General features: G+C 41.3%; 56 protein-coding genes and 1 riboswitch (2 of these 57 running past the window's edge). Of the genes, 31 read left to right on the forward strand and 25 right to left on the reverse strand.

The window, feature by feature from the left end; genetic code table 11:
* Window positions 1–227, reverse strand: the start of a protein-coding gene (locus NDN11_RS03990) for a pantothenate kinase (protein ID WP_167247955.1). Its footprint begins 517 nt before the window's first position; the window shows 227 of its 744 coding nt (coding positions 1–227); its start codon is at window positions 225–227; its stop codon lies beyond the left edge, outside the window.
* 15 nt (window positions 228–242) lie between these two features.
* Window positions 243–1,019, reverse strand: coding sequence for a biotin--[acetyl-CoA-carboxylase] ligase (locus NDN11_RS03995; RefSeq protein WP_251110838.1), 777 nt, complete (start codon window positions 1,017–1,019; stop codon window positions 243–245).
* Window positions 1,020–1,025: 6 nt separating this feature from the next.
* Here NDN11_RS03995 and NDN11_RS04000 point away from each other — a divergent pair, with 6 nt between their 5' ends.
* Window positions 1,026–1,826 carry a sulfite exporter TauE/SafE family protein gene (locus NDN11_RS04000; RefSeq protein WP_167247957.1) on the forward strand — a complete coding sequence of 267 codons (801 nt, stop codon included), beginning with the start codon at window positions 1,026–1,028 and terminating at the stop codon, window positions 1,824–1,826.
* Between the two features lie 4 nt (window positions 1,827–1,830).
* Here NDN11_RS04000 and NDN11_RS04005 read toward each other — a convergent pair whose 3' ends face one another.
* Window positions 1,831–2,373: a GTP-binding protein gene (locus tag NDN11_RS04005; RefSeq protein WP_251110839.1), complete on the reverse strand. Its 543-nt coding sequence runs from the start codon at window positions 2,371–2,373 to the stop codon at window positions 1,831–1,833.
* A 14-nt stretch (window positions 2,374–2,387) separates the two neighbouring features.
* Window positions 2,388–3,353: a hypothetical protein gene (locus NDN11_RS04010; protein WP_251111487.1), complete on the reverse strand. Its 966-nt coding sequence runs from the start codon at window positions 3,351–3,353 to the stop codon at window positions 2,388–2,390.
* A 351-nt stretch (window positions 3,354–3,704) separates the two neighbouring features.
* Here NDN11_RS04010 and NDN11_RS04015 point away from each other — a divergent pair, with 351 nt between their 5' ends.
* The 4 genes from NDN11_RS04015 to ligA all read left to right on the forward strand — a co-directional run bounded on the left by NDN11_RS04015 (window position 3,705) and on the right by ligA (window position 11,001).
* A complete protein-coding gene (locus tag NDN11_RS04015) occupies window positions 3,705–4,400 on the forward strand; it encodes a GntR family transcriptional regulator (RefSeq protein WP_005151133.1) in 696 nt (231 codons plus the stop codon).
* A 10-nt stretch (window positions 4,401–4,410) separates the two neighbouring features.
* Window positions 4,411–7,896: a chromosome segregation protein SMC gene (gene smc, locus NDN11_RS04020; protein WP_251110840.1), complete on the forward strand. Its 3,486-nt coding sequence runs from the start codon at window positions 4,411–4,413 to the stop codon at window positions 7,894–7,896.
* 1 nt (window position 7,897) lies between these two features.
* Window positions 7,898–8,902 (forward strand): cell division protein ZipA C-terminal FtsZ-binding domain-containing protein, encoded by a 1,005-nt coding sequence (locus tag NDN11_RS04025; protein ID WP_251110841.1) that lies wholly within the window; start codon window positions 7,898–7,900, stop codon window positions 8,900–8,902.
* Between the two features lie 71 nt (window positions 8,903–8,973).
* Window positions 8,974–11,001, forward strand: a complete 2,028-nt coding sequence (ligA, locus tag NDN11_RS04030) for an NAD-dependent DNA ligase LigA (RefSeq protein WP_251110842.1) — start codon at window positions 8,974–8,976, stop codon at window positions 10,999–11,001.
* Between the two features lie 340 nt (window positions 11,002–11,341).
* Here the strand turns inward: ligA and NDN11_RS04035 are convergent, their stop codons facing one another.
* Window positions 11,342–12,397, reverse strand: a complete 1,056-nt coding sequence (locus NDN11_RS04035; protein ID WP_251110843.1) for an SDR family oxidoreductase — start codon at window positions 12,395–12,397, stop codon at window positions 11,342–11,344.
* Between the two features lie 353 nt (window positions 12,398–12,750).
* On the opposite strand from NDN11_RS04035, the gene ftn reads away from it, so the two are divergent.
* A complete protein-coding gene (gene ftn / locus NDN11_RS04040; protein ID WP_005191131.1) occupies window positions 12,751–13,215 on the forward strand; it encodes a heteropolymeric bacterioferritin subunit Ftn in 465 nt (154 codons plus the stop codon).
* Between the two features lie 102 nt (window positions 13,216–13,317).
* Here the strand turns inward: ftn and NDN11_RS04045 are convergent, their stop codons facing one another.
* The 7 genes from NDN11_RS04045 to benA all read right to left on the reverse strand — a co-directional run bounded on the left by NDN11_RS04045 (window position 13,318) and on the right by benA (window position 21,483).
* A complete protein-coding gene (locus tag NDN11_RS04045) occupies window positions 13,318–14,586 on the reverse strand; it encodes an OprD family outer membrane porin (RefSeq protein ID WP_251110844.1) in 1,269 nt (422 codons plus the stop codon).
* A 45-nt stretch (window positions 14,587–14,631) separates the two neighbouring features.
* Window positions 14,632–15,990: an aromatic acid/H+ symport family MFS transporter gene (locus NDN11_RS04050; RefSeq protein ID WP_251110845.1), complete on the reverse strand. Its 1,359-nt coding sequence runs from the start codon at window positions 15,988–15,990 to the stop codon at window positions 14,632–14,634.
* A gap of 469 nt (window positions 15,991–16,459) precedes the next feature.
* Window positions 16,460–17,653, reverse strand: coding sequence for a benzoate/H(+) symporter BenE (gene benE / locus NDN11_RS04055; RefSeq protein ID WP_251110846.1), 1,194 nt, complete (start codon window positions 17,651–17,653; stop codon window positions 16,460–16,462).
* 54 nt (window positions 17,654–17,707) lie between these two features.
* Entirely contained in the window at window positions 17,708–18,493 is a 786-nt protein-coding gene (gene benD / locus NDN11_RS04060; RefSeq protein ID WP_251110847.1) for a benzoate diol dehydrogenase BenD, read from the reverse strand.
* A gap of 21 nt (window positions 18,494–18,514) precedes the next feature.
* The gene (gene benC, locus NDN11_RS04065; RefSeq protein ID WP_251110848.1) at window positions 18,515–19,531 is read right to left on the reverse strand and encodes a benzoate 1,2-dioxygenase electron transfer component BenC; all 1,017 of its coding nucleotides are present in this window, start codon (window positions 19,529–19,531) and stop codon (window positions 18,515–18,517) included.
* A 72-nt stretch (window positions 19,532–19,603) separates the two neighbouring features.
* Window positions 19,604–20,104, reverse strand: a complete 501-nt coding sequence (gene benB / locus NDN11_RS04070) for a benzoate 1,2-dioxygenase small subunit (protein WP_251110849.1) — start codon at window positions 20,102–20,104, stop codon at window positions 19,604–19,606.
* Window positions 20,101–21,483, reverse strand: a complete 1,383-nt coding sequence (gene benA / locus NDN11_RS04075; RefSeq protein ID WP_005191113.1) for a benzoate 1,2-dioxygenase large subunit — start codon at window positions 21,481–21,483, stop codon at window positions 20,101–20,103. The genes benB and benA overlap by 4 nt, the downstream gene beginning before the upstream one ends.
* Window positions 21,484–21,721: 238 nt before the next feature.
* On the opposite strand from benA, the gene NDN11_RS04080 reads away from it, so the two are divergent.
* Entirely contained in the window at window positions 21,722–22,681 is a 960-nt protein-coding gene (locus NDN11_RS04080) for a LysR family transcriptional regulator (protein ID WP_004655319.1), read from the forward strand.
* Window positions 22,682–22,760: 79 nt separating this feature from the next.
* Here the strand turns inward: NDN11_RS04080 and NDN11_RS04085 are convergent, their stop codons facing one another.
* A complete protein-coding gene (locus NDN11_RS04085; protein ID WP_251110850.1) occupies window positions 22,761–23,336 on the reverse strand; it encodes a peroxiredoxin in 576 nt (191 codons plus the stop codon).
* A 134-nt stretch (window positions 23,337–23,470) separates the two neighbouring features.
* Here NDN11_RS04085 and NDN11_RS04090 point away from each other — a divergent pair, with 134 nt between their 5' ends.
* From NDN11_RS04090 to NDN11_RS04120, 7 genes are all read left to right on the forward strand, one after another.
* Window positions 23,471–23,800, forward strand: a complete 330-nt coding sequence (locus NDN11_RS04090) for a DUF6176 family protein (RefSeq protein WP_251110851.1) — start codon at window positions 23,471–23,473, stop codon at window positions 23,798–23,800.
* A 42-nt stretch (window positions 23,801–23,842) separates the two neighbouring features.
* On the forward strand, window positions 23,843–24,556 hold the full coding sequence (locus tag NDN11_RS04095; protein ID WP_251110852.1) for an alpha/beta hydrolase family protein: 714 nt from the start codon (window positions 23,843–23,845) through the stop codon (window positions 24,554–24,556).
* Window positions 24,557–24,854: 298 nt separating this feature from the next.
* Entirely contained in the window at window positions 24,855–26,150 is a 1,296-nt protein-coding gene (gene bioA, locus NDN11_RS04100) for an adenosylmethionine--8-amino-7-oxononanoate transaminase (protein ID WP_251110853.1), read from the forward strand.
* On the forward strand, window positions 26,137–27,291 hold the full coding sequence (locus NDN11_RS04105; protein ID WP_251110854.1) for an 8-amino-7-oxononanoate synthase: 1,155 nt from the start codon (window positions 26,137–26,139) through the stop codon (window positions 27,289–27,291). The genes bioA and NDN11_RS04105 overlap by 14 nt, the downstream gene beginning before the upstream one ends.
* Window positions 27,288–28,040, forward strand: coding sequence for a malonyl-ACP O-methyltransferase BioC (bioC, locus tag NDN11_RS04110; protein WP_251110855.1), 753 nt, complete (start codon window positions 27,288–27,290; stop codon window positions 28,038–28,040). Before NDN11_RS04105 ends, bioC begins: the two co-directional genes overlap by 4 nt.
* The gene (gene bioD / locus NDN11_RS04115) at window positions 28,037–28,681 is read left to right on the forward strand and encodes a dethiobiotin synthase (protein WP_251110856.1); all 645 of its coding nucleotides are present in this window, start codon (window positions 28,037–28,039) and stop codon (window positions 28,679–28,681) included. Before bioC ends, bioD begins: the two co-directional genes overlap by 4 nt.
* 219 nt (window positions 28,682–28,900) lie before the next feature.
* Window positions 28,901–29,566, forward strand: coding sequence for a hypothetical protein (locus NDN11_RS04120; protein ID WP_251110857.1), 666 nt, complete (start codon window positions 28,901–28,903; stop codon window positions 29,564–29,566).
* A 75-nt stretch (window positions 29,567–29,641) separates the two neighbouring features.
* Here NDN11_RS04120 and NDN11_RS04125 read toward each other — a convergent pair whose 3' ends face one another.
* From NDN11_RS04125 to NDN11_RS04145, 5 genes are all read right to left on the reverse strand, one after another.
* Complete coding sequence (locus NDN11_RS04125) at window positions 29,642–30,058, reverse strand: ExbD/TolR family protein (RefSeq protein ID WP_251110858.1); 417 nt, start codon at window positions 30,056–30,058, stop codon at window positions 29,642–29,644.
* A gap of 15 nt (window positions 30,059–30,073) precedes the next feature.
* Window positions 30,074–30,502 (reverse strand): ExbD/TolR family protein, encoded by a 429-nt coding sequence (locus tag NDN11_RS04130; protein ID WP_167247980.1) that lies wholly within the window; start codon window positions 30,500–30,502, stop codon window positions 30,074–30,076.
* A gap of 11 nt (window positions 30,503–30,513) precedes the next feature.
* A complete protein-coding gene (locus NDN11_RS04135; protein WP_167247981.1) occupies window positions 30,514–31,389 on the reverse strand; it encodes a MotA/TolQ/ExbB proton channel family protein in 876 nt (291 codons plus the stop codon).
* A 39-nt stretch (window positions 31,390–31,428) separates the two neighbouring features.
* A complete protein-coding gene (locus NDN11_RS04140) occupies window positions 31,429–32,139 on the reverse strand; it encodes a TonB family protein (protein WP_167248372.1) in 711 nt (236 codons plus the stop codon).
* 154 nt (window positions 32,140–32,293) lie between these two features.
* Window positions 32,294–34,972: a TonB-dependent receptor gene (locus NDN11_RS04145; protein ID WP_251110859.1), complete on the reverse strand. Its 2,679-nt coding sequence runs from the start codon at window positions 34,970–34,972 to the stop codon at window positions 32,294–32,296.
* A gap of 659 nt (window positions 34,973–35,631) precedes the next feature.
* Between NDN11_RS04145 and NDN11_RS04150 the strand changes: the two genes are divergently transcribed.
* From NDN11_RS04150 to NDN11_RS04175, 6 genes are read left to right on the forward strand one after another with little or no spacing between them, the layout of a single operon-like run.
* A complete protein-coding gene (locus tag NDN11_RS04150) occupies window positions 35,632–37,416 on the forward strand; it encodes an ABC transporter substrate-binding protein (RefSeq protein WP_251110860.1) in 1,785 nt (594 codons plus the stop codon).
* A gap of 11 nt (window positions 37,417–37,427) precedes the next feature.
* Window positions 37,428–39,245 carry an ABC transporter substrate-binding protein gene (locus NDN11_RS04155; protein WP_502801329.1) on the forward strand — a complete coding sequence of 606 codons (1,818 nt, stop codon included), beginning with the start codon at window positions 37,428–37,430 and terminating at the stop codon, window positions 39,243–39,245.
* Between the two features lie 25 nt (window positions 39,246–39,270).
* Window positions 39,271–41,289 carry a M3 family metallopeptidase gene (locus NDN11_RS04160; RefSeq protein WP_251110861.1) on the forward strand — a complete coding sequence of 673 codons (2,019 nt, stop codon included), beginning with the start codon at window positions 39,271–39,273 and terminating at the stop codon, window positions 41,287–41,289.
* A 12-nt stretch (window positions 41,290–41,301) separates the two neighbouring features.
* Complete coding sequence (locus NDN11_RS04165) at window positions 41,302–42,240, forward strand: ABC transporter permease (RefSeq protein ID WP_004655290.1); 939 nt, start codon at window positions 41,302–41,304, stop codon at window positions 42,238–42,240.
* Window positions 42,241–42,250: 10 nt separating this feature from the next.
* Complete coding sequence (locus tag NDN11_RS04170) at window positions 42,251–43,393, forward strand: ABC transporter permease (protein WP_251110862.1); 1,143 nt, start codon at window positions 42,251–42,253, stop codon at window positions 43,391–43,393.
* Window positions 43,394–43,405: 12 nt separating this feature from the next.
* Window positions 43,406–45,136, forward strand: coding sequence for an ABC transporter ATP-binding protein (locus NDN11_RS04175; protein WP_251110863.1), 1,731 nt, complete (start codon window positions 43,406–43,408; stop codon window positions 45,134–45,136).
* Between the two features lie 54 nt (window positions 45,137–45,190).
* Here NDN11_RS04175 and rluB read toward each other — a convergent pair whose 3' ends face one another.
* Genes rluB through NDN11_RS04190 form a run of 3 tightly spaced genes read right to left on the reverse strand, consistent with a single transcriptional unit; the run spans window position 45,191 to window position 47,571 of the window.
* A complete protein-coding gene (rluB, locus tag NDN11_RS04180) occupies window positions 45,191–46,138 on the reverse strand; it encodes a 23S rRNA pseudouridine(2605) synthase RluB (RefSeq protein ID WP_167247987.1) in 948 nt (315 codons plus the stop codon).
* A gap of 42 nt (window positions 46,139–46,180) precedes the next feature.
* Complete coding sequence (scpB, locus tag NDN11_RS04185; protein ID WP_167247988.1) at window positions 46,181–46,780, reverse strand: SMC-Scp complex subunit ScpB; 600 nt, start codon at window positions 46,778–46,780, stop codon at window positions 46,181–46,183.
* Window positions 46,777–47,571: a segregation and condensation protein A gene (locus tag NDN11_RS04190; protein ID WP_251110864.1), complete on the reverse strand. Its 795-nt coding sequence runs from the start codon at window positions 47,569–47,571 to the stop codon at window positions 46,777–46,779. The genes scpB and NDN11_RS04190 overlap by 4 nt, the downstream gene beginning before the upstream one ends.
* 247 nt (window positions 47,572–47,818) lie before the next feature.
* Here NDN11_RS04190 and NDN11_RS04195 point away from each other — a divergent pair, with 247 nt between their 5' ends.
* Window positions 47,819–48,547: a GNAT family N-acetyltransferase gene (locus tag NDN11_RS04195; protein WP_251110865.1), complete on the forward strand. Its 729-nt coding sequence runs from the start codon at window positions 47,819–47,821 to the stop codon at window positions 48,545–48,547.
* Window positions 48,548–48,700: 153 nt separating this feature from the next.
* Window positions 48,701–49,183 (forward strand): hypothetical protein, encoded by a 483-nt coding sequence (locus NDN11_RS04200; RefSeq protein ID WP_251110866.1) that lies wholly within the window; start codon window positions 48,701–48,703, stop codon window positions 49,181–49,183.
* 92 nt (window positions 49,184–49,275) lie between these two features.
* Here the strand turns inward: NDN11_RS04200 and NDN11_RS04205 are convergent, their stop codons facing one another.
* Both NDN11_RS04205 and NDN11_RS04210 read right to left on the reverse strand, forming a co-directional pair.
* Window positions 49,276–49,893 (reverse strand): L-threonylcarbamoyladenylate synthase, encoded by a 618-nt coding sequence (locus tag NDN11_RS04205; RefSeq protein WP_167247992.1) that lies wholly within the window; start codon window positions 49,891–49,893, stop codon window positions 49,276–49,278.
* A gap of 88 nt (window positions 49,894–49,981) precedes the next feature.
* On the reverse strand, window positions 49,982–50,644 hold the full coding sequence (locus NDN11_RS04210) for an elongation factor P hydroxylase (protein ID WP_251110867.1): 663 nt from the start codon (window positions 50,642–50,644) through the stop codon (window positions 49,982–49,984).
* A gap of 96 nt (window positions 50,645–50,740) precedes the next feature.
* Here NDN11_RS04210 and NDN11_RS04215 point away from each other — a divergent pair, with 96 nt between their 5' ends.
* From NDN11_RS04215 to lysM, 6 genes are all read left to right on the forward strand, one after another.
* Complete coding sequence (locus NDN11_RS04215) at window positions 50,741–51,304, forward strand: YceD family protein (RefSeq protein ID WP_167247994.1); 564 nt, start codon at window positions 50,741–50,743, stop codon at window positions 51,302–51,304.
* A 74-nt stretch (window positions 51,305–51,378) separates the two neighbouring features.
* On the forward strand, window positions 51,379–51,564 hold the full coding sequence (rpmF, locus tag NDN11_RS04220) for a 50S ribosomal protein L32 (RefSeq protein WP_004638135.1): 186 nt from the start codon (window positions 51,379–51,381) through the stop codon (window positions 51,562–51,564).
* Window positions 51,565–51,761: 197 nt separating this feature from the next.
* Window positions 51,762–52,754, forward strand: coding sequence for an ACP S-malonyltransferase (gene fabD, locus NDN11_RS04225; RefSeq protein WP_251110868.1), 993 nt, complete (start codon window positions 51,762–51,764; stop codon window positions 52,752–52,754).
* Window positions 52,751–53,485: a 3-oxoacyl-ACP reductase FabG gene (gene fabG / locus NDN11_RS04230; RefSeq protein WP_167247996.1), complete on the forward strand. Its 735-nt coding sequence runs from the start codon at window positions 52,751–52,753 to the stop codon at window positions 53,483–53,485. The genes fabD and fabG overlap by 4 nt, the downstream gene beginning before the upstream one ends.
* Window positions 53,486–53,571: 86 nt before the next feature.
* On the forward strand, window positions 53,572–53,808 hold the full coding sequence (gene acpP, locus NDN11_RS04235) for an acyl carrier protein (protein ID WP_004655272.1): 237 nt from the start codon (window positions 53,572–53,574) through the stop codon (window positions 53,806–53,808).
* 207 nt (window positions 53,809–54,015) lie between these two features.
* Window positions 54,016–54,489, forward strand: coding sequence for a peptidoglycan-binding protein LysM (gene lysM, locus NDN11_RS04240; protein ID WP_004804950.1), 474 nt, complete (start codon window positions 54,016–54,018; stop codon window positions 54,487–54,489).
* 68 nt (window positions 54,490–54,557) lie between these two features.
* Here lysM and NDN11_RS04245 read toward each other — a convergent pair whose 3' ends face one another.
* Window positions 54,558–55,325 carry a hydroxymethylpyrimidine/phosphomethylpyrimidine kinase gene (locus NDN11_RS04245; protein ID WP_167247997.1) on the reverse strand — a complete coding sequence of 256 codons (768 nt, stop codon included), beginning with the start codon at window positions 55,323–55,325 and terminating at the stop codon, window positions 54,558–54,560.
* A gap of 93 nt (window positions 55,326–55,418) precedes the next feature.
* Between NDN11_RS04245 and NDN11_RS04250 the strand changes: the two genes are divergently transcribed.
* Window positions 55,419–56,093 carry an HAD-IA family hydrolase gene (locus NDN11_RS04250; RefSeq protein WP_251110869.1) on the forward strand — a complete coding sequence of 225 codons (675 nt, stop codon included), beginning with the start codon at window positions 55,419–55,421 and terminating at the stop codon, window positions 56,091–56,093.
* A gap of 48 nt (window positions 56,094–56,141) precedes the next feature.
* On the opposite strand, the gene ribB is transcribed toward NDN11_RS04250, so the two are convergent.
* Window positions 56,142–56,801: a 3,4-dihydroxy-2-butanone-4-phosphate synthase gene (gene ribB, locus NDN11_RS04255; protein ID WP_167248374.1), complete on the reverse strand. Its 660-nt coding sequence runs from the start codon at window positions 56,799–56,801 to the stop codon at window positions 56,142–56,144.
* 98 nt (window positions 56,802–56,899) lie between these two features.
* A riboswitch (FMN riboswitch) is annotated at window positions 56,900–57,057 on the reverse strand.
* A 185-nt stretch (window positions 57,058–57,242) separates the two neighbouring features.
* On the opposite strand from ribB, the gene NDN11_RS04260 reads away from it, so the two are divergent.
* On the forward strand, window positions 57,243–57,455 hold the full coding sequence (locus NDN11_RS04260; protein ID WP_251110870.1) for a hypothetical protein: 213 nt from the start codon (window positions 57,243–57,245) through the stop codon (window positions 57,453–57,455).
* A gap of 14 nt (window positions 57,456–57,469) precedes the next feature.
* Window positions 57,470–57,671: the 5' end (the start) of a hypothetical protein gene (locus tag NDN11_RS04265; RefSeq protein WP_167248000.1), read on the forward strand. The gene runs 971 nt beyond the window's last position; only the first 202 of its 1,173 coding nucleotides appear in the window; it begins with the start codon at window positions 57,470–57,472; its stop codon lies beyond the right edge, outside the window.

Consider the following 57,671-nt stretch of genomic DNA (forward strand, 5'->3'; position numbering starts at 1 on the left):
TCCAAAATATCCAGAATCATGTGAATACGTTGATTATTTTCAGAATCCAAAACCGAAGAAATCCCGACACGACTTAAATTTTGATGACGAAAGTGTTGAATCAACCCCAGTAATAGATCTGCAGGAGATTGTAGGTGTAATTCAGCAGCATGTTCGATCACTTGATCATGTGCTGTGATCCAATATTTTAGGCGCGTATTACCAATGTCCAACCATAAACTTTTCATAGAACCATCATTTCCTCAAATCGAAGCGAGACGTAAACGACCTTGATAGAATTGTTGGGTTTGATCCGTTTTGATCAGTACCGCACCATCATTGGAAATTCCTTGAAAAAGTCCCTGAACTTTACCTTGAGTATGTTCAAATTCAACCTGTTGATTCAGCCAAATCGCATGGTGATTAAAGCGTTCCGCTAGATTATAACTGCCATGTTCAAACCATTGTGCTGCCTGCTGGATTGCGCTGTAGAGTTCAGCAATCAGCGTTAACCGATCAATATGGGTTAAGCCAAGCATCTCTAATGATGTAATCGGTTGATCTGCATTTTCAACGGGTGGGGTATTCAAATTGATCCCAACACCAACAATTGCTTGGTTTGATGAAAGTGGCTCAACCAAAATTCCACCCCATTTGCCTTGTGGACTATATAAATCATTTGGCCATTTGACTTGTAATGTTAAGCCGTGCAAGCTCGGCATCTGTAAAATATTCAGTGCAACTTCAAGGGCAAGACGACCATCGAGTGCTGTTTTGCTTTGAATCAGTGTGCTTAAATAAATGTTGCCTTCAGGAGACGCCCATTGTCGTTGGTGTTGACCTCGACCTTGCGTTTGTAGTGCGCTGCATACCAGTCCTGTTGTAATGCCTTTTTGCGCAATTTCACGCATATCATCATTGGTCGAGGTCGTGGTTGTTTTGAGTAGCACCACTTCTGGAAATTGATTTTTTGCGTTCAATAATTGCTGAAGCTGGCGGGTAGCGAAATCATCCATCATTTTTACAAGTAGAGTGGTCATGTGTTTATGGAGTTAATCATATATTTGCTGATTGGCGCAATTGCTGGATTTGCTGCGGGGCTATTTGGTGTTGGTGGTGGCTTAATTATTGTGCCAATTTTATATATTGTCTTTACGCAGATGAATTATGACCCCAATGTCATTATGCATATTGCAGTTGGAACATCGTTAGCAACCATTATTGTGACTTCGATTAGCTCGGTGATGGCGCATCATAAAAAAGGGGCGGTTCTTTGGTCGGTATTCCGTAATTTAGCACCTGGCTTAGTACTTGGTTCATTCCTTGGTGCTGGTGTTGCTGATTTGATGTCTGGACAGCACTTACAGTTAGTGATTGGTGTCTTTGCTGTTTGGATGGCTTACAAGATGTTTAGAGGTGCAAATGCGGTGGTTGATCCGAATCGTCATCTACCGTCGGCTGCATTACAACTTGCTGCGGGTGGGGGAATTGGGGTGGCTTCAGCGATTTTTGGTATTGGCGGTGGCAGTCTTACCGTGCCTTACTTAAATCGTCATGGCGTCGTGATGCAAAAAGCTGTTGCAACTTCAGCAGCCTGTGGTTTGCCAATTGCAGTTGCGGGAGCAATTGGTTTTATGTGGTTTGGTGCCAAAGAGCAGATTGAAGTGCCGAACACCATTGGCTATGTGCATATCTATGCTTTCTTGGGCATTAGTGTGATGAGCTTTATCACCGCAAAATTTGGCGCCAAAGTTGCACATCGTTTATCGCCAGCCATGCTGAAAAAATGTTTTGCTGGTCTATTAGTGGTTGTCGGTAGCTACTTTATTTATAAAGGATTGATCTAATTTCTTAGTGAATAAGACCATAATGTACTTCAATGGTGGCAATCAAGGTTTCGACCAGAAGAAGTACATCATCTTGCTGACGTGCATCGATAAAGAACATTGGGTAATTCATTTCTTTGGCTTGCAGCCAGTCACGATAAATCGATAAAGTTCGTTCTGGCATACGGTCGATATGCGTAATTGCAATCACAATATTATTGCCAAACGGTTGGAAAGATTGAATGTATTGCTCTAAATCTAGTAGCGGGTTTTCAGCAGCATGGTCAATCATGACAATGGTGCCAATTGTACCTTTACAAATCACTGCCCAGATAAAATCAAAGCGGTCTTGGCCTGGCGTGCCATATAAACCGACCTTAACTCCATCGTCCAAAGTCAGTTCACCATAATCAATTCCAACGGTGGTGAGTAATTTTTCATGCGATTCAGTATCGGTGTTCAATGCCTCGGTACTCAGCACTTCAATTTCAGACAACGCTTTGATCGCTGTGGATTTACCTGAACCCATGGTGCCGCCAAAGACAATTTTATATTGATGTAAAATCATATTCGTGACCTTAATTAAAAGCCTAAACGGTGGCGTAAGCGACCAAATAGTTTTTTCATAAAATGCTGTTCTGTATTGTTCTGCTGATTTTGTGGACGATATTTCGCCTCAGGGTCTTTAATCAGTTTTCCACAGTCTGCGCCTAAACAAGCTGCAACGAAGTGCCTAACTTTCTGTTCAGGTAGATTCAATTGACTGGCAACCGTTGTGATTTGTGCACCTTGGGCAAAGCAAGCTGACATACGCAAGATATCTTGACGATCAATTTTATTTTTGGGTTGTGGCCACATTTCTAGATAAAAACTAGAAGCAGATGGTGGGCATAGCTCCTCAAAGTCCATTGATGTCCAAAGTAAATGCCATAACCATTGTTTTAAATCTTGTTGAGCTGCATCTACGATCCAATACTGATCATTTTGCGTAGCATAGGTATAGTTCAGGCTTGGATCGGTTTGAAACGAGCTAAACTCTGGATTTTGCCATAGCCATTGATTACGCGGATCCGCAATGGCGAGTAGTCCTTGGTTATCAAACAACTGAATCTTGCCATTTTTAGGATTTTGGATTTCTTGCAACACGTCTTTAATTTGTTTGCGATGAAAGGTTGGCGTATCTTCAATTTCGGTATTTACTGGAACCTGATTTAAGCGTTCATCCAGATGAAGGCTCAGCCAATGATGTAAGGAGTGAAGATGGTTGAGTGGTAGAAATAAAGTATCGTTTTCGATAGCGCTATTTTTATCTTCATCATTGGCAATCTTGAGTACATTGATCTTATTATTTTGCAGTAGGCTTTTGATATTGGGTGAATCAAAAAACACATGGTTGATCATTAGGATGTCAAGTTGCGGCTCAGCAATATTGCTCCAATTGATCTGGACATGATGAGGCACAGCAGTTTGTACCTGCTGTTTTAACTCATTCAATGTTCTGAGACTCAGCCCAAAAATGGCAATATTAACAGCCTGATCGACACCCATGATATGACTCATCTATATGTGTACTGCGTAATTCGGAGGGAAATTTAAAATGCGATACTTTTAATGAAAATATTATTTTTTGTGAATTACATCAATAAAAATACGATGAAAGAAAATCTTTCAGATATGCGGTTAAATAAGAATAGAACGGTTAAATATTTGATATTAAATATAGAAAAACTGACTTTTTAGTACATATTGAGAATTATTATTTGGTTTTTTAGCATGATTGGCTTAAAAAGCAATAAAATTGTCAGACAATGATATAGAATTTATGCGGTGAGATCAGTTAAAACAAAAAAGCGCAAATAGCATTGGATCAATGCGTATAACAAAGATAGCGAGGGGCTCATGAATCTCGAAGAGGCTGATAGTCTTTCTGAACAGATTGCAAAATATATTAGTGAACAAATTATTAGTGGTGAGCTGGTTGAAGGCGAACGCATCCAAGAGTTGCGCATTGCGAAAGAATTAGACGTCAGTCGTGGATCAGTTCGCGAAGCATTGTTGTTGCTTGAGCGAACTTATTTAATTGAAATTTTTCCGCGCCGTGGTGCAATTGTTTCTGAAATGTCAGCTCAACAAGTTAAAGCATTATTTGACACCAATGTGATGGTGCTTGGACATATTGTGCAACGGATTAGTGAAACTTGGCGAGTCAATGAAGCGGAGCAACTGCAAGCTTTATTGGATCAATTGGTCGAGTTTGTTCGTGCGGGCGATATCGAAAAATTCTACGATGCGATCTTTAAATATCTGGCTGAACAGCATGATATGGTGGCGAATCCTTATCTGATGCAGTTTTATAAAGAATTGCTGCCATCGTTACGTCGTAGCTATTTTTTGACCTTGAATACTTCACGTCGAGAGCTACAAGAATCGTTTACCCTGTTTAAGTTAGTGATTGATGCTATTTTGATCCGAAAATCACAACAAGCTGCTTTATTTATGGAAGATTTTTGTCGACACTTGCGCAACCTTGTGTTGGAATCTCTGACACGTATGAAACAGATTGAATTGGCTTGGGCTAGACGCTCACGCCGCTAGTTAGGGCAGTATGCGTTTAAGCAGTTTAAAACTTTCAGGCTTTAAATCTTTCGCCGATAGTACAACATTACATTTTAAGGCAAACCGTACTGCGGTGGTTGGGCCGAACGGTTGTGGTAAATCGAATGTTATTGATGCGATTCGCTGGGTTATGGGCGAGTCCAACGCACGTCAATTGCGTGGTGGTAGCATGCAGGATGTCATCTTTACGGGGACAGCCAAGCGTAAACCTGTTGGTGTCGCCAGTGTAGAACTTCGTTTTGACAATACCTATGGCAAATTAGGTGGTGCTTATAACGCCTATAGTGAGCTTGCGGTGCGTCGCCAAGTCACGCGTGAAGGTAAATCTGAATATTTCTTAAATGGTACACGTTGCCGTCGACGTGATATCACTGATATTTTCTTGGGTACAGGTCTCGGTCCACGCTCTTATGCGGTGATTGAACAGGGCATGATTAACCGTCTGGTCGATGCTAAACCTGAAGAAATGCGTGTGTTTATTGAAGAAGCGGCAGGGGTGTCACGTTATCAGGCACGCCGTCGTGAAACCTTGCAGCACTTAGAGCATACTGAACAAAATCTGGCACGTTTAGACGATATTGCCGCTGAACTAAAATCCCAACTTAGAAGCTTAAAGCGTCAATCTGAAGCTGCGATTCAATATAAGACCTTAGAAGGGCAGATTCGAACTTTAAAAATCGAGATTCTTTCATTTCAAGCCAATCAAAGTCAAAAGCTACAACAAGAATATACGGTTGAAATGACCGCGCTGGGTGAAAACTTTAAGTTGGTTCGTTCAGAATCTCAAACCATTGAACACGATCTTGAAGCCACCAGTGCTTTATTCCAACGCTTAATTCAGCAGTCTTCACCCTTGCAGCATGAATGGCAACAGGCCGAGAAAAAGCTGTCTGAATTAAAAATGACCTTGGAACAAAAACAGAGTTTATTCCAGCAAAACAGTACCAGCTTGCTGCAACTTGAACAGCAGAAAGTACAAACCAAAGAGCGTCTGCAACTCTCTGAATTACAGGTTGAAACCTTAAGCACTCAATTTGATGAGCAAAATGAAAGCTTGCTTGCCTTAGAGCAGCAGACACAAACGGCTGAGCAAAATTTTACTGATGTTCAGGCACAGCACAAGCAAGCACAACAGCAATTTGATCAATTGAAAACCCAAGTCGATCAGCAACAACAGAAAAAGTTGCAGATGGCAGCGCAAATTGAGCAGCTTGGTAAGAATGTTCTGCGGATTGAACAGCAAAAGCAGACCTTGCAAACGCAAAGCACTCAGATTCGTGCTCAGGTTCAGGATGATGAACAGGCGCAGTTAGAACAATTACAGCAGCAACTGCAACAGGAAATAATTGCGTTAGAAACAGCAATTGAGCAATTACAGCAGGATGTTCAGACACAGCAAGATCAGCAACAGTTGCAGAAGGCTGATGTGCAGAGTTTGAAAACCGAAATTCAGGTTTTATTGGCTGAACAAAAGAACTTAAATCAGCTCGTCGCAAAGCAAAGTCCGAAGCATGATCAAAATGCAGTTCGATTGATGCAAAGCTTACGTTTAAGCGCTCAAGCTAAAGCGCATGCAAGCATTATTGAGAAGTTCTTGGCCAAGTGGCTGCAAGCGCATTTACTGGATGGTGAACAGTCATTTCAGGAAGGTGTGGCTCGACAGTTAAAAAATCCCTCCCAACCTTCCTTTGATAAAGGGAGGAGTTCCCCTCTTTTTCAAAGAGGGGTTAGGGGAGATTTAAAATATCTATCAGATTGGATCGAAGCTCCGCAATCTTCACTCTGGGCTAATGTAGCGGTTACAGAGAATTTAGCGATTGCATTGGAACATCAAGCAGATCTCCTGCATGCACAATCCATTCTGACGCTCGATGGTTATCATGTCGGCGCAGACTGGGTCATTGCTTTGCATTATGATGACGAAAGTCAAACTGCACAGGGCATGCTCAGTCATCAAGTGCGTTTAGAGGAAATTGAACAGCAACTGGCACAGCAACAACCGCAGTTGCTTGATTTGGAACATCAGTTTTCACAGCAGCAGCAGGCTTTGCAACAGCAACAACAGTGTTTGCAGCAACAACAGCAAAGTCTGAAGCAAAAGCAAAAAGAGCTGCAACAGCTAGATGTGCAAATTGCCAAACTACAAAGTACGGCACAAGCCTTTGTAATGCAGCAACAGCAGTTGGCCGATCAGCTGAAACAGCTTGATCTACAACTTGAAGAAGATGCCATGCAGCGTGATGATCTGGAGATCGATCTACATGCGCTTGCATTGAAATTAGAAGCAGTGTTGCCGAACTATAAGACTTTGCAATTTCAGGTGGAAAACTTGAATGAGCAGTTGGATGAGCAACAACAGCAGTTGACTCAACAACAACAGCAACGTGAAACTTTACGTCGCCAGACCTCGCAAGCCAATCAGCAAATTGAGTTACTGGAAAAAGATATCTCGTTCCTGAAAACGCAGTATCGTCAAATCATTGAACAAATTGAGCAAGCAAAGAAGTTTGTTGATCCGATTCAGCTTGAACTACCGAATTTAGAGTCGCAATTCCACGAGCAATTTCAGCAAACAGAAAAGCTGCAAAAAACCTGGAATGAATGGCAGCTTGAACTGAATCAAGTGCAAGAGAAACAGCAGCAACTGACGGAACAACGTCATCAAGCTCAACAGAAAGACGAGCAGGTGCGTGAGCAGTTGGAACAAAAGCGCTTGGCTTGGCAAGCGGCGAAATCAGATCGTGAACATTATCTGGAGCAACTGAAAGAACTCAATGCGGAAGTTTTATCTGATCTGTCGATTGAAATTAAAGATCACCAGCAGAAACTGGAAAAAGCCCAGCAGCAATTCGAGAAAATCGGTGCGGTGAATTTGGCAGCATCGCTAGAATATGAGGAAGTGTCGCAACGTTTTGATGAACTGAGTCACCAGATGCAGGATCTACAAAATACGGTTGATCAGCTCAAAGACGCGATGAAAAGTATTGATCAGGAAACCCGTAAGCTATTTATGACCACCTTCGATCAGGTCAATCAAGAGCTGCAGCTGTTGTTTCCAAAGGTATTTGGTGGTGGTGAGGCGACTTTAAGTCTTGAAGATGATTGGCAGTCTGGGGTGAAACTGATGGCACGCCCACCTGGCAAGCGTAACAGCTCCTTGGCCTTGCTTTCAGGCGGTGAAAAGACCTTAACGGCTTTGGCTTTGGTATTTGCAATCTTCAGATTGAACCCTGCACCGTTCTGCGTACTGGACGAAGTTGATGCGCCACTTGATGATGCCAATGTACAACGGTATTGTAATTTGGTAAAAGAGCTTTCTGAACAAGTGCAATTCATTTACATTACACATAATAAATTGGCGATGACAATGGCAACTGATTTACTTGGAGTCACCATGCCAGAGCCAGGTACATCAAAATTAGTGACTGTCGATTTAGAACAGGCAAAAGAATACGGGTTAGTTGCGGAGTCTTAGTATGGAAATGAATACAATAATAGGCATTGTTGCCGCCGTTGCGATTATGCTCGTTGGTTTAATCATGATTTTAAGAAAACCAAAACCAGTTGAGCCGTCATTAGAAGCAGATTTACATATTAATCCTGAAAGTCAGCAACCTGTGATCCCACGTCATGTACGTGACCAACTTTTACAAAATGAAGTGGTGACTACAACTGAGCGTGTTGAGCCAAGTTTAAATACTGAAGCAATTGTAGTTGAGCCTGTAGCAGAGCAGGCAGCTGAAGCGACTAGTGTTGAAACAAAAACGACGGAAGTAGAACAAACTGCTAAAGCAGATGAGACTGTTGAAGCTGTAGCAGAGCTTACAGTGGCTCAAAAAGATGAGACAGTAGTAACTGAAGCAGAAACAACTATCGTTTCTGAAAATGTAGAAGCTACAGAGAAAGCAGAGGAAAGCAAAGCGGAAACTGAGCTTAGCTTAAATCCAAATATTGAAACCGTCGAGATCGAAGAGTTTGATGGCGAAAGTAATATTCTGGATGTGCATTTACATGAACAGCAACGCTATGATGATGAAAGTGCTTTAGCAACCGCAGAGCAAATCATTGCCCTGAATGTTTATCCAAATCCACGTCGTGCCTTATCTGGTGATAAAGCACTGAAGGTATTATTGAAATATGGTTTACGTTTCGGTGAAATGTCATGTTTCCATCGTTATGAAAACACCGATGAGCCAAGTGCCTTGATGTTCTCGGTATTGCGTATGACGGATAATGGTCCTGCAGGTTTTGATTTGGAAACTTTATCGGGCGAGCAGGTGCAAGGTCTTGCATTCTTCTTGGCTTTACCAAATAGCAAAGCAGTTACGGGTTATGACATGATGACCAGTATTGCAGGCTTAATTGCACGTGAAGTGGATGGTAAGGTCTATGATGAAAACAATTTAGAGTTTACACCGCAGTTGAAAGAACATTGGCGTCATCATGTGATTGATTATCGTCCAAATCAAGCAACCGTCTAATGAATCTTTTATAATAAATTTAGTAAAAATTATAGGGCGGTTTTTCCGCCCTTTTATATGGTGAAATTTAAATGGAACACAACTCAGTCATTGAGCAAATGCGTCAGTTGATTCAACTGATTGCAAAACACAATCATGCTTACTATGTGATGGATCAACCCTCCATTTCTGATAGTGAATATGACCATTTATTTCATCAACTGAAAGCCTTAGAACAACAACATCCAGAATGCATTCAGGCGGATACCCCGACCAATAAAGTCGGTGGTCAAGCGCTGTCAAAATTTGAAAGTGTGACTCATGCAGTGCCGATGCTGTCATTGGGTAATGTCTTTAATCAAGAAGACTTGTTCGCTTTCGCCCGTCGTATTGATGAACGTTTACCGAATCAAGAAGTTCAGTATGACGTTGAACTGAAACTCGATGGTTTAGCGATTTCACTGTGGTATGAAAATGGTGTCTTGGTTCGTGGCGTGACACGAGGTGATGGTGAGACAGGCGAGGATATTACCCAGAATGTTAAAACCATTCGGAATCTGCCGAAAGTCTTATCGAGTCAGCATCAAGCAATTCCAGAATTTCTGGAAGTTCGTGGTGAAGTATTGATGCCAAAGCAAGGCTTTGAAAAGCTCAATGCCGATCAAGAAGCCAAAGGGGATAAGACCTTTGCCAATCCGCGTAATGCCGCAGCAGGAAGCCTGCGTCAGCTCGATCCAAATATTGCAGCTTCACGTCCATTGGCGTTCTATGCCTATGGGATTGCACAGTGTGTACCGAATCATGGCCTTGAAACCATGCATGACAGCTTGCACTGGTTAACCCGATTTGGTTTTGAAATTGCAGAACGTCAATTCCTGTGTGCTTCGATTGAAGAAGTGCAACAACGCTATGAGCAGATTCAACAAGAACGTCCAGATCTTAAAGTTGAAATTGATGGCATGGTGATTAAGGTGGATAGCCTTAAACAGCAACAACAATTGGGTTTCTTGAGTCGTGAACCTCGTTGGGCAACGGCTTATAAATTCCCAGCACAGGCGGCACTGACCAAAGTCGAAAATATTGACTGGCAAGTGGGGCGTACAGGAACATTGACACCTGTCGCGCGTTTGGCCCCCGTCTTTGTTGGTGGGGTAACCGTATCAAATGTGACCTTGCATAACATTGGTGAAATCCATCGTTTAGATGTGCGTGTTGGCGATACCGTCAGTGTCTATCGTACTGGTGATGTGATTCCAAAAGTTGAGAAAGTTTGGACTGAGTTTCGACCTGCTGATGCGGAGATGGTGCATCTCCCGACCAATTGTCCAGTCTGTGATTCACCTGTGGTGATGCCAGAAGGTGAGGCCTTGGCACGTTGTTCAGGTGGTCTGTATTGTGCGGCACAACGGATTGAAGCCATTCGTCACTTTGTTTCACGTAAAGCACTGGATATTGAGGGCTTGGGCGATCGTTGGGTCGAGTCACTGTTACACCTCGATCTACTCAAAGATGTGGCTGATATTTATCATTTGCATGAACATCGTGACACCTTATTGACCATCGAGAAAATGGGTGAGAAATCCGTTCAAAACTTGATTGATGCGATTGAAGCAAGCAAGAAAACCACTTTGGCACGTTTTATCTATGCCTTGGGGATTCGCGGTGTCGGTGAAACCACAGCACGTATGCTCGCCAATACCTTCCAGACGCTTGAAGCATTGAAAGCTGCGGATATTGAAGCACTCAAGAAAACCCCTGATGTCGGTGATATTACTGCAGAATGGATTGCTGACTTTTTCCAAGCACCGCATAACGTCGAAGTGCTGGATCGTTTAATGGCAGCAGGCATTCATTGGGATGCACCGACTGCACCGACACGCCAACCCTTAAATGGCGAAAGTTGGGTGGTCACAGGTACATTGGAAACCATGGGCCGTGATGAAGCAACACAAAAGCTTCAAGCCTTGGGTGCACGTGTCAGTGGTAGTGTGTCCAGTAAAACCAAATGTGTGGTTGCTGGCGAGAAAGCAGGTAGTAAGTTGGATAAAGCGCAGAAGTTAGACATTCGAGTATTGAATGAGCAAGAATTCTTAGAATTTTTGAAGCAGTATGAAGTGTAGATTCTAAAATAATAGATGATGAAAATAGCGGTGTCTTGCTGAGTTCTCATCATATTTTATGAGTAAACCTTCGGTTCGACCTACTTTTGTTTTGGCAAAAGTAGGCAAAACCTGAGTTGCGGTTATAGCAACGTAAGATCCACAAAACCTGAGGTGCGAATAGCAAAGATTTATTATCTTTGCCGCACTGCAAGGCGAAAGCTATGCTTGAGTATAGACTACGTAGATTGTTGCCTTGCGCTTCGCCAAAGCTTTAGTCGCTTTGGCTTGCTCAGGTTGTGGATGACGTTTCCGAGTATCCAATTTTATAACTTGAGTCGAATGACTATATAATGTTGTATTAAATATATTTTTTCACAATGCCATCATCAAGCAATTGCTGAAAATGCTCACAGACACTCTCGCGCACATCGCGATATTCAATGCCGAGTTCTTGGACGCTGCGTTGTGCATTAAAATAGATTGGATAACCCATATTTAATTTTACAAATTCACGTGAATGTCCGAGAACAGGCGCCACAAAAGCAAAGGCGGTCTTTGGCACAGTAAAATGCGGGAACGGGAATTTATAACCAAACTTTTGTGTGAGTGCTTTACCCATATCTAATAAGCTGAGTGTGCCACCACAAATAATATAACGGCCTTGTGCTTTTGGATTCAGTGCTGCCGCCACATGTGCATCGGCAACATCACGCACATCCACAATACCATTCCACATTGGAGGGACACCAAACAAGGTAGTACCATTACCAAACTGTTGTAATACTTCAATACTGCCTGATTGACTGGCATCGGTTAGTGATGGTCCCATCACTAAGGCAGGGTTAATACAGACTAAATCCCAACGCTTTTGTTGTTCAGCCATTTCCCATGCTTTACGTTCTGCTGCAACTTTTGAATAGGGGTAGGGCTGATGGGTTTCACTACTGGTATTGTTCCAATGGCTCTCATCAAACTCATTGTTGGCGGTATTTTGAATCTCAACTGCATCGCCATAGGTTGAAGCAATGCTTGACGTCAGCACCACACGTTTGACCGATTCAGTACGATTAACACTATCTAATACGTTTTCTGTGCCTTTCACTGCAGGCTCAATAATATCTTTGACCGCATCTTTATAATTGGTCACCACAAAAGGGGATGCGGTATGAATCACGATTTCACAATCTTGCATTGCATCATCAAATGAACGCGGTTCAAGCAAATCTGCTTTAAAAAACTCAATCTTGCCAGAAGATTGATCTGCAAGATCATATAAATGCTGAATCTTATTTTTCTTTGATGGGTCACGCACTGTGGCATGAACCGTATAGCCTTGATTCAACAGACGTTCAATAATCCAGCCTGCAATATAACCCGTCGCGCCAGTGACCAAAATTGGTTTGCTTTTATCCATTGTGGTTTCCACATTATGTTTTTGTGATTGCTGTTATTTACCGAATTTTGCTTAAACAAACAACAGCTGAGCAGTCATTTTTTATGCTTTTTTGATCAAAACATCGGCGAAATAAGAAGCATTGCTAATCGTTACAAAAAATCAAACAAATGATTTTCAATGGAATTATCTCTTTTTAAAACTATAAATGATATGCAAAGGCTTATTTTATTTAGATAAATTGGGCTAATTAGAACTGTAAATGCGTATGTTTCTCATTTTAATTTTATAAAAATCATAAACTTACACACTTTTGTTTTTGCAATTCTATTGTAACTTGGCCATAATATTGTCATTCGATAGGAGTAAGTATTATGCGTGGCAATCCAGAAGTCATCGACTATTTAAATATGCTCATTGGCGGTGAATTGGCTGCTCGTGATCAATATTTAATTCATTCAAGAATGTACGAAGATTGGGGCTTGAGCAAAATCTACGAACGTATTGACCATGAAATGCAAGAAGAAGCATCTCATGCGGATTCAATCATTCGTCGTGTGTTGTTCTTAGGTGCTCAACCGAATATGAATCGTGAAGACATCAATGTCGGTAACGATGTTGTCAGCTGCTTAAAAGCGGATTTAGCACTTGAATATCATGTGCGTGAAAAATTGGCAGTGGGTATCAAACTGTGTGAAGAAAAAGGCGATTTTATTAGCCGTGATATGTTGCGTCAGCAGCTTTCTGATACAGAAGAAGATCATACCTATTGGTTAGAAAAGCAATTACGTTTAATTGAATTGATTGGTTTACAGAATTATATTCAATCACAAATTTAATCGATCAGATTTAAGCTTGTGAGGCATAAAAAGAGAACTTCAAATGAAGTTCTCTTTTTATTTTTAGGGGATAAATCGTTTATTCAGCTATTAGACTAAGACTTAGAATTTTTTACTATAATTCACGAATAAACGATCTTCGCCAAAGTCATTGCCATGCTTCACATCATAGTCAATGCGGATGTACTGTAGTGCAAAACCTTTGAGATAAGGCTGCTGAAAAGCATAGTTCAAAATAATATTGGACTCAGTTTCATGGTTCTTGTCACCATTGGCTGCCTTAAAATCATGACCATAGACATATTTCACCATCGCATTAAGCCCAGGGATATAGTCCTTGAAATCATAGCCATACATCAGGTGATAAGATTTTTCATTCTTTTTGAAGAAGCCAGTGGCATTCCAGTTGATAAAATAGGTTTCAGGCAGGAAACCATCTGGTAACGGGTAGGCAGACTCCCCGATAATCTGTTGATAGCCCAAACCAAAAGACTGATTATTCACTTTTAACATTTCCAGAATTCCAATATTTTGGGCATCAATATTAAAGTTGCTCCCATCATTTTTGGCATTGAAATATTTAAATTTGGAATTCAGAGAGAAGTTGGGTTGTTTCCATGTATGGTCTAACCCAAGGTAATGTTTATTGTAGAGGTCTTCTAAATTGCCAAAGTAGTATTCTGCCTTTAACGAGGGTGTCAGTTGATAACGTAGATCTAGATAATTCAAACCATCAGAATATTCAGTTTTGCCATTGGCAGTAAAAGAAAATTTCTTAAAGTCTTCTTCATTACGCGGTGACACTTTGGTGACTCGTCCTATTTCGGCATAGAGCTGATCAGAAAGTTGTGACTTTAAATTGGTCCCCCAATACGATGCCAACAACTGGCGACTGGCATCTACTGCTGTCACAGGCAGGTCTAGCCATAGTTCACCGACACTGAGCAGTGTTTTGTAATAGCCCAGTTTGAGGGTCGCGCCATATTTTAAATAGTCAGATGCTTGTGATTGCGTTTGGGTGTCAAAGGGCAATACCGTATCTGCGACATGTTTGTCTTTGCTTAAACGTACCGCATATTGCACCGAAGCATCTGCCCCAATGGTGATCGGTTTTTCCGCGATTTGCAGTGGCGTATCCCGCATATTTGACTTGTAAAATAACGAAGCCGCTTGTGACCAACTGCCAGTATCTTTAAGGCTTGGGTTGTCATAGTCACGATTGATATAGGCATTTTTAAGTGTGAATTTCCATTGATCTTGAGTTGGCTTAGCTGTCTCCGCAGCAAAAACAACCGAGCTAGACCAACTGCCAATTGCCAATAGGGTTGCAACCGTTAAATGCGTAGGTGAAAAGCGCTGTAATAATTTCATAATCCATATCCGAAGTCAGTGCGCCAGTCCTCGGCGCACATGGTTTTATTGCTGAGTCAGTGAAGATTGTGAGTTAAAGCTCGTTGCTGGTTGAGCCGCAACCGAGACTTTTAAATTCACCAAGAAGATGGCGAGTGCCGCGATAATGCCGGGAATCGCGATGGCGAGAAAATTCATTTGATGAGGCAATTCAAAGGTCAGCAGAGCACCAGTGAGGACAGGGCCGATGATGGCACCGATTCGGCCAATACCCGAAGCCCATCCCATCCCCGTTGAACGTACTGCAGTTGGGTAGAATTGCGCCACAAAGGTATAGAGCAGAATCTGTGAACCAATTGTGGCTGCACCTGCAATCGCAATCAGGCTGTACAAAATAAATTGTGGGCTATTAAAACCCAGTAAGATTAGGGCAGCAGCACCGATCACAAACATGCTGGTAATGACAGGCTTTAAGTGGAATTTATCCGCCAATGCACCACCGCCAATCGCGCCAACCATACCTCCAATATTCAGTGCAAACAGAAATAGCATACTGGCACCTAAAGAATAGCCCGCCTGTAGCATCAGTTTTGGTAACCAGCTACCCAACGCATAAACCATCAACAGGCACATAAAGAAGGCCACCCAAAACATAAAGGTGCTGAAACTACGACCTTGTTGGAATAGGGCGCGAACGGGCGCATCAGTCGTAGTACTTTCATTTAGAATCAGTTGGGTGTTGCTGGTTAATTGAGTTTCAGGTGCAATTTTACTGACAATCATTTTGGCTTGATCGTGATGATTCGATTTCACTAAGAAAGCCAATGATTCAGGCAGAAACTTCCAGATCACAGGCAACAGTAACAGCGGAATGCCCGCAATTAAAAACATGATCTGCCACCCCATATCTTTGACTAACCATGCGCCCAGTAAGGCAGAACTCATCCCACCTATGGCATAGCCACTAAACATCAGTGCGACTAAGGTACTGCGGATTTTTTTCGGTGCATATTCGGTCATCAGAGCCACGACATTTGGCATCACACCACCAATGCCAAGCCCTGCGATAAATCGTAAAATTGCAAATTCAGTGGGGCTTTTTGCAAAAGCACCTAAGAAGGTAAAGCCACTAAATAAAGTGACACAGATCAGAATGGTTTTTTTACGGCCCAGTCTGTCTGAAAGCGTGCCAAAAATCATGGCACCAAACATCATTCCGAACAAAGCTGCACTGGCAAGCAATCCCGCTTGCACAGCAGTCAGTGACCATTGCTGCATCAGTAAGGGTAAGGCGACCCCATAGATAACCAGATCGTAACCGTCAAAAATAATAATGATGAGACACCAGATTAATACTTTCCAGTGAAATGCCGTAAAACGGGCTTTATCAATAATGTCATTAATATTGACCTTATGTGTATCCATTGCTTCACCTCCAATTTGTGAAGTACCGAGTTATTTTTTATTAAGCTATTTTGTTATTGGGTGAGAGTCAAAAACCTAATTGATATATCTTTATGTCTTTAAGGTATTGTGTTTTTATTTGGTTAAAGTGTTGAAATTTATATTTTTATTATTTTGGTTTGATTCTTTTTTAAAATGTAGGTGAAATATTAAATCGTGAGAATTTTAACTTTTTTATGATGCTTAAATCTTATTTTTATAATTGAAAAATCATTAAATAAACTTATAGAGTGATTGAAAATAAGTCAGGATATTTTATTTTACCTAATGGTTAAAATAATGATGAACCTACAATTAAGTTGAATGAGTTGAGATTTTAAAGTGAGGTTTTAAAAATTGCCTTACTGAATTTTGATCGCTCAGCTTTAGGTGCAAAGCAGTCTGTTATTCGACAGCAAGGCGGAGAGCCGGGAGAGTTGTTCGCTTTTTCTTAAGCGGATTGTGTTGCAGCGCGTTGAGTGAGGATGAGGTGTGCAATCACACCAATACAAATACCCCAAAACACAGAGCTTAATCCTAAAAAATGCATGCCTGAAGCTGTCGCTAGAAAGGTAATCAATGCGGCATCGCGCTGTTGGTCATTTTTCATAGCAACGGCAATATTGGTGGAAATTGCACCCAGTAAGGCCAAACCCGCTAATGCGGCAACCAATTCTTTCGGTAGTAAACTAAATAGCATTACAATACTGCCCGCAAACAGTCCGCCCAAAATATAAAACATCCCATTGGCAATCCCTGCGATATAACGTTTTTCTTTCAGTTCATGTGCATCTTTACCCATACATAGGGCTGCTGTAATGGACGCGAGCACAATTGTAATACCGCCAACACAGGCAACCGCTAAGGAGGCAATACTGGTTGCACTAATAATCGGTTTGGCAGGCGTGTCATAGCCACTCAGTTTCATAATTGCCATACCCGGTAAAAATTGACCTGTTAGACTCACGAGGATTAAGGGCAGCGCCAGATTCAAGGTCGAGTTCCATGTCCATTCAGGGCTGATCCATTGCGGAATGGCGAGATTAAAACTGATCTCAACAGGATTCATTTTACCCAAAACCAAGCTCAGTAAAATTCCAGCAGCCAATACCCAAATCATGGTATAGCGCGGCATCAGCCGTTTCGCGATCAGAAACATAATCAACATGCTAAACACAATCAGCGGCATGCGATCTGTGGCTGTAAACAGATTAATGCCAAATTGAAACAAGATGCCTGCCATCATACCTGCGGCAACATCTTGAGGAATCCATTTCAGTAGTTTGTCAAAACAGCCTGTAATCCCGATCAGAAAAATCACAATCGCAGAAGTGATATAGGCGGCAACCGCTTCATTCAGGGAAATGTGTGGAAACAGGGTGACCAATAAGGCCGTTCCAGGGGCAGACCACGCGGTAATGACAGGTGTTTTATATTTAATGGAGAGATAAATCCCAGCAACTGCCGCACCGATGGAAATGCCCCAAATCCATGACACCATCATCTCTGTTGAGACATGGGCACGTTGCGCTGCCTGAAAAAAGATAATTAAGGGTCCTGAATAAGAAATCAGAACCGCAAGAAAACCTGCAACCGTGGCTGAAATAGACCAATCTTGTTTTAATGTTTTGAATAGTGTTGTCATTCTCTGATGGCCTCCATGCACATCCTGTACTTGATCTGAAATGCAAAATCAGGGCTAACCCTGATCCCCACCTCCCACAGGGATGACGCTACCCGTGATATAGGAGGCATCATCGGACGCAACAAAGACAATCGCTTTGACCTGTTCCTCAATGCTGCCATAACGGCCCATAAAAGTACGATCTATGGTTTGATCCACCACTTGTTGCATCCAGTCTTTTTCTTTTTGACTGAGTGGGTTGTTATTGCGTGGTACTTTGCGAGGTGGGGCTTCGGTTCCACCAGTGGCGATGGCATTGACGCGAATTCCATCTTTGGCATGTTCAAAGGCCAACGATGCTGTCAGTGCATTGACACCACCTTTGGCAGCTGAGTAGGGAATACGGTTAATCCCACGAGTCGCAATCGATGAAACATTGACGATAACACCAGCCTGTTGCTGAATCATTGCAGGCAAGACCGCTCGGCAGCACCATAAAGTTGGAAACAACGAACGATTCACTTCCTTGATAATTTCCTGTTCAGAAAATTCCTGAAAAGGTTTCATCCAGATTGCACCACCGACATTGTTGATCAGCACATCAACTCGACCAAACTGTTCAATGGCTTTGGCAACCACGCTTTGTGCACCTGCAAAGCTTTCCAGATCGGCTTGAATGGTAATGGCATCAGCACCCAAGGTTTTGACTTCGGTTAGTACCTCCTGCACATAATCAGAACGATCTGCCAGAACCAGCTGGGCACCTTCTTTAGCCAGTTGTAGTGCAACCCCACGGCCAATGCCCTGAGCACTGCCTGTGACAATTACCACTTTATGCTTAAATCTTTGAGTTTGAGACATGGCTTGGTTTTCCTGTAGCTATTAATTCGCAGAGAACTTTTCGAACAGGAAATTAGCTGGTTTGATCTGTTCAGCATCTAACCAGCCACGGACCGCTTCGACCATCGGCACGGGACCGCACAGATATACATCAACATCGCCACTGTTTAGCCATTCAGATTCGATATGGCCTGTGACATAGCCTTTACGCGCATGCAGGCTGTCAGGATGGGCAACCACAGTCCGATATTCAAACCAAGGGAATTGCGCCTGTAATTCTGCTAATTTCTCCAAAGCCACCAGATCAAAATCGTTAGTCACGCCAAAGACTAAGCGTACAGGTTGGGTTGAACCTTTTTCTTCAAGCACCTGCAACATGGACATAAAAGGAGCAATGCCTGTACCACCTGCGAGCATAAGAATAGGACGAGTAACATTACGCAGATAAAAGCTGCCAAAGGGACCAGTAAAAGTCATTTTGTTGCCTGCTTGCGCAGTTTTACTCAAGAAATCACTCATCTTGCCGTTTGGAACATTTCGCACCACAAAACCAGTTAAACGATTGCCTGGTTTTGAGCTAAATGAATATGAACGGGTTTCACCTGTTTCAGGAATAGCGACATTGACATACTGTCCTGCAAGGAAATGAATATCGGGTTGACCTTCATCCAGTTGAATATCGAAGGTAATGGTCGAGTCAGAAAGATTTTCTACCCGAGCCAATGTGCCTTGGAAAGAATGAATTTCGGTTTTACATACATCAGATGATGCCTGAATTTGGAATACAGCATCTGAGCTTGGACGGCATTGGCACGCCAGAATATAGCCTTGTTCCGCTTCTTCTGGGGTTAGAGCATCTTCGATATAGGTTTCTTCTGGCATGTCATAACTACCAGATTCACAGAAGGCACGGCAAGTACCACAGGCGCCATCACGGCAGTCCAACGGAATATTAATTTTTTGACGATAAGCTGCATCGGAAAGGGTTTCACCTTGAGCGACACTGATAAAACGTGTCACACCATCTTCAAATTGAAGTGCTACATTGTGGTTTGACATGAGACGTATCCTACAAAATAATTTAAATTTGGGACCCCAACCAACAGTCCATTTGGCTGAGGAGGCCTATTTTTACAGGTGGTAGATATCAATCACTTGATTGATATAGTCATTTTTGAGTACGACATACTTGCTTAGAATTTTTGCTTCAGCACCAGAACAATCAATCACATAACGTGACATGCCAAAGTAGCTATAGGTGGTTTTATAGCGGAAGCTCAAGGTATTCCAATTGAAGCGAACCGTGAGTTTATCTCCGTCGCGCGCTACGATTTCAACGTTGGCAATATTGTGGCAAGTACGGGTATCAGGCATGGTGGCAGAGGAGCGTTCCGTTTTGATTCGGAACACACGGTCTTCTAAACCTTGGCGATCTGGATAATAAATCAGGGAGATTTCCGCTTGCGGATCTTCGGTGAGTTGATCATTGTCATCCCATGCTGGCATCCAGAAACTGGCTTCAGGCGCATAGCAGTTCAGCCAGTCATCCCATTGTTCATCATCTAAAAAGCGTGCTTCACGGTAGAGAAACTGGGCAATATTTTCCAAGCTGGTTTTATCTTGAATACTCATGCATTTTCTCCTTGAGCCGCGATTTGCTTCTCAGCGACAATGGCGTGTTTCATGGTATGCAGCCAGTATTGATGTTGCGCCAGATAGAGGCCTTCATCTTCGGTTTTAATTCCGCTGAGCATCGGTTTGAGACCAATTTCATTGGCTGCATCATCGGGGCCATAAATCCAGTGTTTTGAACCACGGCACATGTCGTTCCATTCCAGCGCGATGCCTGCATAACCAGCCTGACAGGCACGGAATTCTTCTAGATCATCGGGTGTGGCCATGCCTGAGGCATTAAAGAAATCTTCGTATTGACGAATACGACGCGCACGCGCCTCTGGCGCTTCACCTTTTGGTGCAATACAGTAGATTGTCACTTCAGTGCGATCGACCGAAATAGGGCGCAATACACGAATTTGCGAACCGAACTGATCCATCAAATACACGTTTGGATAGAGGCACAGATTACGCGAGCGTTCGATCATCCATTTCGACATCGCGGCACCGTATTTCTCGGTATATTCATCTGCTTTAGGGAAGTTTGGGCGATCTTCTGGATTGGCCCATTGCGTCCATAGCAACATATGACCATTTTCAAAGCCATAAGAACCACCGCCTTGCTTGCCCCAAGAACCTGCGCTCATGGCACGAATATTATCGGCTGCCTGTGTTTCTTTGCGGTGTTGTGTGGTTGCGGCATAGTTCCAGTGCACTGCTGAAACGTGATAACCATCGGCACCATTTTCAGCGGTGAGTTTCCAATTCCCTTCATAAGTATAGGATGATGTACCGCGTAGAACTTCTAAACCATGCTCGGATTGATCGACAATCATGTCGATAATTTTGCTGGTTTCACCCAAGAATTCTTCAAGTGATGGCACATCAGGATTGAGGCTGCCGAACAAGAAACCTTTGTAGTTTTCAAAACGTGCGACTTTTTTCAGATCATGTGAACCGTCTTGGTTAAAGCAATCGGAATAACCTGCTTCACTTGGGTCTTTAACTTTGAGGAGTTTACCTGAGTTGTTAAAGGTCCAACCGTGGAAAGGGCAAGTGTAAGTGGCTTTGTTCCCGCGTTTATGACGGCAAAGTTGGGCACCACGATGCGAACAAGCATTGATCATGGCGTTCAGTTCGCCGTTACGATTACGGGCGATGATGACAGGTTGACGACCAATATGAGTGGTGTAGAAATCGTTGTTATTGGGGATTTGACTTTCATGTGCAAGATAAACCCAATTGCCTTCAAAAATGTATTTCATTTCAAGGTCAAATAGGGCTTGATCGGTAAATACTGATCGATGTAGTTTAAATTCACCGGTGTCGATATTATCGACCAGTAATTCATCAATGCGGTCTAGATGGCTGGTATTGATTACAGGAATACGTGGCATGTCCGTTCTCCGACTTTCCAAAACTGTGGAAGTCATCGAGTTGCGCTTAAAGCGTCTCGATATCCTAATATGTTGTGTTGTGGCTTGAACCGATAAGGATGAATGTGGGCAGCTGGAATCTAGCGGAAGCGATTCATAACTTCATCGGTTTATCTCTTGTCTATACCTTAAAAGAATGAGTAAACTCTGTCTAAGACCGAATTTATATTTTTATATATCTTAAAGGTATGGAAGCCTCATGGAATTACGTCATTTACGGTATTTTGTTGCGGTTGTTGAAGAACAAAGCTTCACCAAGGCTGCAGAAAAACTATTTATTGCTCAACCACCTTTGAGTCGGCAGATTCAAAATTTGGAAAGTGAGTTGGGTATTCAACTGTTTGAGCGGGGCAGCCGACCTCTACAAACCACACCTGCGGGACATTTCTTTTATCAGCATGCGATTAAACTTTTGTCTAATGCTGAAGAAATTAAAAGTATGGCGAAACGGATTGGACTGATTGAACGCAGTGTCACGATTGGTTTTGTCGGATCGTTACTGTATGGATTGTTACCTCGGATCATTTATTTATTTAGACAACAGCAGCCACATCTCAATATTCAATTGGTAGAAATGAGTACTACAGAACAACTGCAAGCCTTAAAAGAAGGACGCATTGATGTGGGGTTTGGACGCTTGCGGATTAGTGATCCTGCGGTAAGACGGATTTTATTGCGGAAGGAGCGTTTGGTTGTAGCAGCGCATACCAGCCATCCGATTGCACAGCGGACGGAAGGGGTATATCTCGCAGATCTGATTGATGAGAAGATGTTTATGTATCCCACATCTCCAAAGCCTAATTTTTCGACCCAGCTTTTAAATATTTTTGCTGAACATAGTTTAGTGCCAAAAAATATGCATGAGGTACGAGAAATTCAACTGGCCCTAGGACTGGTGGCAGCAGGTGAAGGCTTGTGTGTGATTCCTGCCAGTGCTGATACCATTCGTTTTCCGCATCTCAATTATATTCCAATTCTGGATAATGGAGCCGTCAGCCCAATCTTTCTGACCGCACGGGCAATGGATCGTAGCGAAGACTTACAACTGTTATTTGATTGTGTTTATCAGGTGTATGATCTGGAAGGTATTCCATATCAGCGGACTGTGTTTACATTGGATCAGAATCCGATTGATGATTCTAATGGAATTGATTTTTAAACGGATATAAAATAAAAATGCCTAGTGTCAAAAATAAGAACTAGGCATTTGTTTACTAGAAAATTGATATTCAAAGCGATTATTTGCTTTGTAAAGTTTTTAAATCCTTTAACACTTGATCGGCATGAGTTTGAGTATTCACACTGGTGTAGTGATACATCACCGCACCTTGAGGATTAATCAAAAAACTCTCGCGTTTGGCAATTTTAGTAATACCCAAGTTTCGAACAATACCAAATTTAGTTGCCAGTTCACCTTTGTCATCTGCAAGAATTGGGAACGGTAGACCGAGTTTTTCGGAGAATTTCTGATGTGATGCAACATCATCTAGACTGACACCCAGAACCACAGCATTTGATTTGGTAAATTGAGGGTAGAGTGATTTAAATTGATTGGCTTCTTGGGTACAACCAGCAGTGTTGTCTTTAGGGTAGAAATATAGCACCACCCATTTGCCTTTATATTGATTTAAGGTGTGCCATTTGCCAGTTTGATCTTGCAGTTTAAAGTCTGGTGCAGACTGTCCAACCCATTCTTTTTGTGCAGTATCTTGCTTAGAAAATAAGGTACTTTGTGCGCTACTGAGTGTTGGTGCGCCGAGTAAAAAAAGTGAACTACATAAAACGAGAACTTTGGACTTTATCGTATTCATCATGTTGATCTCAAAGTGTAATAGCAGCTACTTTAGCAAATTTAGAAATTGAATGTGTTAGAAAATTCTTTACAGGATTTTGATCTGCTTTATATATTTAAATTGAATAGTGATTTAAAAAAAGAAAAGGTAAAAGCATGAATGTTGGTGCAGTTCTGATTAAATTAAAAACAAATAGGCAGGCTGAGGTCGAGGCTTGGCAGCAAGAAATTCAACGACGTAAAGAAGAAGCCATTCAAACACTTCAAGCCGAGGGGGTAACTGTTGAATCTTGGTTTCAACTTGAATTGAATGGCGATCATTATTTGCTCGCCTATATGCGTGCTAAAGATATTGCTCATGCACAGCAGGTGGCGAGAAATAGTTGCTTTGATATTGATCAAGTTCATCGACAGTTCAAGCAACATTGGGAGCAAGTGATTCCAGCGCAGCTTTTGGTAGATTTGGAAAATAATAACGAATGTTAATCAGCGTATACTGTGTTGAAGTTTTTGGAATTGAGCAAACGCGTGATCTATAAGATTCTACTCATCACAGGATGGGGTGGTGGTTCTGAATTATTAAAACCTTTACATGAGGCTTTAGAACAAAAGGGACATAGTGTTGAGCGGATAAATATCTTTAATGCGCTGGATAATGACATTTTGCAACAGCATGTCGAACTTGCAGTGAAGTTTGATGTGATTGTCGGATGGTCGCTTGGCGGACAACTGGCAACTTTATTGGTCGATCAAATTCAACAACAATATGCTGAGCAGAAAGTTTTAATCACTTTAGCGTCGAATCCATGTTTTGTGGCACAAGCAGATTGGATGACTGCCATGCCTGTTGAAACCTTTATCCAATTCAAACAGTCATTTGAACAGGATGCTATTACTACGCTAAAACGGTTTGGCTTATTGGTGTGTCAAGGTGCCAGTTCAGCAAAAAAAGACTTTTTGGCTATGCAGAAATTGATTCGTCCACAGCCGATAGCATTGCTTAGGGTCGGATTGCAGTTGCTGGAGCAATTAAAACTGGTTGAGTTGTATGAAAATTATCAGGGTAGACAGTTGCATGTCTTTGCCGAGCATGATGCTTTAGTTCCTTACCAAGTTATGCGAAAAACTAAAGATTTGGCTACAAAGAATCTATCTGTTGTTTCGATCGATGGCGCTTCACATGGTTTCCCATGTTTTATGGTTGAGCAGACTGTGCAAATAATTGAAGATTTTATTCAATAGACGGTTTAATCTTGCTTGAATTGAAAGTTCTCGCAATATATTTTAGATTTTGACAAGTTTAAGATTATGCTTACAGATTTTAAATCTGTTTAAGGCGGAGTCGTACTGAGTTTTAATTTAATTTCAGGATAAGCTTTCAGCTAGACTTACTTTGGTTTTGCCCAAAGTAAGCAAAGGCATTTGTTAAGCTGATGGTACATCCTTGATACTACAGCTTAACAGGCGGCATCCATGCCGCCTCCATGATGGTAGAAACTGCCATGAATTTAATTGGCTTAGGATGAGGAGTAAATAAAGGATGACAGACCCATTTGATTTAGAACATATATGGCATCCCTATACTTCGATGTTAAATCCACTGCCAACTTTTAAAGTGAAACGTGCCTATGGTGCGACGATTGAATTAGAAGATGGTCGAACTTTAGTTGATGGCATGTCGTCATGGTGGTGTGCAATTCATGGCTATAACCATCCTGAACTAAACCAAGCAATTTCAGATCAATTACAAAACATGGCGCATATCATGTTCGGTGGTTTGACCCACGAACCTGCAATTGAATTAGGTAAATTATTATTAAAAATTACGCCGCCGAACTTAGATAAGATTTTCTACGCAGACTCAGGTTCGGTTGCCGTAGAAGTAGCGTTAAAAATGGCAGTTCAATATTGGGCTGCATTAAACAAACCAGAGAAAACCAATTTTATTACTACCCGTTCTGGTTATCATGGTGACACCTGGAATGCGATGTCTGTGTGTGATCCAGTCACGGGGATGCATCAAATTTTTGGTACAAGTTTACCAAATCGAATTTTTGTACCCGCGCCACAAAGCCGCTTCGATGGTGAATGGGATCCACAAGATATTCAGCAGCTCAAACAGCAGATTGAACAGCATCATCAGAGTATTGCTGCACTGATTATCGAACCGATTGTACAAGGTGCGGGAGGGATGCGTTTTTATCATCCTGAATATTTACGTCAAGCCAAGGCCTTATGTGAGCAATATAACTTGTTATTGATCTTTGATGAGATTGCGACAGGTTTTGGGCGCACAGGTAAAATGTTTGCTTGGGAACATGCCCAAGTTGAACCCGATATTATGTGTATTGGCAAAGGTTTAACGGGCGGTTATATGACGCTGTCTGCAACCTTGACCACTAAGCAAGTGGCTGAAACCATTAGTCGTGGTGAAGCAGGTGTGTTTATGCATGGCCCAACCTTTATGGCGAATCCGCTGGCCTGTGCAGTAGCATTAAGAAGTACGCAATTATTGGTTGAGCAAGATTGGCAAGCCAATATTCAACGGATTGAAAAGATTCTGGCTGAACAATTAACAGATTTAGCTCAGCTCGATCACGTTGCTAATGTACGTGTTTTAGGTGCGATTGGTGTGGTTGAATTGACATCTAATGTCGACATGAAAACCTTACAGCAGCAGTTTGTTGAACGTGGTATTTGGGTACGCCCATTTGGGAAATTGGTCTATGTAATGCCACCGTATGTGATTAGTGATGACGAGCTACATTATCTATTAACACAGATGAGTGAAGTGGTGAAAAATATGCAAGGAGTAAATGTGAATGTCCTTGCTTGATCATTATGCCGAGCAGCTTGAGCAACTTAAACAACAGGGCAATTTCCGCCAATTCACTTCAAATCAGCAATCTGGACGATGGATTACCATTCAAGATCGAACCATGTTGAATCTGGCATCCAATGATTATTTAGGTTTGGCAGCTGATTTGCATTTAAGAGAAGAATTTCTTGATACACTGAAAATCGAACGAGCGCTCTTTAGTTCATCTTCTTCACGCTTACTGACGGGGAATTTTGCAGAATATGAACAATTTGAAAATAGCCTAAGCAAAGCCTTTGGTCGTGCTGCCTTACTCTTTAATAGTGGCTACCACATGAATATCGGTATTTTGCCTGCTTTGTGTGATAGTAAAACCGTGGTTTTGGCCGATAAGCTGGTGCATGCCAGTATGATTGATGGGATTCGTCTGTCGACTGCTCAATATGTTCGTTATCGTCATAATGATTTGCAGCATCTGGAACAGTTATTGCAAAAGTATCATCAAGATGAGCAAGTTGAACGCATTATCGTAGTGACTGAAAGTATTTTTAGTATGGATGGTGACGAGACTGATTTAGCTGCATTGGCTCAGTTAAAGCAACGTTTTGCCAAAACCATGTTGTATGTTGATGAAGCACATGCGATTGGCGTCAGGGGTGAGCAAGGTCTGGGTTGTGCTGAACAATATGACGTATTGGATCAGATTGATTTCTTGGTTGGAACCTTTGGTAAAGCAATTGCATCAGTGGGCGGTTATATCATTTGTGATTCGATTATCCGTGACTATCTGATTAATAAAATGCGCCCGTTGATTTTTAGTACCGCTTTGCCTCCAATCTCGATGGCATGGTCAGATTTTATTTTTCATAAAGTGTTGAGCATGCGGCAACAGCGTCAGCACTTAGCTGAGATCAGCCAATATTTACAGCAAGCAGTGATTATGAAAGGTTTTTCAAGCCCATCGAGCAGTCATATCATTCCGATTATTTTGGGTGAAAGCCAAGCTGCGATTGAAAAAGCACGCTATGTACAACAACAAGGTTTTTATGCCATGCCGGTACGCCCACCAACAGTACCGCAAAATAGTTCACGCCTGCGTATTTCATTAACCTCTTTGGTGCAAAAAAATGAATTGGAACAATTGGTGGAGTATTTGTGAGCATCAATAAAGCACTGGTTGCCCAACGTTTTGCAAAAGCAGGGCAAAGCTATGTCGAGCATGCTGTGGTACAAAAACAGATTAGTGCGCAGTTATTTGAATACCTTAAAGTGTATTGTCCGCAAAGTTTGGGTTCAGTCTTTGAGATTGGCTGCGGTTCTGGCAATTTAACCTATTTATTTCAATCTCATTTTCAGGTTGAACAGCTGTTCTTAAATGACTTGTATGAAGATGTTGAGCAGCATTTTATACATTTTAAAGCTGTGAATTGGCTGATCGGAGATGTTGAACAGCTGACTTTACCACAGTCCTTGGATGCAGTGATTTCCAGTTCAGCATTACAGTGGATGATTGATCTGCCTAGATTATTGCAGCGAATTCATGCTGTGTTAAAACCCAATGCATATTTTGGTTTTTCTACTTTTGGGCCAGACAATTTAACTGAAATTAAGCAGCTAACAGGGCAAGGCTTAAATTATATTAGCTTAGAATCTTTAAAGCGACAGCTTGAACAGCAAGGTTTTGAAATCCTATTGATACAGCAAGATCATAAGCAGGTTTATTTTGATCATCCCAAATCGGTATTGCAGCATTTAAAGGCAACAGGTGTAACGGCAACGGCTCAATCGCATCGCTGGACCAAGCAATCCTTGCAGCAATTTTATTCAGATTATCAACAGTTTTATGATGAGCAGGGTTTCAGCCTGACTTATCATCCGATTTATGTGATTGCGCGGAGAATAGCATGAGTGCAGCAATTTATTTTGTCAGCGGTATTGATACTGAAATTGGTAAAACTTATGCCACAGGTTATCTTGCCAAACTTTGGACAGAACAGGGACAGCGTGTCATTACTCAGAAGTTGGTACAAACTGGGAATGTAGATATTTCAGAAGATATTGAAAAACACCGTGAAATTATGGGCAGTGGCTGGTTTCAAGAAGATCATGAAAAGCTGACCATGCCTGAGATTTTTAGTTATCCAGCGTCACCGCATTTGGCGACACGTTTAGATGGACGAGATTTAGATTTCGCCAAGATCGAAGCAGCGACCAATGAACTTGCTCAGCGTTTTGATGTGGTGTTGTTAGAAGGTGCTGGTGGTTTAATGGTGCCTTTAACCACCGAGTTGTTGACGATTGATTATATCGTTCAGCATCAATTTCCTGTGATTTTAGTGACTTCTGGGCGTTTGGGCAGTATTAATCATACTTTATTGAGTTTAGAGGCTTTAAAGCAGCGTGGTTTGAGTTTGCATGCTTTAGTGTATAACTTAAAGGATGAGTCGAAAGATCCACTTATTTCGAAAGATACCGCAGATTATTTAAAAGATTATTTGGCAAAGCATTTTCCAGAAGCAGAATGGATTGAGTTGGAAAAGTTTAAATAACTTTAGGTATTTATTGTCTAGTAAATGTCTGTGATCGTGGAGGGCGGCATGGATGCCGCCAAGTTAGACTGCGGTAACAAGGATGTACCGTCAGTCTAACAAAAGATTTTTGTTACTTTTCATCTTTGAAAAGTAAGAGGTTTTCCCTATGATTGGATGAGAGCTTGGAGAGACTCCGTCAAGACCGCTTTCAGATTTAATCTCTAAAGAGAAATCATAATGAATAAAAAGAATTTTATTTTTATAACCCTCTGCCTGTCAGGTCTAATCTCGACTACTCATGCTGCTGTACCTCCAGATAAAACCATTATCAGTTGGATTACCAATTTACAAGATTCAAATGCCAATCCACCCCAAGCTATTCAGATAGATTCTACCGAAGCAGTGAAATTGATCTCTGGTGAGGAAGCCTATTTATCTGGTGTGAGTTTTGAAAATGCAGGACGTAATTTTTGGGCTGGTTATGTGTTAACTCGTCCAAAATTAAAACAGGCTCGAATCTTAAAAGAGTTTGGCGGTCAATCGAATAGCTTCAAAGTGCATTCAACCGTTTATAAAGGCAAACTGACTCAACTGATCGAAATTGAAAGTGCAGGTTCAGGACAGGGGACGGTCGAGTCGAGTAAAAGCTTGGTTTATTTCACTCAGTGGACCAGCAAACTGATTACCGAGGTAGAAGAATCTTCATATGACGGACGCTATGATGAAAAACTGGGGGCAGAAGACTGTCGTACTGGTCGAGATAATTCAGGCTATTTAAATGTTATGCCTTATTCCCCTTATGTGATCCGAACAACGGTGATCGGAGATGCATGTAATAATAAACCCCAAGGCTACAAGGTGAGCAGTAAACTTATTCCTGTTGTGATCACTGAAATAAAATAAAAAAAAGCTAACAAGCGAACTTGTTAGCGCAGGAGTAAAATTATAGTTATTGGATTAATTTATTGTTTTCTTTTTTTAGTTATTACTGACGATGCCGATTTTAGTGACATTGCTCTGTTGAGCGAGTGCCATCACCATCGCAATATTTTTATATTCAGCTTGTGCATCAGGCTTAAACTTAATCTGATCCTGATCGGCTTTTTGCGCGACCGAATCAAACAAGGCTTTTAAGGCTGAACGATCAGCAACAGCTTGATCATTCCAAAAAATATGCCCTTGTGCATCAACTCGTAGATTGATGGTCTCAGGTGGTTTTTGCTCTGTCGGTGGTGGGGTACCATTTGGCAAGTTAATGTTGATTGCATTATTTGGTATCGGGATCGTGATAATAAACATAATCAACAACACCAACATCACATCAATCAGCGGCGTCATGTTGACGTCGAGCATGACATCATCTTCATCATTTTTTGAACCCACGTTCATACCCATGTGTGATTCCTCCTGTTATGGCGCAGAAGCAGGCGGGGTCGTGACAAATGCAATTTTGCCAATCCCTGCTTGTTGGGTTGTACTGATCACCTGATCAATTGCTTCATAGTGAGTCTGTTGATCGCCACGAATATGAACCTCAGGCTGCGGACGTTTTTGTGCTTCAGCTTGTAAACGAGCAAGTAAAGTTTCTTTATTTGCAACGTGTTGTTCATTCCAGAAAATATCGCCCGTTTTATTGACGGAAAGCTGGATATTTTGTGGAGTCGTGGCATAAGGTGTGTTTTTCTCTTCGGGTAGTTTTACTGGAACCGTATGTGTGACGACTGGAACTGTGATTAAAAAGATAATCAGCAGTACCAGCATGATGTCGACCAGTGGGGTCGTGTTAATCGTCCCGATGACATCATCGTCATTTTGATCTGAATTAATCATCATGCCCATAATAGTGTTCCTTATTTAGAATCACGGTTTGGGTGATTACTATTTAAGTCACCGCTAAGTAATACAGCATGTAGGTCTGAACCAAATGAGCGAACATTGTCCATCACTGCTTTATTACGACGGGTTAGCCAGTTATAGCCAAGCACAGCAGGAACGGCCACTGCAAGACCAATTGCGGTCATAATCAACGCCTCACCCACAGGGCCAGCAACTTTATCAATCGATGCTTGGCCTGAAATACCAATTGCAGTAAGGGCATGGTAAATCCCCCAAACGGTTCCAAATAATCCTACGAATGGCGCAGTTGAACCCACTGTTGCAAGGAAGGCTAGGCCATTACTGAGATGGCTTTGTACTTTCTCAATAGCACGTTGGATCGAGATCGTCACCCATGTGTTGAAATCAATACGCTCCAATAAGGTGCCATCATGATGTTTGGTTGAACGGATGCCTTTTTCAGCAATATAACGGTAGCTACTATTGCTATTTAAACTTTCTGCAGCGCTATTTAAAGACTCTGCTTCCCAGAAATGACGTTCAGCTTCTGTGCCATGGCGCTTGATTTTACTTTGTTGAAATACTTTCGACAGAATGATGTACCACGTCCCAATTGACATCAGAACCAAGATAAATAATGTTGATTTTGCGACTAAGTCACCTTCGCGCCAAAGTGCTTCTAAACCATATGGGTTATGTACTTTTTCAGCTGTTGCAGGTAATGGTGGCGGGGTTGGTGCTGCTTGTGCTGTGGCATCAGTTGTTACGGTGGTTACTGCTGTGGTTTGCGTAGTCTCATCAGCCCACACGGTTGCAACTGGTAGTAAGGTCGTGCCTGCGATTAGGCCAATTGCTGCGATTCGAGAAATACGTTTTGCTGTGTTCTTCATCTTTAAATTCTCCAAAAATTGTTTATTCAATGCATTTAATTAGGAAATCGTGAATGGATATTCGATTTCGTACCATTCTTGTTGTGGTACACCGTCTTTCATTGCTGGTTTAAATGTACACAGGCTATAAGCTTTGACTGCTGCTTTATCTAAGCTTTTACTACCACTCGACTTTTTGACTTTCGAATCAATCACTTTGCCTGAACCGTCAACCAGTACACGAATACGTACCGTACCTTCTTCTTCATTCATCAGGGCTTCACGTGGGTATTCAGGTTTTTGACATCCTGCTTCACCTTCAGAAACACCACGCGAAATTCCTGCTGGTTTAGCTGGAGCTGCAGGCGCAGTAGGGGCTGTTGGAGCGGCAACAGGACTCGGACTTGCTGCTGGCGCAGGCGTTGGTGTAGCAACAGCCGTTTTAGTTGGTTGAGCAGGTGCTGGTTTTTGTACAGGTGTAACTTTCTCCACCTGTTTCGGTGGGTCAGGCATCTTGGCCACTTTTTCGACCATTTTTGGTGGCTCGGGTGGCTTTTCTTTAGGTTTAGGTTCCTCTGGTTTTGGAGGCGGTGGTGGTTTGATGTCCTGAATAATCTGTAGTTCTACAGGTTTGTCGACGGGCTTGCTAAAGTCGGTCGCTAAACTTGTCATCAGAATATAGGCGATAATGAGATGGAGAAATAACACCAAGCCAATACCAACAAGGCGTTTGGCAGGTTGATTTTCACTCTCAGAAAAGGGAATGCCCATAATTACTCCTGAAATTGTAATCATGGATTCATCATCGTTTGGAGGACGGGATCAATTAAAAAATTGATACTGACCGCTTTAATTTTTGATGAATCATAGGATTACGGTAAACCACTGCGACATAATGGAATTTATGTTGCAGTGGCGAAACTTATTAAAATTTGTAGGTGCCTCTCAGGAAATATGCTCGCCCAGTTACATCGCTGTAGCGAGGGTCGTAACCATATTGGAAGTTATCTAATACATTCGATGCGGATGGTTCCTCATCAAATATATTTTTTATACCTGCAGTAAGCTCTAGATTTTTAAAACCTTTATAGGTTCCTGAAATGTTGTACAGGGTATAGTCACTAACACGATGGTTGTCGAATTTATCATCACCCGTTTCATTTTGATCTTTATAACCTCGGTAGAACTCTTGCTCGAATACCATTTTCCAGTTTTCATAGCTCCAATTTACATTGGCAACATGCTTCCAGCGTAAAATTGCAGGGTCATCGTATTTGCCTGCATAACTGTCCCAAGTTCCACCTTTTTCTTCTTGTCGGTCATAATTAATAATATAAGTTCCATCAATTCCAAAGCCAAAGCGGCCTGTTACGGTCATTGGGGATAGGTAATTTAAGGCAAGGTCAATCCCTTGGGTTTTAACCCCACCCATATTGGTTAATGCGCTATTGATATATTGGAGACGGCCATCTTCACCACGAATGAAACGATCTGCATATTTTTCTGGATCACCAAAAATCATGGCTTCACCAATACTATTAATCAGGCCATCAATTTTGATGTTGTAATAGTCAGCAGAGAAAACAAGATTCTTAATGGGTTCTACTACAAAACCAGCCGTGATTGAGGTGGATTCTTCTGGTTGTAAACCTTTGGTTCCGCCCTGAGTGCGATAAAATTGCGTATTACATTCAGTCTTATATTGTTCTGAGATCGCTTGTCCATTTGGGCAAAGTACAGGGTCATTGTATTTCGCTCCTGTATAGGTCTTACTCTGTGGTGCATTGATGTCATACAGACTTGGTGCACGGAAACCTGTACTGTATGAAGTACGGAACATTAACTGTTTTAAAGGCTCCCAACGGAAGGCTACTTTAGGATTGAAAGTATCACCAAAATCACTGTATTTATCATAACGGGCAGCAAGTTGGGCTTCTAATGTTTTGGTAACAGGGATATGTAGCTCAGTAAAGACGGCTGTGATATCTCGTTTGCCCTTACTTTCTGGTTTGTCTGGATCAATTCCACTGCCTGGGACTTGTCTTACAATGTCTGAGTTAACATTTGCTTTCCAGTCTTGAGAACTGAAGCTTCCACCGAATGCAAAACCGACATCACCAGCGGGAAGGGTATAAATTGGACGACTGACATTAAAGTCAAATGTAGTTGCAGTTAGGGTGCCTTTATTGGTATCTCCTTTAACTTCGAAGGATTGCCATATATTTTGATCAGCACTTGGACCAAATGGATTCAGTTTTCCTGCATTTAAAGCGGCTTGTACTTGGCTCTGATTGAGATAGCCACCCGCAAAACCATCTGTTGCTTCACTGCGCGCATAAGAAACACCAGTGTTGATATCCCATCCATAGGCTTCACCCTCTAAAGCAAGTAGTGCTCGATGTGATTCATTAACAGGATTGGATATTCGATTACCTGCTTGCGAACGTAAATAAAGCTCTAAAGGTTCTCCACTTAAGCCACTGACAGCAGGTGTAATTCCGTTTCCTGGGTAGTAAGGACTTGTTGATGGAAGTGTAACAGAGCGGCTATAAACATCAGGTGCAATAGAAGTTGTAACTTCATTACGTGAATAAACATATTCACCAATGGCATTAAAATTGTCATTTAATTTGAATGTGCCGCGCCCGAGTGCAGAAATGGTTTCTGATTTTGGAACGATACCGATCAATGCTTGTGTATTTAGATAGCACAGCCCGCCATCTGCAACTGTATTTGGAGCATTATTACATCCTGTACTCGCATATGGGTTGCCCAGTTTTCCTGTTTTCGGATCACGAAAATTGGCAGGAAAACCATTGGCTGAACTTGCATCGATCCCTAGCTCAGGCAGAATGCCGCCTCTTTTACTGGCTTTACGATCACTTGCCATAATGTCATTTGAACGGCGGTAATCAATGACGCCCATCACATTAAAACCTTGCTCCTCCAAATCCCCATAACCACCAAATATAGAGACATCCTGTTTGTCTCCCTCATTTTCTTCAGGCTGGATCAAACCAGCACTAATATTTAATCCTTCAAAGGACTTCTTGGTAATAAAGTTGATTACACCTGCAATCGCATCTGCACCATAAATTGCAGAAGCTCCATCACGGAGGATTTCAATGCGATCAACCATAGCCATTGGGATAATATTCAGGTTGGTTGTTGATGTACTAAATGGACTATATGCCAGACGACGACCATTCAATAAAATCAAAGTTTTATCTGTACCTAATGCACGTAGATTTGCTGATGAACCTTCGGTATTACTTGCACCAACATTCTGGGCAGTAGCGAATCCAGCTTGGTTGGCACTGACTTTGGTTAAAGCCTCTTCAACGGTGGTTACGCCTTGCTTGGCAAGGTCATCGGCTTTGATAATCGTAATAGGCGATGCACTCTGTGCTGCAACCCCCTTAATGGATGAACCTGTAACAGCAACTTTTACGACTTTGGCTGCTTTTTCCTCGGAAGGCGATTCAGCCTCAGCAGCATGAGCCATGGTTAAACACAGCATACTTAAACTGAGCGTACTGAGTTTAAGTATGGTTCTGCTCGCTTTTGGCAGAGCACTTGGTTGAGCGAAGTTGGCTTTTTTCATTGATTATTTAACCCCTAAATGGATTGCCACTCTAAAAATTCAATAAATCCGTTTTAGCAAGAGCTGTGCCAAACCCTATTTTTAGATTTCGGTTAATGTAGAATAAAATGTGTAAAAGTGTTTTAGTTTTTATATATAAGCTTTTCATATTTTTACTAAATATTAAAAATATTGAAATAATTTTAAATGTGGATTGGTTAACATAAAGTTCCAAATAAGGTTCGGTTTTGTAATGCATTAAAATGAATCATAAAGTTTTATTTTTGCTTTTTTGTGGTGCAAATCATCTTTTATTGTTATAAAACATGTGTTTTATTATTTTTATTTCATTGAAATGGAAAATAATATATAAAAATATGATTTGGCATAAAGTTACTTTTATTTAAGATGCGTGAAAATTAGACCTGCTAAGAATACATTTTGATTAAAAAATAAACATGATTTTTTTATTTGAAAAGTGGCATGAATTTAGCTAGGTAATTTTCGATCTTTAAGGGGTTTTTCTTTTGACTTAATTTTTCCAACTGGTAAAACATCATTAAATAAATGATTTTTTGATAAAAAATTGGAATGAGAATCGCTGAAAGGGAAACGGTTGTAGTGTTGAATGCTATGCGAAAGTCTAGTATTTATTAAAAAACGATGATGTGAGCACTGATTTGAAGTCAACTTTTTTTACGGTCACAGTATTATCAACCGTTATTGCATTCATGCCGATGGGGTATGCAAAAACACCTGCTCAAGCAGATAAAGTACTCCGTGTTGCATTTGAAGCACCAGATGATGGCTTTGATATGGTTAAAACTTTCAATTTTTATAGTGGCAGTGTTGCCGATGTAATTTTTGAAAGGTTGCTTCAATATGATTATCTAGCAAGCCCAGTTAAACTGGTACCTGCAACAGCTGAGAAGCTACCTGTTATTGAAAAGGATGGTCAAGTTTATATATTTAAAATAAAACCAAGGATTTATTTTACTGATGATCCGGCATTTAAAGGCAAGCGAAGAGAGCTAGTTGCAGAGGATTATGTATATTCAGTTAAGCGGATATTAGACCCTAAAAATCATGCTTCGGCATTTTCTTTTATTGATAATAAAATTATTGGTGCAAATGCATTGGTTGAGCAAGCCAAAAAAACAGGCACATTTAACTATGATGCCAAGATTGAAGGCGTAAAAGCTCTGGATAAATATACGATTCAATTCACGCTGACGCAACCTGATTATAATTTTCCTTATATTTTGGCTTATAGCACCTTTGGCGCGACTGCACGTGAAGTTGTTGAATATTATAAAGATCGTTTGGCTATGCATCCTGTGGGAACAGGGCCCTACATGCTGAGTAAGTATGTACCACGGAGTAAGATCGAACTAGTTGCCAATCCTGATTATCGTGGTTTTATCTGGAATTTTAAATCTACAGGAACAGCTTGGGATAACCAACTTGTCAAAGAAATGAGTGGTAAGCAAATGCCGCAAATTGGTAAGGTCAATATCAGCATTATCGAAGAAGAACAATCACGTTGGCTGGCTTTTCAGTCTAAACAGCTTGATTTTGATAAGGTGACTTCAAGTGCAATTCCGAAAGTGCTCGATCAAAACAACCAGTTAAAAGCCGAAATGAAAAAACAGGGTATACGTCTCTATGCCAATAAAGAGGCAGAAATCACTTATTCTATGCTGAATATGCGGGACCCAATGGTTGGTGGTAATAGTCTGGATAAAATCGCATTAAGACGTGCCATCGCCATGTCTTTTAATGTCAATGAATATATTCGTATCTTAAGAAAAGGTCAGGCGGTTAAAGCTGAAATGCTAGTCCCTGCTGGCATTAATGGTCATAACCCGAATTATCGTAGCAGTATTGGTTATAACCCTTTACTGGCGAATAAATTGCTGGATCATTTCGGCTATAAAAAAGGTCAAGATGGTTATCGCAATCTGCCTAATGGTAAGCCTTTAACATTAAAAATAAATACCGAGAGTGGCACATCTTCTGTGATGTATTCTGAACTGTGGAAGAAGAATTTAGATGCAATCGGTATCCGAGCAGACTTCAAAGTAAGTAATTTTGCAGATAACTTAAAAGCCGCTACCCAGTGTCAATACATGATGTGGAGTGGGGCATGGCATGCAGATTATCCAGAGGGTGAAAATTTCACCCAGTTGCTTTACGGTCCGAATGTTGGGCGTGGCAATCAGTCCTGTTATCAGTCAGCAGCCTATGACAGTTTATATAAGCAAGCGATGCAGCAGGCTCCTGAAAAACGTATGCCATTCTATGAAAAAATGAGCCGCCAAATTGAAGCAGATGGGACTTGGATTTTGCAAGATACACGGATTCGTAACTGGTTGATTCAACCTGAGGTTCAAGGCTTTAAAGCGCACCCAATTATGAATACCAATTGGCAATACTTAGATATTGTTTCACCAAATCAAAAATAAGCGATGCATTTATGATGAAGCAAAATTTTAAACTTTCGATACAAGATTACGGTTTGGCATTGTTATTGGGGACCAGCTTAAGTTTGGGAGTAACGAGTGTAGAAGCAAAAAGCCCAGCCGATCCAAAAAAAGTACTGCGTTATGCTTTTCCTGTAGCGGAAACTGGTTTTGATCCTGTGGCAACGCAAGACTTATATTCTGCTCATATTCTTCATTCGGTATTTGAAACCCTCTATACCTATGATTATTTAGCCTCACCAGCCAAGTTAATACCGAGAACCGCAGTCGCATTGCCTGAAGTCAGTGCGGATGGCCTAACCTATACTATTCGGATTCAGAAAGGGATCTATTTCACACCTGATCCTGCATTTAAGGGTAAGCCACGTGAGTTAACTGCGGCAGATTATGCGTATTCATTTAAACGATTAATTGATCCAAATCTACATTCTCCAAACAGTTGGTTGTTCGAAGATAAAATCGCTGGAATAGACACGCTTATTCAACAGGCCAGTAAAACAGGAAAATTTAATTACGATCAGCCGATGGCTGGGATACAAACACCTGATCGTTATACCTTGGTCATTCGTTTAAAAGAACCGAATCATAATTTTCCGATGCTCTTGGCGCATCAACCGACGGGTGCAGTAGCACGAGAGGTAATTGAAAAATATCGTGATAAAGCGGGCTATGTGATGGGACGCCCTGTAGGAACAGGTCCTTATATGCTGTCACATTGGACACCGGGTTCACGGATTATTTTGAAGGCAAACCCAGATTATCGTGGTTTTACATGGGATTTTAAGGCCAGCAGTCCAGAAGATCAAAAAATCGTACAACAAATGCAAGGCAAGAGAATGCCGCAAATTGGTGTTGTCGATATTCAGGTGATTGAAGAATCACAATCAGGTTGGTTATCGTTCCAAAAAGATGGTCTGGATTTATTTACGCTGGATGGTGAATTACCTGTACAAGCACTCCAAACGGATGGCAGTTTAAAGCCAGAGTTAGCCAAGAAGGGCATCCAACTGTCTCGTATTTCTGACCCATCGATTGATTATCTGTACTGGAATATTCAAAACCCTGTGGTTGGTGGTCTGAGTAAAGACAAAATCGCATTGCGCCGTGCGATGTCGATGGCCATTTCTAAGGATAAATTTATTAGTATCTTGGCCAAAGGGAATGCCAAAAAACTCGAATCTCCGATTCCCTTTGGCGTAGCTGGATACGATCCAAATTACAAAAGCAGCATTCCTTATTCTGTTAAAGCTGCAAACTTACTACTCGATCGTTACAACTACAAAGTCGGGAAAAATGGTTGGCGGACTTTACCTGACGGAAAGCCTTTAGTCATTGAGTTTATGCCTTCTAGTAGCAGTGCGCGTAGCATGCAAATGGCGGAGTTGCTCAAGAAAGATTTGACCAGTATTAAAATTAATATGGTGTCCAAACCTGTACCTTTTGCTGAAGGTTTAAAAGCAGAAAAACAATGTAAGACCATGTTCAAGGCATCAGCTTGGGTGGCTGATTATCCAGATGCAGACAATTTTGTGCAGTTGTTCTATGGCAATAATATTCACGCAACCAATCATACCTGCTTTAAATTACCTGAATATGACCGTTTATATGAGCAATCACAAAAGCTTGATGATGGTCCTGAACGGGATCTGTTGTACCGCAAAATGTCGCGACTGTTAGAGTTTTATAATCCTGTGCAATTCATTTCCACGCGTTATCGCAATGTCGTCGTACAGCCTCGTGTCATTGGTTATAAGAAGCATCCAATTTTGCCAGCAGAATGGATGTATATCGATATTCAAGATAAGAAATAAGCAACAAATTAAATTGGAGAGAAAAATGGCGAAAAAAACGTTGAAGTTATCGACACTGGGTCTGTTATCAATAGCGGTTGCGGGAATGAGTCAATGCATATGGGCTGAAAGCACACGAACAACTTTACCGATTTTAAAAACGGCTGATAGTGCCCAATGGTGTGATGCCAATTTACAAACCTTAAAGCAACGTATTGCTCAACTGGAAAAACAAAATATTAAGCCCCAATCTGATGCAGCTCCTGTGTTGGCGGAATGGGATCAGTTGATGGCAAGTTTTGAGGATTTTTCAGGGCCAATTAGCTTATATAGCAATGTTGATCCAGATGCTAAATTACGCCAAGCGGCTGAAGATTGTGAAGTCAAACTCAATCAACTACAAACTGAAATCTATCAGAACCCGAAGTTGTATCAACGCTTTAAAAACACAAAAGCCAACGATGCAATTGATACCAAGTACCGCCAAGATATTCTTGATGCCTTTGAAGATACTGGGGTACAGCTCCCAGCTGCAAAAAGAGCACGGGTCAAAACTATTTTTGATGAGCTCACCAAGCTTTCACAAGAGTTTTCTCGCAATATTCGTGATAATCCAGAAAAATTAGAATTTACACCTGCTGAGTTAAAAGGCTTACCAGATAGTTATATTTCAGGCCTAAAGAAAAATGATAAAGGCAATTATTTACTAGGTTTTGAATATCCAGAATACCAACCTTTTATGGAGCTGGCGGACAGTGATGATGCACGTAAACGTTATCAAACCGCATTTACACGTCGTGGTACAGAAAAGAACTTGGTTTTACTCAAACAAATTATTGACTTACGCTATGAGTTGGCGCAGTTGTTTGGTCAGCCAAGTTATGCTGATTGGGCTTTAAAGAAGCGTATGGCGAAAACGCCAAAAACGGTCAACACTTTCTTGGCCGATGTACATAAAGTCGTTGCACCACTAGAGCAAAAAGAGGTGGAAGAATTACGTACTTTTAAAGCCAAGACTTTAAACACAACTGTAGAAAAAGCTGAAATTAACCGTTGGAATGTGGGTTATTGGAGCGAGAAATTACGTAAAGATAAGTATCAGATCGACCAAGAAAAACTGCGCGAGTATTTCCCAACCTTAGCTGCACAAAAGTGGTTATTTTCGATTTCTTCTGATCTTTATGGCATTGAATTCAAGCCAGCCAAAGTCGCTGCATGGCAAGATGAAGTGGAGTATTACGATGTCACTGACAAAAAAACAGGCGAAGTCCTGGGTGGCTTGTACATGGATAAATTCCCACGTGAAGGCAAGTACGGGCATGCAGCGGTCTGGGGTGTCTATGGTGGCAGTACGCTGAGTAAGCGTAAACCAATTTCAGTCTTGGTCACTAACTTTAACCGCAAAGGTTTAAATAGTGATGAATTGGAAACCTTTGTGCACGAGTTTGGTCATGCCTTACATGGCATTTTATCAAAAACTCGTTATTCAGGTCAGTCAGGCACATCGGTAGAGCGCGACTTTGTTGAAGCACCATCACAAATGTATGAAGAGTGGGCACGTCGTAAAGAGACCTTATCGAAAGTAGCTGACTACTGTGATCCAGCTTGTCCGCGCGTTGACGATGCACTGATTGCGCGTCTTAAATCAGTACACAATTATGGGCGTGGTATGCGTTATGCACGTCAAACGCTTTATGCACAGTACGATATGGCACTTCATGGCTCAGATGCACTGAAAGTACAGCCGATGGATGTTTGGAAAAAAATGGAATCGGCAACCGCATTGGGTTATGTACCGAACACCGAGTTCCCAGGGCAGTTTGGACATTTGATGGGCTATCAAGCGGGCTATTATGGTTATATGTGGTCTGAAGTATTGGCCTTGGATATGTTATCGGCTTTTGGCGACAATTTGAATAATGCAGAAGTAGGGCAACGCTACCGTCAAACTATTCTGTCACAAGGTAGTCAAAAGAATGCAGCGCAACTGGTCAAAGACTTTTTAGGCAGAGAGCCAGATAACAAAGCCTTCTTTAATGAAATTACAGGTCAACGGGTCAAATAAGGATTTGCCATTATGCTTGCTTATGTCGTGCGCAGACTATGGCAAATGATCCCGACCATGTTGGGTGTCATTCTGCTGATTTTCTTCTTGTTTAACTGGGTGGGGGGCGATCCTGCATATATTTTGGCAGGAAAAATGTCGAACCCAGAGCAAATCGAAAACATCCGTAAACAGTTAGGGGTCGATCAACCTTATTATGTGCAGCTGTGGATTTTCATTAAACAGATTCTGACTTTTGATTATGGTGCGAGTTGGAGTACGGGTGAATCAGTCTCTCAGATTATCTTGACTCGTTTAGGGCCATCGTTAACGTTATTGATTCCACTCACGATTTTACAAACGGTGATTTCAATTATCTTGGCATTGGCGGTTGCATCGGTTCGTGGTTCATTGACAGATCGTATGGTGATGATGCTCTGTACCATTGGTATGTCGATCAGTATCTTGGTGTATATCATCGTTTTCCAATATGTTTTGGCATATCAGTTAAGTTGGTTCCCAGTACAAGGTTGGAGTGATAGCTTTAGCCAAAATCTATTTCATTATGCGCTGTTGCCGATCTTAATTATGTTGGTGGTCAGTATTGCCCCAACGCTACGTTTATATCGCAGCTTCGTATTAGACGAAATTAACCAAGATTATGTGCGGACTGCACGTGCCAAAGGTGTGGGTGAGTCGCGTGTACTTGGTGTGCATGTATTGCGTAATGCCTCAATTCCAATCGTCACTGAAGTGATGGCTAGCCTGCCAGCGTTACTCATTGGTGCTTTCCTGATTGAGCGATTCTTTGGTATTCCAGGCATAGGACGGGAAATTATTATTGCCGTTGAGCGTAGCGACTTTCCTGTGATTAAAGCGATTACAGTGTATATCGCTGCGGTTACCATGATTTTTAACTTGATCGCCGATCTGATTTATAAGCTCCTCGATCCTCGTGTACAGTTGAAGTAGGAGGATGACGATGCTCAGTACAATTTTTAAAGGCAAAAGCTCCTCAAATGAATCATCTGCTTCAACAGGGCTCTGGCATTTGGCTCTGAATCGGCTGAAATCAGATCGGATCGCTGTGGTTTCTTTTCTAGTGGTGTTGTTTTATTTCATCCTACTCGCTTTATCTATGACAGGAGTAATTGCCTCTAACTGGAATAAAGAAGTTGCTGTCAGTTACGCACCACCGACATTTTTAGGTGCAGATACCGAGTCTGATCAAATTAATGCAAATACTGAAAGCACAACAGCTTTACCTGAAAATCCAGTTGATCCTCTAAAAGACATTATTCAACAACTCAATACCGAAATTCAGGCTGAACAACAAGCTGGAGCTGTAATTGATGATTATGGCATGGTCGATCCGCTGGCTGAGGATATGAAACAGATTGATCAGCAGTTAGGTGGACATCTCCTTGATCAAAAGCAAGAGTTAAAAACTACTTTGCCTTTTGGGGCGGATAAGTGGGGACAAGATGTTTTATTAAAGACCATTAAAGGGGCTGAAACGTCAATTTTAGTCGGCTTACTCTCTGCATTATTGGCAGTGGTGATAGGTACTTTCCTTGGTGCAATTGCTGGATATTTTGGCGGTTGGGTGGATGATGTTCTGAATTGGTTCTATAACATTTTCACCTCGATTCCTTATCTGTTATTGGTATTGGCCATTGCGGCAGTACTACAACAAAAAGGGATTCTGTCGATTGTGCTGATTTTAGGTTTAACCGGTTGGACTGGGGTATTCCGTTTAATTCGTGCTGAATACATGAAACACAAATCGCGTGAATATGTACTTGCAGCCAAAGCCATTGGAGTCAGTCATTTACGTCGGATGTTTGTACATATTTTCCCCAATGTCAGTCATATCGCCTTGGTACAGATTTCGATTCTGGTGGTGTCATTTATTAAATCAGAAGTGATTCTGAGCTTCCTTGGTTTTGGTGTACCTGTTGGGGTGGTGTCTTGGGGCAGTATGCTGAATGAAGCGCAAAGTGAATTGATCTTGGGCAAATGGTGGCAATTGGCAGCGGCATCAATTGCCATGGCTGTATTAGTCACAGCATTCTCGATGTTTACTGATGCATTACGTGATGCATTAGATCCTAAGTTGAAATAGCGGAGAGACAAAATGCAATATCAGAATGAAACGCTATTACGTGTCGATAATCTCCGTGTCAGCTTTAAAGGAGAAAATAAACAATGGATCGAAACAGTCAAAGGAATTTCATTTTCGATTCCTAAAAACAAAACTGTGGCTTTGGTTGGCGAATCTGGCAGTGGTAAATCGGTCACGTCCTTGGCGGTGATGGGGTTGCTGCCAAAAGGGCAAAGCCAAATTGCTGAACAGAGCCAAATTCGCTTTGAAGGTAAAGATTTACTCAATTTATCTGCCAAAGAGATTCGGAAGATTTGCGGTAAGGAAATTGCAATGATTTTCCAAGAGCCTATGTCATCTTTAAATCCTGTCTTTACCGTGGGAGATCAAATTGCTGAGGTATTGCGTATCCATTTAGGCATGGGGCGTAAGCAAGCGAGAACACGCGTAATTGAGTTACTGAAGGAAGTGGGTATTCCAGCGCCTGAAACCAAGATTGATGCTTACCCGAGTCAGCTTTCAGGTGGTCAGCAACAACGGGTGATGATTGCGATGGCAATTGCCTGTGAGCCAAAGTTATTGATTGCAGATGAACCGACCACTGCTTTGGATGTCACCATTCAAAAGCAGATCATTGATTTGTTGGAATCTTTACGCCAACGCCATGAAATGTCGATGCTATTTATTACCCATGATTTAGCATTGGTGGGAGAAATTGCCGATGAAGTGATTGTAATGCGGCATGGTGAAATTCGTGAATGTGGTCCAGTTGAACAAGTACTGGAGCAGCCCAAAGATGTGTATACCCGCGCTTTGCTGCATTGCCGCCCGCAATTGTCGACCCGTCCATACCGTTTACCTGTGACCAGTGATTTTATGCAGCAGGATGAAAATGGACAACTGATTGAAGCCACCAATCTGTCCGATTTAAATCTGAAACAGCGTGTCCGTGGTTTGTCTGGTGATGAACCGATTGTGCTTGATGTTAAAGATCTGAAAAAGTCGTTTTATAGCCGTAAGGGCTTGTGGGGGCGAGAAGAATTTCAAGCCGTTAAAGGTGTCTCTTTTCAATTGGCGAAAGGTAAAACCCTTGGTCTGGTTGGTGAGTCAGGTTCAGGTAAAACCACCATTGGTTTGTTGCTGATGCGCTTGCATGAAGCAACAGGTGGACAAGCCTTGATTGGTGGAAAAGATATTCTGGCGATGAGTGAGAAAGAGTTTTGTCAGTATCAACGCAAAATTCAAATCATTTTCCAGAACCCTTATGCTTCACTCAATCCACGCTTTACCATCGGGCAGATTTTATTGGAACCGATGCGGATCCATGGCATTGGTCAAAACGATGCTGAACGTAAAAAGATTGCATTGGAACTGTTGGAACGCGTGAGTTTACCAACACAAGCTTATGATCGTTATCCGCATGAGTTTTCTGGTGGGCAACGACAACGAATTGCAATTGCACGGTGCTTAACTTTGAAACCAGAGATTTTAATCTGTGATGAATCAGTTTCTGCACTGGATGTTTCAGTACAGGCACAGGTACTCAACTTATTGCAGGATTTACAGGATGAGTTTGGTCTGAGTTATATTTTTATTTCACATGATTTATCTGTCGTGAAATATATTTCTGATCAAGTAATGGTGATGAATCATGGCGAACTGGTTGAAATTGCCAATTCGGACGAACTGTATTTACATCCACAACATGAATATACCAAGAAGCTACTGAATGCGATCCCGCAAGGTATTGTTCAGCATATTTAAAACCAATAAAAAAACGCTCTATTCAGAGCGTTTTTTTATGATCAGCAATAAGAATTAGAACTTCTTGAAACCTTTGTTAAAACCAATGGTCTTACGGTTATTACTATTGTTGCTATTACCGCTTGGGCGTTGTTGCTGTGACTGATCTTGCTCATCATCACGACGTTGCTGACGTAGATAGCCACCACGACGTGCCGCCATTGGCTTTTCAGACATACGCTCAGTACGACGTTTTGCCATACCGAATAAACCTGTGCCTTGACGTGGCTTTAACTCAACAGATTTTGCCAAGTTATCGATATCTGTTTTATCCAATTCCATCCAACGACCTGTACGTAGCTCACGTGGTAAAATCACAGTGCCGTAACGGGTACGCAATAAACGACTGACTTTCAAGCTTTGTGATTCAAAGATACGACGAACTTCGCGATTACGACCTTCTTTAACCACCACTTGATACCAACGGTTAATACCATCACCACCAATTTCTGAGAATGATTCAAACTTGGCTGGACCATCTTCAAGTTCAACGCCTTTCAGCATGTTATTGCGAATTTGTGGTGTTACTTCACCCATCACGCGAACTGCGTATTCACGCTCAACTTCATTTGACGGATGCATTAAACGGTTAGCGAGCTCACCATCATTAGTGAATAGTAATAAGCCAGTACTGTTAATATCCAGACGACCGACCATCACCCAACGATCATTGGCAATTTGAGGTAAATGATCAAATACTGTTGGACGCTTTTCAGGGTCATTACGTGAACAAATTTCACCTTCTGGCTTATAGTAAATCAATACGCGACGGCGAATTTCATCTTCAATTTGGAATTGTACTTTACGACCATCGATACGAAGTTCATCACCTGGTTCGATACGTTCGCCAACTTGGGCAATCTGACCATTGATGCTGACACGACCAGCAGCAATGACTTCTTCCATATAGCGACGCGAGCCTAACCCGACTCTCGCTAAAACCTTTTGTAATTTTTCACTCATGACAGCACAACCTTAGACATAATGATCAACAGTTCACCTTTCTCAGGACTTCGGCGCATGTGCGTCGAGTGTCATGAATGCTTCCTTGGCGTTCTGCAGGGGAGGCAATTGACCTAGCGAAGCTAAGCCAAATGCATTTAAAAATTGGGGCGTTGTGACTAACAACGCAGGTCTTCCAGGTAAATCTCTGAAACCAGCTTCTTTGATCCAGTTCCAGTCAAAAAGCGTTCTTAAATTTTGGCTATTGTTGGATACACCACGAATCTGCTCAATATCGGCACGTGTGACTGGTTGATGGTAAGCAATCACTGCGACAGTTTCGAGTAAGGACGGTGATAACTTGGTTGGGCGCTCTGGCCAAACCTGTGCAATAACATTTCGATATTTGGCACGTACTTGAAAGCGAAAACCTTGTGCCGTTTCAATCAACTCGATTGAACGACCATGCTGTAACATTGCCAGTTGCTGTAAAAATGTACGTAATTGCTGCTTATTATATTGGTTTTGAAATGCTTCTTTTAGACGTGCAAGAGAAACTGGCGAGTCACTGGCGAATAGAATCGCTTCAAGTTGTAATAAAACTTCATGATGAATGTCTTCAAATGACATCCCTTCATTTTGCTCAAATTGATCAAAACTCATGCATTAACTCCTTGAATGGTTAAAGGAGCTTCAATGCCTGTATGGATAATCTGAATTTTTTGCTGACGTGTAAGTTCAAGTACCGCCATAAAAGTGACCACCATTCCCATACGGCCTTGCATGGGATTTAATAACTCAATAAAACTCAATACCTCACCTGATGCAAGTTGGCTTTCAATAAAGGCAATACGTTCTTCTAATCGTACAGGTTCTTGCGCTACCACATGGGTAATCGGTTCTGGGCGGTTGAATACGCAAAATAAAGCATCATGTAAGGCTGCAACATCATAGCCTTCATAGATCGGGGCAATATGACCAATACTCACGTTAGCACTAAAAGTATCGCGTTCGAAGATGGGCATTTGTCCCAATCGTTCCGCAGCTTGCTTAATACGTAGATAAGTTTCTAAACGGTCAATTAACTCTTGTTTTGGATCTTTTTCAAATTGATCAATTACAGCTGGTTTTGGTAGAAGTAAGCGTGACTTTAGGTCCGCAAGCAATGCTGCCATCACCATATAATCTGCCGTCAGCTCAATATTCAGCGATTTCATGCTATCCATGTAAGACAAATATTGAGTGGCAATCGGAGAAATATCGACCTGTAATAAATCAAAGCCATTTTTTTGAATCAGGTAAATCAGAAAGTCTAAAGGACCTTCAAATTGTTCCAGTAAAATTTCAAACGCAGCAGGCGGTATATATAAATCTTCAGGTATGACTTCTTGCCACTCGTCAAGCACGCGAATGGAAGGAGTGGACTCCAAAGTTTGGGGGAGAATTTGGTTCATTACCGTTATAAGCCACGCGAATTTTCAAAAGCATGAAAGATATAATTTTTTGTGCAAAGAGAGGCACATGCTACCAAGAGCAGGACTATTCTAATCGAAATTGCCAATTTAATAAATTACCCACTTACAAAAACCTTAAAGTTCTCAGGGTATTTTCTATATTTATGCAAGATTACATAGGTCATAGAAAAAACTTATGCTTAAATTAGCAGCAAATGTCATTTTTTTATTTAAATTATAAAGCGCCATGAAACATTATCTAAAAACACAACAGAATCAATTTGGGCAAACTGTAGGCTTTGCGATTGATCATCAACCTAACCAACTGATTCAAACTAATTTAGATGGGCAATCTGTCAAATTGATTCATATTGCTGGTGAAATCTCTGATCAGGCTGCAAGTCAAATTTGGGAAGCTGTTGCAACGGAAGAAAATGCTGCCTGTTGGACTTATTTGCCTTATGTTGCACCGCAAAGCCAAGCCTCACTGAAACAAGACTTACAAAATCTATTTGGTTTTAAAGGTTCGACCCATTTTTTAATTGAAATTGATGGCACGATCCAAGGTTGGATTGCTTTGTTAAACCCAAGGTTAGAGCAGGGTGCCATTGAAATTGGTAATGTTTATTTTTCGCATAAAATGAAAAAATCCAAAGCTTCAACTGAAGTGATATTTCTATTATTACAACAATGCTTTGAATACAGTTTTAGACGAGTTGAATGGAAATGTGATGATTGTAATGCACCCTCTAAAACCGCAGCTTTACGTTTTGGTTTTCAGTATGAAGGTTTATTTCGTCAAGATCGGATGACGAAAGGGCATAACCGTAATACGGCATGGTTTTCTATCATTGACGAGGAATGGCCTGCATTAGAAAAAATCTATCAACAGTGGTTAAGCCCTGAAAATTTTGATGCACAAGGTTTTCAGAAACAAAGATTATCTGAATTCACTTTGGGATTTGAAAATTTATAATGAAACATAATAGCCATTTTGTCATTTATCGGAAATATAAAATAGCTTCATATTTTTAATATGCTTTTTATTGTTTTTTTAAATAATTTATTAATAATTCATTTACAAATAATTTTTAGCTTCTTCAATATAAAGTAAATCATTCGGGGGCGTATGAACATTAAATTTATTACCATTGGTATATTAATCATTGGTGCATTATACTTTGGCACAGAAAAATATTGGCAGCACGAATTTGAGGAACAACAGCGAAACGAACTTAAGAATCTTGTATTTGATGAAAAGATGCAAGAAGAAATTAAAGAGTTGCCAATCAAAGGAGATATTTTGAATCAATATCCAAATATTTTTCTATACATGAGTTTTACTATTGATTTACCAAGGGATATAGAAACGCAAATTAAGTCAAAGCTAGCAGAGAATAGTCAAAAATTAGTATGTAGTTATTTCTCTGAAGTTTCCGATCAAGATGATAAATATAAAGACCGTGTTAAAGCAATCATTAATGTTGTTGAGCAAGATAATATAACAATGACATATATTGCAAAAAATCGATTAGGCAATACTTTACTTGAATATAATCAAGTCTTATCTCAGTGTCCTGAGTTTATAAGTCTAAAGCAAAGTATTTCATAGAGTACTGGTCTTTAATTTATTAAAAAAATCTTTTAACTTTATTTTTAGCAGTTTGGAGCACTTTAAGTCTCAGGCTGCTAAATTGAAATACTTTACTCAAAAGCGCTGACATCGCCGACACCACGACGCACAATTTCAGGATTTTCTCCCGATAGGTCGACAATACTGGTGGTGGATAAAGTACCGAAGCCACTATCGATAAACACATCAATACGTTTACCAAGCTGGTTTTCAATATCAAATGGATCATCCAGCGGATCTGTTTGATCAGGTAAAATTAGGGTGCTGGTTAACAGTGGTTCACCAAGTTCTTTTAATAGCGCCTGAGCAACAGGATTACTTGGGATACGCAGACCAATGGTTTTTTTCTTAGGATGCATTAAACGTTTTGGCACTTCACTGGTCGCAGGCAAAATAAAAGTCGTAACTGCTGGCGTATTATTTTTCAGTAAACGATACATGGCGTTATCGACTTTGGCATAGGTTGCAATATCAGATAAGTCACAACACATAATCGCATACTGGTGCTTTGGCCCCAAACCACGAATTTGAGCAATCCGCTCCATTGCACTCTTATTTCCAATCTGGCAGCCAATGGCATAGGCTGCATCGGTTGGATAAACCACCACATCACCAGCACGAATACGTTCTACTGCTTGTGTAATTAAGCGAGCCTGTGGATTTTCAGGATGAATATGTAAATGCAACATTATTTTAACTCCCTGATTTATACGGCTAAATTTAGTATGAAACTTGTTAGGGGCATGTTGCAAGTCTTAGATGTGATAATTTTGTCATTTAATCAAGGTGTTCACGTTTAAATTCATCGAGTTGTAATGGTGAGCCTTGACGGGTGCATAAACAGATGCAATCAATGAAATGTACGGCATCACGAGGTAATTTTGCTTCACCAGAAAAATAACGCTGTACTTGCGCGAAGACGTGATCTTTAAATTGATCTCCATTACCGCCATCGCCTGTTAAGTTATCTAGCGACACACGAAATTTTCGACCAAAGGCAGTCGCAAATAGCCATTCTATGGCTTGAGGTTTAATTTCAACTTGCTCAAACAGTGCTTGTTGCTCCGAGCTTCGTCCATCGGGCGCATACCAATAACCAAGGTCGGGAAGTAGGCGACGTTGCTTGCCAGCAATGCTCCAATGGCTAATCTCATGCAGGGCACTATTAAAAAAACCATGGGCAAATTGAATTCTCGCAGACTGCTCAATTGTCGCTGGGAAATATTCTGGTTCAAATTCACCTTTAACTAGTGTGACATTATGGTGGGAAAACCAGTGATTAAAGTGTAAAATAAGCCAATCGACCTGTTCTGGTTCTGTCGTTAACTTTTGCCAAGATGAACGTTGCACTTGATCTAGCGCTAACGCAGGAACAGAGGTTGAATGGGTGCTTACGAGTAATGAAGATGTTACTTCAAGTTGCGGCTGCAACAGGTACATTGCTTAATTTACCCCGAGTTCTGTCTAAAGAAGTGCAAAATTGTATCTTAATCTTTGACAGAGTACCGATGAATTTGTAGAATTGCCGCCTTAATTATGTCAGCAAATACTTTTCCAAGCCAAATCGAGCCATTTAAATGGGCTGAACAGGGCTTTACATGGTCAGGAACACTGCCATTGTCTCGCTTTGCTCGTATTGCTCGAGAAGCTGTTGGTTCAATTGATGATCAATTGATCAACATAGACTGTAAGCTATCAATGGATATCTATCATCGTATTGTATGGTTAGATGGACATACTGAAGCAAAAGTTCCAATGGTCTGCCAACGTTGTTTGGAAGCCGTTGAAATTGAATTGGTTTCAGACTTTCATTTAGCTTTGATTGATGATGAGTCACTGATAGAGCGATTGGATGAGGATGCTGATTTCATCGTTCTAGGTGAAAGTGAATCTTCAAAAAAAGGTGATTATGATGCACCTGCAGTGATAGATTTACTCGCACTACTAGAAGATGAGCTGTTATTGTTGGTGCCTTTATCTCCTAAGCATGATGCTTGTGAGCATAAGCATCAACCTGCCACTCCAGATGTTGTCGAAGAGAAAAAGCGGGATAACCCGTTTGATGTTTTGGCAGGTCTGAAGGGTAAACTTAACTCATAATTTATGTTATAATGTTGAGTTAAGACAACTGAATTTGTTCTGATCCATTTTTTCGATCTTTGTAAGGAGCCATCATGGCCGTTCAGCAAAACCGTAAAAGTCGCTCTCGCCGTGACATGCGCCGTTCACATGACGCTTTAACCGAGAATGCATTATCTGTAGACCAAACTACTGGTGAAACTCATCGTCGTCACCACGTGACTAAAGACGGTATTTACCGTGGTCGTCAATTATTCGCTAAAGCAGCTGATGCTGAATAATTGAACTATATGCATTAAGCGTTAGCTTAAAGTATAGAAAAAATGGGAGCGAAAGCTCCCTTTTTTGTTGTTTTTCGCAATTAAAAAACGATTTAATCAATGGTAAATTGCCGCATCGGGAAAGAGTCTGTTGTCATTCTCATGTAAAATCATGAGTGTTGATGAAATTGGCGATAGACCATTTTAAGGATTTTTATATGTCGACTAAACGACTTGAGCAGGCTGCTCAAGCAACAAAAACAGCATTTGTTTTTCCAGGTCAGGGCTCGCAAAAAGCGGGTATGCTGGCTGAACTTGCAGAGCAGTTTAGTGTCGTTAAAGATACATTTGCAGAAGCATCAGAAGCGCTTGGTTTTGATCTTTGGCATATTACCCAAAGCGGTGAAGGTTTAGATCAAACTGAAAACACCCAACCGGTATTACTAACTGCAAGCATTGCTTTATGGCGTGTTTGGTTGGAGCTGGGTGGTATTGTACCGAAATACTTGGCTGGACACTCTTTAGGGGAATACAGTGCACTAGTTGCAGCAGAAGCAATGAGTTTGGCTGATGCAGTTAAGCTGGTACATTTACGTGGCAAACTGATGCAGAGTGCTGTGCCTCAAGGTGAAGGTGCAATGGCTGCAATTCTTGGTTTAGCTGATGAGAAAGTGATTGAACTTTGTCAGAAGGTCAATATATCAGCTGCTGGAAATGGTTCAGTTGAAGCAGCAAATTATAATGCACAAGGACAAGTCGTGATTGCTGGTAGTGCGACATTGGTTCAGCAAGTCATGGCTGAAGCAAAAGAGCAATCAGGCAAAGCAATTGCATTACCTGTTTCTGTACCTTCACATTGTACGCTTATGAAACCAGCAGCAGAAAAGTTTGCAGAAGCTTTGGAACAAACTGCCATTGAGCTACCATGCCTTCCTGTAATACAAAATGTCAACGCGGAAATCGCGACAGATGTTGCTCAGTTACGTCAAGCCTTAACGGCTCAATTGTACCAATCAGTACAATGGACACGTACCATGCAGTATCTACAAGATCAGGGCATCCAGTATGTGGTTGAATGTGGACCAGGTACAGTGCTGAGTAATCTTGCGAAGCGATTACCGAACATAGAAAAAGCATTTGCCATTGATAGCAAAGCACGTATGGAAGATGCCCTAAACGCAGTGTTAGTGGCAGAAGGAAAAATTGCATGACACAACAACGAAAAGTTGCGTTAGTGACAGGAGCAAGCCGAGGTATTGGCGCAGCAATTGCACAGCAACTCATTCAAGACGGTTTTTTTGTGGTTGGTACCGCGACTTCTGAAGCAGGCGCGCAAAAACTCACAGAAAGCTTTGCTGAGCATGGAACGGGTGCAGTACTCGATGTTCGTGATGGTGAAGCGATTGATGCATTGATTTCAGATATTGAACAAAAGCATGGTTCAGTACTGGTGTTGGTGAATAATGCAGGTATTACCAAAGACAACTTGCTGCTTCGTATGTCTGAAGATGATTGGGATGACATTCTCAATATTCATCTGAAAGCCGTTTACCGTTTATCTAAGCGTGTACTGAAAGGCATGACCAAAGCTCGTTTTGGCCGCATTATTAATATCAGTTCAGTGGTTGCGCATTTTGCCAATCCTGGACAGGCGAACTATTCAGCAGCAAAAGCAGGGATTGAGGCATTCAGTCGTAGCTTAGCCAAAGAGATGGGTAGCCGTCAGATTACAGTGAACAGTGTTGCACCTGGTTTCATTGCCACTGAAATGACTGATCAGTTAAGCGAAGAGATTCGTAAAAAAATGATTGATCAAGTAGCTTTAAATCGTCTAGGTGAACCTCAAGATATTGCAGATGCAGTGAGTTTCCTTGCCAGCGATAAGGCTAGTTACATTACTGGTACAGTTTTACACGTAAATGGTGGTCTATACATGGCTTAAGTGGCGATGTATAAACTTTTAAAAAATCTTATATTCAATTAAACTAGTGGCAAATTAAAACGCCACAAGCAATGAGGAGAATTCCTGTGAGCGATATCGAACAACGCATCAAACAAGCAGTAGCTGAACAATTAGGTATGCGTGCTGAAGAGATTAAAAACGAAGCATCTTTCATGGATGACTTAGGTGCTGACTCTTTAGATTTGGTTGAACTTGTAATGTCTTTCGAAAATGATTTTGACATCACGATTCCAGATGAAGATTCAAATGAAATCACAACTGTTCAATCTGCAATCGATTACGTAACTAAGAAACTTGGTTAATCATCTTGCATGATCGAAAGCCACCGCAAGGTGGCTTTTTTGTGTTGATATGTTTTGCAACAGGATGTTTTTCATTAAGTTCTAACGCATATACATATATTTACAAGACCGCGCTAAATTGAAACTCGAGTGTTTTATTTTTTCTGTATAACTAGATGTAAGTCTATTTTGACTATTTTGCAATTAATAATTACAGAGGAAATAACAATGGGTCTTTTTGATTTTGTTAAAGGTATTGGTAAGAAAAATACAGCACCAGCAGAACCACAAGCTGCACCAGCAACACCAGCTGAACCTTCAGCTCAAGAGATTGCGAATAAATTATTAGGTTTGATTAAAAGTTTAGGTCTTCCGATTGATGGCTTATCGGTGACATATAATGGCAATACCGATACGGCAACGATTAAAGGGCAGGTTAAAACCCAAGCAGATAAAGAAAAGATTGTACTTGCTGTTGGAAATATTGATCATGTTGCCCAAGTTGATGATCAACTTACAGTGGAAACACCTGAGCCAGAAAGTAAGTTCTATACTGTGAAATCAGGAGACAATTTGTCTAAGATTTCAAAAGAATATTATGGTGATCCAAACCAATACAATAAAATTTTTGAAGCAAATCGTCCATTACTTAAAAATGCAGATGACATTTTCCCAGGTCAGGTACTCCGTATTCCACAGTAATTGATTTGAAATAAAAAAAGGCGCATCTCGCGCCTTTTTTATTGAGTATTCATTTATTCGTGGATGCTTTAAAAGCGTTTTGGAATCTTTTGCCCATTCGGTACAGGCGTTTCTGCCTGTTTTAACACACCAAATAACCATGTTTCTGCATGTTGAACCGCAATTTTTAAAGAATCGCCCAACGCTAAACGTCCTGCAATAAAGCTTGCCAATGAGCAGCCTGAACCATGATATTGACCTTCTAAACGAGGGCAGCGACTTTCCGCCAGCATTTTGCCATCGGCATAGAGCACATTACGGATATGATCAGGCGTATCTTCATGCCCACCTTTGACCAATACTGCTTTTGCACCCATTTCGAAAAGTTTTTCAGTAGCCAGCTCGATATCCTCTAAACCTGTTAAGGCTCTTAACTCAACAGTATTTGGCGTAATCACTGTTGCCAATGGAATCAGCTCAACAAAGGCTTTAACTAATGTCGCTTGGTCACCCAATGAACCGCCACTATTCGCCACTAAAACGGGATCTAGGACATATAAATAATCTGGATGTTCACGCAAGAATTCAGCTAGTGCCGCAATATTGTCAGTCGTACCTAACATACCTGATTTCACGCATTTAATCGGTAAATCACCGACCACGGCATTGGCTTGTGCCAGCAATAATTCCTTTGACGTCGCTTCAAAACCAAACACTTGTTGTGAGTTTTGAATGGTTAAAGCGGTACAGGCAATGGCTGCATGCGCACCACTTTGTCCAATTGCTTCAATATCTGCCTGTAGACCAGCCCCACCAGAAGGATCTAAGCCTGAAAAACAAAGTACGGTTGGACGCACTGCAATTTCCTTTTATTCTGCAATCTACGGTAGTATAGGGAAGTTTCGAGAAACTCTCGACTATGTTGTGTAAGACTGTAAGAGATTGAGCGAATGACGATCAAAAATATTCTAATCGATTTAGATGGGACTTTAACCGACCCGAAAGCAGGGATTCATGGTTCAATTCGTTTTGCGCTAGAAAAATTAGGTCAGCCCATTGCGGATGAGGTCGATTTAGACTGGACTATTGGGCCGCCACTTAAAGCATCTCTTGCAAAATTACTCAATACTCAAGATGATGATTTAGCTGAACAGGCATTACTCGCTTATCGTGAGCGTTTCTCGGTAACAGGCTTATTTGAAAATGAAGTTTATCCATCAGTCGCCCAGACTTTGCAACAATTGCAATCACAAGGATATGCGTTGTTTTTGGCGACAGCAAAGCCTACAGTTTATGCGAAGCAAATTTTGGTTCATTTTGATCTAGCTCAGTATTTTACCGAAATGTACGGCAGTGAGTTGACTGGTGAGAGAACTAACAAAGCGGATTTAATCGCTTATATTCTGGAACAACAGCAGTTAGACGCACAGCAGTGCATTATGGTCGGCGATCGCCAATATGACATTATCGGTGCGCGAGCTAATGGTATAGAAACCATTGCCGTCAATTATGGTTATGGTCGGGCAGATGAATTGGCTCAGGCACAGCCTGTAACGCAGATTTCTCAATTTAGCCAGTTAGTTGAAACGGTGGATGAAATGAATGCAGAACGGAAAGTCTCTTAAAATCCATGCAATAAAAAGCCTCGATGATTCGAGGCTTTTTATTTTTAATTAGACATTATGCTTTAAGCGATATTGCACCAGTTCTTCGATACTAATCACGGTCAAGCCATGTGTTTGTGCATAAGCTAAAACTTGAATACCTGAAGCCATAGAACCATCTGGGTTCGTTAACTCACACAATACCCCTGATGGTTTTAAACCTGCCAGACGTGCTAAATCAACGGTACCTTCGGTATGACCGCGACGGCTTAGGACACCGCCTTCACGCGCACGTAAAGGAAATACATGACCCGGACGGCTAAGGTCACTTGCAATGGCACCATCTTTGGTTGCAGCTAAAACAGTGGTGACGCGGTCTTTAGCAGAAACGCCTGTGGTCACACCTTGTGCCGCTTCAATGGTCACGGTAAATGCAGTTTTAAACTGGCTAGAATTGTCGACCACCATTGGCGGAAGTTCTAAATGATCAGCTAATGCTTCAGTTAGGCATAAACATACAATACCTGAACCATCACGAATCATTTGTGCCATGGTTTCGACAGTTAAAGTTTCAGCAGCAATAATCAGATCAGCTTCGTTTTCACGATCAAAATCATCCATCACCAACACAGGTTTGCCTTGGCGGATATCTTCTAAAGCTTGTTGAATACGTTGTTCAGCAGGGGAAAGGGCTGAAAAGAAAAGTTCGGGTTGGATTAAACTTGACATAATGAAACGCTCTCGTAAATTGGATACGGTTGAACATTTCAGGACTGGTGTGAAAAATAAGCGTACACCAAAACAACGCAAAAAGCGTGTTTCAGTGGTTTCGTCTTCTTTCATCCGGACTATACCGTCGGCTTTGGTCTCTCACCAAATCTGCGAGTATATAAAAATATATACAGGCTCGTGGGCTGATTAGGTCATTTTATTGCAATGCCTAACTTACCACCGGTGGGGAATTTCACCCCGCCCTGAAGCGATGTGTTTCGATTATAGCCAGATTTTTATGAGAAAAGGCAACTTTTTATAGAATGAATCGTTCTATAAAAATGAAAAAATTTGCTGAGACGTCGCTCGGTTGTTCTACTGATCTGTGAAACTGGCAATAGATTTAAATTGAGCATACACTCGAAAGATAAAAAAACAATAATGCAGAGGAGTGGACTAATGGAGAAAGCGGATAAGACTGAATTAGAGCAATTAGCACAACAATTACGTAGACCTGTAATGAGTCTTCAAGCATTTTCACAATTTTCCCATCAGGATTTGGCTTGGTTAAATCAACAATTACAGCAGGCCATAAAAAATGAAGATCAGAGAATGAATCGTAGTGTGTATCAAACGCCTTTTTTCCTTCGTTGGTTATTCCGAAATAAATAAAATAAGGAAATTGCATGACTCGTTTGGCAGTACAGGCAGAGTTGATTAAGCTCGCTCGCATTTTGCAGGTGTCAGAGCAGGAGTTAGCGTTTATGCAGTCTTTGGCACCTGAAAGCCTTAGACAGTTTAGGTTTGCGATATTAGAACGACTCCAAAATCGTCAGAAAAAACGTTTTCGTTATTTGGCTGCATGGGTGAATTGGTTACCACGCTGGG

The sequence above is a fragment of the Acinetobacter sp. C26M genome (genome assembly GCF_023702675.1).
Classification (GTDB): domain Bacteria; phylum Pseudomonadota; class Gammaproteobacteria; order Pseudomonadales; family Moraxellaceae; genus Acinetobacter.

Bases quoted from the DNA above. Each gene is read 5' to 3' on its own strand.
- bioD (WP_251110856.1), top strand. From the start codon at position 28,037: ATGAGTGCAGCAATTTATTTTGTCAGCGGTATTGATACTGAAATTGGT.
- NDN11_RS04170 (WP_251110862.1), top strand. From the start codon at position 42,251: ATGCTCAGTACAATTTTTAAAGGCAAAAGCTCCTCAAATGAATCATCT.
- NDN11_RS04140 (WP_167248372.1), bottom strand. From the start codon at position 32,139: ATGGGCATTCCCTTTTCTGAGAGTGAAAATCAACCTGCCAAACGCCTT.
- fabG (WP_167247996.1), top strand. From the start codon at position 52,751: ATGACACAACAACGAAAAGTTGCGTTAGTGACAGGAGCAAGCCGAGGT.
- benC (WP_251110848.1), bottom strand. From the start codon at position 19,531: ATGTCAAACCACAATGTAGCACTTCAATTTGAAGATGGTGTGACACGT.
- NDN11_RS04080 (WP_004655319.1), top strand. From the start codon at position 21,722: ATGGAATTACGTCATTTACGGTATTTTGTTGCGGTTGTTGAAGAACAA.
- benE (WP_251110846.1), bottom strand. From the start codon at position 17,653: ATGACAACACTATTCAAAACATTAAAACAAGATTGGTCTATTTCAGCC.
- scpB (WP_167247988.1), bottom strand. From the start codon at position 46,780: ATGAGTTTTGATCAATTTGAGCAAAATGAAGGGATGTCATTTGAAGAC.
- ligA (WP_251110842.1), top strand. From the start codon at position 8,974: ATGGAACACAACTCAGTCATTGAGCAAATGCGTCAGTTGATTCAACTG.
- NDN11_RS04015 (WP_005151133.1), top strand. From the start codon at position 3,705: ATGAATCTCGAAGAGGCTGATAGTCTTTCTGAACAGATTGCAAAATAT.
- NDN11_RS04125 (WP_251110858.1), bottom strand. From the start codon at position 30,058: ATGGGTATGAACGTGGGTTCAAAAAATGATGAAGATGATGTCATGCTC.
- NDN11_RS03995 (WP_251110838.1), bottom strand. From the start codon at position 1,019: ATGACCACTCTACTTGTAAAAATGATGGATGATTTCGCTACCCGCCAG.
- NDN11_RS04105 (WP_251110854.1), top strand. From the start codon at position 26,137: ATGTCCTTGCTTGATCATTATGCCGAGCAGCTTGAGCAACTTAAACAA.
- rluB (WP_167247987.1), bottom strand. From the start codon at position 46,138: ATGAGTGAAAAATTACAAAAGGTTTTAGCGAGAGTCGGGTTAGGCTCG.
- NDN11_RS04025 (WP_251110841.1), top strand. From the start codon at position 7,898: ATGGAAATGAATACAATAATAGGCATTGTTGCCGCCGTTGCGATTATG.
- bioA (WP_251110853.1), top strand. From the start codon at position 24,855: ATGACAGACCCATTTGATTTAGAACATATATGGCATCCCTATACTTCG.
- NDN11_RS04130 (WP_167247980.1), bottom strand. From the start codon at position 30,502: ATGGGCATGATGATTAATTCAGATCAAAATGACGATGATGTCATCGGG.
- NDN11_RS04005 (WP_251110839.1), bottom strand. From the start codon at position 2,373: ATGATTTTACATCAATATAAAATTGTCTTTGGCGGCACCATGGGTTCA.
- benD (WP_251110847.1), bottom strand. From the start codon at position 18,493: ATGTCTCAAACTCAAAGATTTAAGCATAAAGTGGTAATTGTCACAGGC.
- NDN11_RS04215 (WP_167247994.1), top strand. From the start codon at position 50,741: ATGTCAGCAAATACTTTTCCAAGCCAAATCGAGCCATTTAAATGGGCT.
- NDN11_RS04200 (WP_251110866.1), top strand. From the start codon at position 48,701: ATGAACATTAAATTTATTACCATTGGTATATTAATCATTGGTGCATTA.
- NDN11_RS04260 (WP_251110870.1), top strand. From the start codon at position 57,243: ATGGAGAAAGCGGATAAGACTGAATTAGAGCAATTAGCACAACAATTA.
- NDN11_RS04085 (WP_251110850.1), bottom strand. From the start codon at position 23,336: ATGATGAATACGATAAAGTCCAAAGTTCTCGTTTTATGTAGTTCACTT.
- rpmF (WP_004638135.1), top strand. From the start codon at position 51,379: ATGGCCGTTCAGCAAAACCGTAAAAGTCGCTCTCGCCGTGACATGCGC.
- NDN11_RS04000 (WP_167247957.1), top strand. From the start codon at position 1,026: ATGGAGTTAATCATATATTTGCTGATTGGCGCAATTGCTGGATTTGCT.
- NDN11_RS04155 (WP_502801329.1), top strand. From the start codon at position 37,428: ATGATGAAGCAAAATTTTAAACTTTCGATACAAGATTACGGTTTGGCA.
- lysM (WP_004804950.1), top strand. From the start codon at position 54,016: ATGGGTCTTTTTGATTTTGTTAAAGGTATTGGTAAGAAAAATACAGCA.
- smc (WP_251110840.1), top strand. From the start codon at position 4,411: ATGCGTTTAAGCAGTTTAAAACTTTCAGGCTTTAAATCTTTCGCCGAT.
- benB (WP_251110849.1), bottom strand. From the start codon at position 20,104: ATGAGTATTCAAGATAAAACCAGCTTGGAAAATATTGCCCAGTTTCTC.
- NDN11_RS04210 (WP_251110867.1), bottom strand. From the start codon at position 50,644: ATGTACCTGTTGCAGCCGCAACTTGAAGTAACATCTTCATTACTCGTA.
- NDN11_RS04175 (WP_251110863.1), top strand. From the start codon at position 43,406: ATGCAATATCAGAATGAAACGCTATTACGTGTCGATAATCTCCGTGTC.
- NDN11_RS04195 (WP_251110865.1), top strand. From the start codon at position 47,819: ATGAAACATTATCTAAAAACACAACAGAATCAATTTGGGCAAACTGTA.
- ftn (WP_005191131.1), top strand. From the start codon at position 12,751: ATGCGTGGCAATCCAGAAGTCATCGACTATTTAAATATGCTCATTGGC.
- NDN11_RS04135 (WP_167247981.1), bottom strand. From the start codon at position 31,389: ATGAAGAACACAGCAAAACGTATTTCTCGAATCGCAGCAATTGGCCTA.
- NDN11_RS04010 (WP_251111487.1), bottom strand. From the start codon at position 3,353: ATGGGTGTCGATCAGGCTGTTAATATTGCCATTTTTGGGCTGAGTCTC.
- fabD (WP_251110868.1), top strand. From the start codon at position 51,762: ATGTCGACTAAACGACTTGAGCAGGCTGCTCAAGCAACAAAAACAGCA.
- NDN11_RS04190 (WP_251110864.1), bottom strand. From the start codon at position 47,571: ATGAACCAAATTCTCCCCCAAACTTTGGAGTCCACTCCTTCCATTCGC.
- NDN11_RS04160 (WP_251110861.1), top strand. From the start codon at position 39,271: ATGGCGAAAAAAACGTTGAAGTTATCGACACTGGGTCTGTTATCAATA.
- NDN11_RS04165 (WP_004655290.1), top strand. From the start codon at position 41,302: ATGCTTGCTTATGTCGTGCGCAGACTATGGCAAATGATCCCGACCATG.
- NDN11_RS04120 (WP_251110857.1), top strand. From the start codon at position 28,901: ATGAATAAAAAGAATTTTATTTTTATAACCCTCTGCCTGTCAGGTCTA.
- NDN11_RS04045 (WP_251110844.1), bottom strand. From the start codon at position 14,586: ATGAAATTATTACAGCGCTTTTCACCTACGCATTTAACGGTTGCAACC.
- benA (WP_005191113.1), bottom strand. From the start codon at position 21,483: ATGCCACGTATTCCTGTAATCAATACCAGCCATCTAGACCGCATTGAT.
- NDN11_RS04145 (WP_251110859.1), bottom strand. From the start codon at position 34,972: ATGAAAAAAGCCAACTTCGCTCAACCAAGTGCTCTGCCAAAAGCGAGC.
- NDN11_RS04050 (WP_251110845.1), bottom strand. From the start codon at position 15,990: ATGGATACACATAAGGTCAATATTAATGACATTATTGATAAAGCCCGT.
- NDN11_RS04205 (WP_167247992.1), bottom strand. From the start codon at position 49,893: ATGTTGCATTTACATATTCATCCTGAAAATCCACAGGCTCGCTTAATT.
- NDN11_RS04090 (WP_251110851.1), top strand. From the start codon at position 23,471: ATGAATGTTGGTGCAGTTCTGATTAAATTAAAAACAAATAGGCAGGCT.
- NDN11_RS04250 (WP_251110869.1), top strand. From the start codon at position 55,419: ATGACGATCAAAAATATTCTAATCGATTTAGATGGGACTTTAACCGAC.
- NDN11_RS04035 (WP_251110843.1), bottom strand. From the start codon at position 12,397: ATGGATAAAAGCAAACCAATTTTGGTCACTGGCGCGACGGGTTATATT.
- ribB (WP_167248374.1), bottom strand. From the start codon at position 56,801: ATGTCAAGTTTAATCCAACCCGAACTTTTCTTTTCAGCCCTTTCCCCT.